The following is a 57671-nucleotide window of genomic DNA, read 5'->3' as shown; positions in this document are numbered from 1 at the left end:
CGGCGAAGGGCGGCAGCACCTCTGCCAGCACGGGCTCGGTTCGGGGTCGGGCCAGGTCGTCCGGCTTGGCCACGGTCCCGTCGATCAGGATCGAGCACATCGCCACCACACGGTCGAATCGCGGATCCGCCCGGGCCGCGCGGGCGAGGTCCAGCGCCTCGCCGACCGAGCCGGCGGCCCACTCCTCGCGGGCTACGCCGGCCGCGGCGCGAGCGCCGGCCCAAAACTGCAACGTGATTGTCGTCATTGGATAACTCTCAGGAAATCACCTAGTCTTCCGGACATCACATCGGGGCCCGTTGTGATGCGGACACCGTTGTCATCCCGGCAGACCGCCTCCGGTGAGAAGGCGGCTGGGGCGGTGGTCGGGGCCTGACTCGATCATGCGCGAAGGAGACCGCCATGGCCACCTTGCTGTTGCTGACCAACGATATGCACGCCTCCTCGGAGATCCTGCCCGCTCTCGAACTGCTCCCCCACCAGGTCAAGGTCGCGCAGGCGGAGGCGACCGCCCTGCTCGACGCGCCCTCGGCCGACGTGATCCTGCTCGACGCTCGCCGCGATCTGGTCGGCGCCCGGTCGCTGTGCCGGCTGATCGAGACCACCGGCAAAGAGTCGCCGCTGCTGGTCATCGTCAGCGAGGGCGGGCTGGCTGCGCTGTCGGCGGACTGGGGCTTCGACGACCTGCTGCTGACCTCGGCCGGCCCGGCCGAGGTGGACGTCCGGATCCGGCTGGCGATGAGTCCGGCCACCTCCTCCGGGGTCGAGCCGCTGATCCAGAGCGGGAACATCGTGATCGACGAGGCCGGCTACTCCGCCCGCCTCAACGGGCAGCAGCTGGACCTGACCTATACCGAGTTCGAGCTGCTGAAGTATCTCGCCCAGCATCCCGGCCGCGTCTTCAGCCGGCAGCAGCTGCTGAGCGACGTCTGGGGCTATGACTACTACGGCGGCACCCGCACGGTCGACGTCCACGTCCGCCGGCTGCGGGCCAAGCTCGGACCCGAGTACGAGTCGATGATCGGCACGGTGCGCAACGTCGGCTACCGCTTCGTCACCCCGACCGAAGAGGCCTCCGCCCGCGTCTGACTCCGTCCCGACCCGGTCCCCGTGGCCCTCCCCCCGACCGGAAACTGTGCGGCTGTTGCAGACGCGGTCGGCGTGTCGCTGCGAGATGCGCACAGTTTCCGGGAGGCCTGGTGCCGGGCGTCACCGGGCCGCGCGGTACGGCGCGGGCGGCCGGCATGGGCCACGCCGCGGATGGGCTAGCGTGAGCGGCATGCCCGCCGCGATCATGATCGAGATCGTCGAGGACGTCGGCGCCGGGCGCGAGTGGGTGGAGCAGCTCGCCGCGGCGGCGGCGTCGGCCGACGGGACCTTTCCGCTGAACGAGGCCGCGATGCTGGCGCTGCGCCGGCCGCGGCCGGACGTACGCCATCTGCTGGCCCGGACCGACGACCAGCTGGTCGGCTATGCCCAGCTGCAACAGGATCAAGACGGTCTCGCCACCGGCCAGCTGGTGGTCTCGCCCGCCGCTCGCCGCCGCGGCGTCGGGCGCGCACTGCTGGACCGGTCGCTGGTCCTGTCCGGCGGGCGGCTCCAGCTGTGGGCGATGGGCGACTCCGCGGCTGCGGCGGCGCTGGCCGCGCGGGCCGGTCTCGACCGGGTGCGCGGGCTGTCGATCATGACCCGGCCGCTGGACGACGACCTGCCGGTCGCCGAGCCGCCGGCCGGGGTCACCATCCGGTCGTTCCGGACCGGTCAGGACGAGGATGCCTGGCTCGCGGTCAACGCGCGTGCGTTCGCCCACCACCCCGAGCAGGGCCGGATCACCCGGGCCGACCTCGCCGAGCGGATGGCCGAGCCGTGGTTCGACCCCGCGGGGTTCCTGCTCGCCGAGCGCGGGGGCCGCCTGATCGGCTTCCACTGGACCAAGCAGCACCCCGACCGGCTCGGCGAGGTGTACGTGATCGGGGTCGACCCGGACGCCGGCGGAGGCGGGGTCGGCAAGGCACTGCTCGCCGCCGGCCTGCGATACCTGCGCTCGCAGGGCAACACCGAGGTGAAGCTGTACGTCGAGAGCGACCACCGCACCGCCATCGGCCTGTACGCCGGCGCCGGCTTCCGCGAGCGCAGCCGTGATGTGCTGTATCGGACCCGCGGATGAGCCCCTGCCCGCACCGGCTCGAGGTCGGTCCGCGACGCGCACCGCGCCCGTTCGCCTCGGTTCACTAGGATTTCGGACCGGACCCAGCCCAGGAGAGTTGATGGATTCACTCGATGTCACCGCAGGGGTGGCCGCAGAGCTCGACGAGGACACTGCACCCCGCTCGGAGTTGCCGGCCGACCGCTTCCTGGACCGCGAGCTGTCCTGGCTGGCGTTCAACAACCGGGTGCTCGACCTGGCCAAGGACCGGCTACGCGTGCCGCTGCTGGAGCGGGCCCGCTTCCTGGCGATCTTCTCCTCCAACCTGGACGAGTTCTTCATGGTCCGCGTCGCCGGCCTGAAGCGCCGGATCGCCGCCGGGGTCGCGGTGCCGACCGTGTCCGGCCTGATGCCGCGCGAGGTGCACAGCGCGATCCTCAACCGGACCCGTGAACTGGTGGCCGACGTGTCCCGCGTCTTCGCCGACGAGATCCGGCCCGAGATGGCCGAGCAGGGCATCGAGATCCTCCGCTGGGAGCAGCTGACCGCGGCGGAGAAGGCGCGGCTGGACGACCTGTTCGCGGAGCGGATCTTCCCGGTGCTCACGCCGCTCGCGGTGGACCCGTCGCACCCGTTCCCGTACATCTCCGGGCTGTCCATCAACCTGGCCGTGCTGGTCCGCAACCCCGACACCGGCATCCGGCAGTTCGCCCGGGTCAAGGTGCCGAGCGTGTTGCCGCGATTCATCCCGCTGACCGAGGGCCGGTTCGTGCCGCTGGAGGACGTCATCGCCCAGCACCTCGGGCAGCTGTTCACCGGCATGCAGGTGGTCCAGCACCACGTCTTCCGGGTCACCCGCAACGAGGACCTGGAGGTCGAGGAGGACGACGCCGAGAACCTGCTGGTCGCGCTGGAGCGCGAGCTGCTGCGGCGCAAGGTCGGCCGGCCGCCGGTCCGGCTGGAGGTCGAGGACGACATCGACCCGAAGATGCTGGAGCTGCTGGTCTCGGAGCTGGACATCAGCGAGAAGGAGGTCTTCCTGCTGCCCGGCCCGCTGGACCTGCGGGGGCTCTTCTCGCTGGCCGACCTGGACCGGGCCGAGCTGAAGTATCCGGCCTTCCTGCCCTCGACCCATCCACACCTGGCCGAGGTCGAGACCGCGAAGCCGGCGGACATGTTCGCCGCCCTCAAGCAGCGCGACGTGCTGCTGCACCATCCCTACGACAGCTTCGCCACCAGCGTCCAGCGCTTCATCGAGCAGGCCGCCGACGATCCGCAGGTGCTGGCGATCAAGCAGACCCTGTACCGGACGTCCGGCGACTCACCCATCATCGATGCCCTGATCGAGGCGGCCGAGGCCGGCAAGCAGGTGCTGGCCCTGGTCGAGATCAAGGCCCGCTTCGACGAGCAGGCCAACATCGCCTGGGCCCGCCGGCTGGAGCAGCACGGCTGTCACGTGGTCTACGGCCTGCTGGGCCTGAAGACCCACTGCAAGCTGTCGATGGTGGTCCGCGACGAGCCGGACGGGCTGCGCCGCTACGCCCACGTCGGCACCGGGAACTACAACCCCAAGACGGCCCGGATGTATGAGGACATGGGCCTGCTGACCGCCAACCCGATCATCACCGAGGACATCGGCCGGCTGTTCAACCACCTGTCCGGGATGTCGCAGGAGACCTCGTACAAGCGCCTGCTGGTGGCACCGCACGGGATCCGGACCGGGCTGATCGACCGGATCAACAACGAGATCGCCAACCACGAGGACGGGCTGCCGTCGGGGATCCGGATCAAGGTCAACTCCCTCGTCGACGAGGCGGTCACCGACGCCCTCTACCGCGCCTCGCAGGCGGGGGTGAAGGTCGACCTGTGGGTGCGCGGGATCTGCACCATCCGGCCGGGCGCGCCGGGGCTGAGCGAGAACATCCGGGTCCGCAGCATCCTCGGCCGGTTCCTGGAGCACAGCCGGCTGTTCTGGTTCGCCAACGGCGGCGCGGCGTCGGTGGGCATCGGTTCCGCGGACTTGATGCACCGCAACCTCGACCGGCGGGTCGAGGTGCTGGCGTCGATCACCAACCCGGCGCATGTCGCCGAGATCTCCGACCTGTTCGAGGTCGCCTTCGACCCGAAGACCGCTTCGTGGAAGCTGCAGCCCGACGGGACCTGGATCCCGTTCACCACCGACGAGGAGGGGAAGCCCCTGATGGACATGCAGGAGCACCTGATCAACGTCAAGAGTCGACGCCGGGCCAAGTAGACCGCGAACGAGAAATCACCGCGATGACCACCGTGCAGCGCTCCAGCACCCGCCGCTCGGTCGGGACGACCGGGAGACCGACCCTCGCCGGCGGGGCGGTGGTCACCCGTCAACACCCGGTCCGTGGCCGTGAGGTCGTGATCATCCATCGCAAGCGGTACGACGACTGGACCCTGCCGAAGGGCAAGGTCCACGCCGGCGAGAGCATCCCCGCCGCGGCCGTCCGCGAAGTCGAGGAGGAGACCGGGGTCCGGATCCGGCTCGGGGTCCCGCTGGACACCATCCGGTACGAGGTCCCGAAGGCCGGCATCAAGCAGGTCGACTACTGGGCGGGGACGATGCTCAGCGCGGTCCGCCGGGCGCCGGACGCGGAGGTCGACGTCGTCTCCTGGCTGCCGATCCGGGCGGCGCTGGGCCGGCTGACGTACGCCCACGACCACTTCCTGCTGGAGCAGTTCCTGGAGCAGCCGCCGACCACGCCGTTGATCCTGGTCCGGCACGGCAAGGCGATGGATCGCAAGGACTGGAGCAAGAAGGACAGCGCTCGCCCGCTGGCCAGCCGCGGCCGCAGCCAGTCCAAGAAGCTGGTGCCGATGCTGGACGCGTACGGAATCACCCGGCTGGTCACCTCGACCTCGGCCCGCTGCGTCAGCACCATGCTGCCGTACGCGGAGAGCCACAAGCTCGTCTGCGAGCAGCATCCCCAGCTGACCGAGGAGGAGGGCGCGGACGACCCCAAGGGCGTCCGCAAGACCATTCAGGCCATCCGCCAGGTGGCACTCTCCAGCGGCGAGCCGACCGCGATCTGCATCCACCGGCCGGTGCTGCCGCACATCCTCGCCGCCCTCGACATGGCGCCGCTCCAGCTCGCCACCGGCGAGTTCGTGGTGGCCCACCTGAGCGTCCGCGGCGAGGTGCACGCCATCGAGCGGCACCGGCCGATTGGTTGACCCGGGCTGGGTTGGCTCCGGACGCACCCATCCCCGGAAACTGTGCAGCTGTTGCAACTCGGACCGGCGTGTCGCTGCAACAGCCGCACAGTTTCCGAGAGGGGGAGGCGCCGAGGGTTCCGTGAGCGGCGGCCCGGGCGCGGCTACTGCGGGCCGTAGAGCCGGGCGACGTCGGGAGAGTCGAGCCAGCCCTCGTACGCCGCCGACTTCGGCCAGCCGTCCGGTGAGTCCTGCCACTCCTCCTGCCGGCCCCAGGGGAGCAGGTCGATCAGTGGGAAGGTGTGGCTGAGCTGCTCGGTGCCGCGGCCGTTGGTGTGCCAGGTGCGATAGACCGTGTCACCGTCGCGGAGGAAGACGTTCACCCCGAAGCCGCCGCCGGGCGGGGCGTCGACGTCGGCGCCGAACGGGCTGTCAGCGGTGGAATACCAGGTCATCGTGTTGCCGACCTTCGCCTTGTAGGCCAGCGCCTCATCGATCGGACCCTGGGTGACGATCACGAACCGGGCGTCGTAGCCGTCCAGGAAGTCGAGCCGGGTGAACTGCGAGGTGTATCCGGTGCAGCCGCCGCACTGCCACTCCGCGTCGTCGAACCACATGTGGTGGTACGTGATCAGCTGGTGCTTGCCCTCGAACACGTCCACCAGCCGGACCGGACCGTCATCGCCCACCAGGGTGTAGTCGGGCAGCTCGACCATCGGCAGCCGCCGTCGCTGGGCCGCGATGGCGTCCAGCTCGCGGGTGGCGGCCTTCTCCCGCTTGCGCAGCTCGGCCAGCTCGCGCCGCCAGGCATCGGCATCGACGACCGGTGGCAGCGCCCCGGCCGGAGACTCGGTTGTCGTCGTCATACCAGCTCTGACTGCTCGAACCGGGCGAACTCATCGCGACAGCCGCTCGTCCTGCCCACTCCTCCCCCCTGCCTCCCCCTCCCCCTCCCTCCCGGTGTCCGGAAACTGTGCGGCTCTCGCAGCGACACGCCGGCGAGCGTTGCCAGACGCGCACAGTTTCCGTGACGGATCGCCCGGTCAGACTGATCCAAACGAACTGCAACAGGAGCCAGACGCGATGAACGAGTTGATCCACGATCTGATCGGTGACTGGCACACCGCGGTACACGCCGCGATCAAGGCGGCCGCCTTGTTCGTGATGGCAGTGATCGCGTTCCGGCTGACCACGAGGCGGGCGATCGCGCAGTTCGCGCCGTTCGACTGGGTCGCCGCGGTGGCCGTGGGTGCGATCGTCGGACGGACGGCGACCGCCTCCGACGCGTCCTGGCTGACCGGCACGGCCGCCCTGGTCTCGCTGCTGCTCGTGCACGCCGGCGTGACCCGGCTGCGGCTGGTCCCGGGGTTCCAGCGGTTCATCGACCCACCGCTGCGGGTGCTGATCCACGACGGCACGGTCGACGAGGTGAACCTGGCCCGCTGCGGGATGAGCCACGAGGACCTGGCCGCCGTCCTGCGCCAGGCCGGCTACCGCTCGCCCGCCGACGTACACCTCGAGCTCCTGGAGTCGCGCGGCATGGTCTCCTTCGTCGGCCCCGACGACCGGCACCCGGCCCCGGGCGGCTGAGACACGGACAGAAAGGGCGCCTCAGCGGGCCGCGATCCCGCCGGACAGGGTGCGGGTCAGCGGATCCTCGTCCTCGCCGTACCAGCTGTCCGGATCCACCAGCGCGTTGTCGGCGAAGATGCCGACTCTGCTCCGCCGAAGCGGACCACCACGGAGTTGTCAGGTTCTCGGCGAGCCATGGCGAGCTGAGAACCTGACAAGTCCGGGCAGGGCCGGGCGCGAAGTCGGGTAGGGGTGGTCAGTCGACGCCGAACTCCATCGCGGCCCGGTCGAGGCTGAGCGGGTCGCCCTGGGCGTCGCCCTCGAGCGGCTCGACGCTCGCCTTCTCCAGCTCCAGCTGGCCGACCAGCCCGCCGCCGGAGGCGAGCTGGCCCCGGGCGGCATATCCCTCCAGCTTGGTCCGGGTGTCGGCGATGTCCAGGTTGCGCATGGTGAGCTGGCCGATCCGGTCGGTCGGGCCGAACGCCGCATGCTCGCTGCGCTCCATCGACAGCCGGTCCGGGTGATAGCTGAGCGACGGTCCGGTGGTGTCCAGGATCGAGTAGTCCTGGCCGCGCCGCAGCCGCAGCGTCACCTCACCGGTGACCGCGCCACCGATCCAGCGCTGCAGCCCGTCCCGGATCATCAGCGCCTGCGGGTCGAACCAGCGGCCCTCGTACAGCAGCCGGCCCAGCCGACGCCCCTCGTTGTGGTAGTTCGCGATGCTGTCCTCGTTGTGGATCGCGTTCACCAGCCGCTCGTAGGCGATGCTGAGCAGCGCCATCCCCGGCGCCTCGTAGATGCCGCGGCTCTTCGCCTCGATGATCCGGTTCTCGATCTGGTCGCTCATCCCGAGCCCGTGCCGGCCGCCGATCGCGTTGGCCTCGGTGACCAGGTCGACCTGGTTGTCGAACGTCCGCCCGTTGATGGTGCACGGCCAACCCTGCTCGAACCCGATCGTCACGTCCTCGGCCGCGATCGCGACCGAATCGTCCCAGAACGCGACGCCCATGATGGGCACCACGATCTCGATCGAGGTGTCCAGGTGCTCCAGCTGCTTGGCCTCGTGAGTGGCGCCCCAGATGTTCGCATCGGTCGAGTACGCCTTCTCCACCGAGTCCCGGTAGGGCAGGTCATGCTCGGTCAGCCATACCGACATCTCGGTCCGGCCGCCGAGCTCGGTGACGAACTGCTCGTCCAGCCACGGCTTGTAGATCCGCAGCGCCGGGTTGGCCAGCAGCCCGTAGCGGTAGAACCGCTCGATGTCGTTGCCCTTGAAGGTGGACCCGTCGCCCCAGATCGAGACGCCGTCCTCCATCATCGCCCGGACCAGCAGGGTGCCGGTCACCGCGCGGCCGAGCGGGGTGGTGTTGAAGTACGTCTGGCCGGCCGAGCGGATGTGAAAAGCGCCACAGGCCAGCGCGGCCAGGCCCTCGTTCACCAACGCGGCCCGGCAGTCCACCACCCGCGCCTTCTCCGCGCCGTACAGGTACGCACGCTCGGGCACCTTGTCCAGGTCCGGCTCGTCGTACTGGCCGAGGTCGGCGGTGTACGCGTACGGGATCGCCCCGTGGTGTCGCATCCAGGCCACCGCGACCGAGGTGTCGAGGCCGCCGGAGAACGCGATACCGACCCGGTCACCGACCGGGAGCGAGGTCACCACCTTGGACATGGCCCCCACGCTATCGAGCGTCGCCGATCTGGCCGAACCTGGCGTGATCCGGTGGACAGCCGCGCGAGCCGAACCGCACCGTTCACCTTGCGTTAACCGTCGGCGGACCGACGGGTCACCTGCCCTCCGTACGTTGCACCTCGTCAGGGCGGGGGCCCGGTCATCCGCAGCGCCCCGTCACGCTCACCCCGAGGGCACGCGGTGCCCTCCGCGTCTCGATAAGGACACACATGATCACGAACCGTCTGGTCGCCGGCCGGCTCGTCGCCGCGTCCGCCGCGGTCTCGCTCGCCGCCTTCGGTCTGGCCGCCTGCGGCTCCGACCCGGCCGGCACGACGACCACCACCGGCGACGGGAGCGCCAGCGCGTCCGGCCTGGCCTGCCCGTCCGGCAAGCTGACCGGCGAGGGCTCCACCGCCCAGGCCAACGCCATGCAGGAGGTGATCGCCGACTACGGCGACGCCTGCGGCAACAAGTCGACCATCGAATACAACCCGACCGGCTCCGGTGCGGGCATCAAGTCCTTCTACGGCGGCCTGGTGGACTTCGCCGGCTCCGATTCGGCCCTGAAGACGGTCGCCGTCGACGGTGTGGTCGAGGCCGACAAGGCCAAGGAGCGTTGCGGCGGCAACCAGGCCTGGAACCTGCCGATGGTGGTCGGCCCGATCGCCTTCGCCTACAACCTGGAGGGTGTGGACAAGCTGATCCTCACCCCGGAGGTCCTGTCGGACATCTTCACCGGCAAGATCACCACCTGGAACGACCCGGCGATCGCCAAGCTGAACCCCGGCACCACCCTGCCGAGCAGCAAGATCTCGGTCTTCTTCCGCTCCGACGAGTCCGGCACCACCGAGAACGTCGAGAAGTTCCTCAAGGCTGCCGGCAACGGCGCCTGGACCGCCGAGCCGAGCAAGAAGTGGGCGGGCACCGGCGAGGGCAAGAACAAGTCCTCCGGTGTCGCGGACGGCGTGAAGGGCACACCCGGGTCCATCTCCTACATGGAGTGGAGCTACGCCAAGGACAACAACCTGCCGACCGTCCAGCTGGACAACGGTCAGGGCGCCACCGAGCTGACCGCCGACTCGGTCAGCAAGGCGCTCTCCGGCGCCGAGGTGAAGGGCAGCGGCAACGACCTGGCGCTGAGCCTGAAGTACACCGACACCGAGGCGGGGGCGTATCCGGCGCTGCTGGTCACCTACGAGATCGTCTGCAGCAAGGGTCTGGACGCCGAGAAGACCGCGGTCCTGAAGGACTTCCTGACCTACTTCTCCTCCAGCGACACTCAGGGCAAGCTCGTCGAGCTCGGCTACGCCCCGCTGCCGTCGTCGCTGCAGAGCAAGGTCGCCGCGTCGGTCCAGGCCATCCAGTGACGGCCGGCCGCTAGGTCGCCCCAGGGCAGAGGAGGGAGGCGGCGATGTCGTTGACCGACGAGAACAAGGCGGGCCGGAGTCAAGCCGGATCCGACACGCTGACCGCAGCGGACTCGCCGGTGGTGGACCATGGGCCGGTGAACACGCCACCGGTGCCTCGGGTGAGCGCGCCGCCTCCGCGCACGCAGACCAGGCCGGAGACCGCAGACGGCGGGGGCCGGCGCGGGGTCAAGCTGGCTCGGATCAGCCAGCGAGGGGACAAGACGTTCAAGGGAATGTCCGCCGCGGCGGGCTTCCTGATCGTCGCACTGGTCGCCTTCGTCGGCGTGTTCCTGATCGCCATCGCCGCACCCAGCCTGGCCAGGAACACCGCGAACTTCTTCACCTCGCGCGAGTGGCAGGTCTCCGGCGACACTCTCGCGTTCGGCATCGCCGGGTTGCTGTGGACGACGGTGCTCAGCTCGGTGGTGGCGATGGTGATCGCCGTTCCGATCGCCATCGGCGTCGCGCTGTGCATCACCAACTACATCCCGAAGCGGCTGTCCCGGCCGCTGGCCTTCGTGGTGGACCTGCTGGCCGCGGTGCCGTCGATCATCTTCGGCTTGTGGGGTATCACCGTGCTCGCCCCGTTGCTGCTGCCGGCGCAGAACTGGCTCAGTACGAACCTGGGCTGGTTCCCGCTGTTCGCGCCCGGCCTCAGCTCCGGCGGCACGGTCTTCGTCGCCTCGATCGTGCTGGCCATCATGATCCTGCCGATCATCACCGCGATCTCGCGAGACGTGTTCGAGCAGACCCCGCACGACCACGTCGAGGCCGCCTGGGCACTGGGCGCCACTCGGTGGGAGATGATCCGGACCGCGGTCCTGCCGTACGGGCGTTCCGGCGTGGTCAGCGCCTCGATGCTCGGCCTCGGCCGGGCCCTCGGCGAGACCATCGCGGTGATGATCATCTTGTCGACGCCGGCCGACGGCGAGCCGTTCAACCCGTCCGTCTTCGCCGGCGGCGAGACGTTCGCCAGCAAGATCGCCAACGCCGCGTCCGAGTTCGACACACCGTCCAAGACCGGCGCCTACATCGCGGCCGGCCTGGTGTTGTTCGTGATCACCTTCGTGGTGAATGCGATCGCCCGGACCATCGCCGACCGGGGGGTGAAGTCATGACGGCGTTGATCACCCGTGGTGACTCCAAGAACGAGTTCGCCCGGCCGAGCGGAATCCGCACGTTCAAGAACATCCTGGCGGCGGTGCTGGTCACCGTGGCCGCGCTGATCGCCATCGTGCCGCTGGTCTGGGTGCTGATCACGGTGATCAGCAAGGGCCTGCACCTGGTGCTGGAGCCGTCCTGGTGGCTGGAGAGCCAGCGCGGCATCACGGCGCGCCGCGAAGGCGGCGGCGCCTACCACGCGATCGTCGGCACCTTGATCATCTCCGGGATCACCGCCTTGATCGCGGTTCCGCTGGGCGTACTGGGCGCGATCTTCCTGATCGAGTACGCCAAGGGCAGCAAGATCGCCCGCGGGGTCAGCTTCATGGTGGACATCCTGAGCGGTGTCCCCTCGATCGTGGCCGCGCTGTTCATCTATGCCCTGCTGATCACCGTGCTCGGCTTCGGCCGCTCGGCGATCGCGGTCTCCTTCGCCCTGGTGCTGCTGATGCTGCCGGTGGTGCTGCGCTCCACCGAAGAGATGCTGAAGCTGGTCCCGGACAGTCTGCGGGAGGCCTCGTACGCCCTCGGGGTGCCGAAGTGGAAGACGATTCTCCGGATCGTGCTGCCGACCGCCTTCGGCGGCATCGCGACCGGCGTCGTGCTCGGCGTCGCCCGGGTGATGGGCGAGACCGCCCCGCTGTTGATCCTGGTGGTGTACGCCCAGGGGATCAACTTCAACCCGTTCTCCGACACCATGGCGGCGCTGCCGACCATGATCAACTCCGGTCGTGATCAGGCGGTCACCATGCCCGGCTACGAACGCGTCTGGGGCGCTGCGCTGACGCTGATCGTATTCGTGATGTTGCTCAACCTCGCCGCCCGCGGCATCGCCCGGGCCAGCAAGCTGAAGGACAAGTGATGGCCAAACGTATCGAGATCCGCGACGTGAACATCTTCTACGGCGGCTTCCACGCCGTCGAAGACGTCTCGATGATCGTCGAGCCGAGGACCGTGACCGCGTTCATCGGGCCGTCCGGCTGCGGCAAGTCCACCCTGCTCCGCAGCATCAACCGGATGCACGAGGTGATTCCCGGCGCCTACGTCAGGGGCTCGATCGACCTGGACGGCACCGACCTGTACGGCCCCGGCGTCGACCCGGTCGCCGTCCGCCGGGTGGTCGGCATGGTCTTCCAGCGACCCAACCCGTTCCCGTCGATGTCGATCTTCGACAACGTGGCGGCCGGGCTGCGGCTGAACGGGGTGAAGAACAAGAAGGTGTTGGCCGAGGCGGTGGAGCGGTCGCTGCGCGGCGCGAACCTGTGGAACGAGGTCAAGGACCGGCTGGGCAAGGCCGGCATCGGGCTGTCCGGCGGCCAGCAGCAGCGGCTCTGCATCGCCCGGGCGATCGCCGTCGAACCGCAGGTGCTGCTGATGGACGAGCCGTGCTCCGCCCTCGATCCGATCTCCACCCTGGCGATCGAGGACCTGATCGGTGAGCTCAAGGAGCAGTACACCGTCGTGATCGTGACCCACAACATGCAGCAGGCCGCCCGGGTGAGCGATCAGACGGCCTTCTTCAACCTGGCCGCGCAGGGCAAGCCCGGCCGGCTGATCGAGATCGGGTCGACGGAGAAGATCTTCTCCAACCCCGAGCAGCGGGCCACCGAGGACTACATCACCGGCCGGTTCGGGTAGTTCACTCCGCTGCGCTCCAGGCCCGCTCGTTCGCGCGTCAGTCGACCGCGTCAGGAACCGACCCACGCAGATTCGGCGAACTAAACTCGCGGCGTGAGTGCGAAGGCTGGGTGGTATCCCGATCCCGGAGGCGGGGTCGGCCTGTTCCGCTACTGGGACGGCAAGGCCTGGTCCGCCGCGACCAGCCCCAACCCCGCCGCGCCCGCGCCGTCCGGCGTGCCGAGCGGCGGCTCGGCCGGCTCGGCCGGCAGCCAGTCCTACCAGGCCGGAGGCTACGGCTCCGGCTACGGCAGCGGCTCCTCCGGCTCCGGCTCCTCCGGGTCGGGCTCGTACAGGTCGGGATCGTACGGTTCGGGCTCGTACGGGGCCGGCTCGTACGGCTCGGGCTCGTACGGGGCCGGCTCGTACGGGTCGAGCTCGTACGGGTCGGGCGGAAGCTCCCCGGGCGGCTACCCGTCGGCGGGATCCGGGCAGCAGACCGGCGGCTATCCCGGCCAGTCGAGCAGTGCGTACGCGAACTACCAGCAGCAGACCAAGAAACGCACCCCGGTCGGCTGGTGGATCGGCGCGGCCGCGCTGCTGGTGGTGATCGTGGTGGTCGCGGTGATCGCGATCCGCGCGATCGGCGGCGGCACCCTGGGCGGCAGCTCGAGCGGTGAGGCGACCGGCGAGGTGTGCCCGCCGAAGACGTCGGTCACCAGCCCGATCCAGCATCCGAACGACGGCCGGGTGTACGGCGGTCCGCTGTCCTATCCCGAGCTCGGCGACCCGTGGGACGCTCCGCGGCCCGAGGACCGGGTGCCGTTCGGCAGTGACGTCGCGGTGCAGGAGGTGATGGTCGAGCCGAACTACCAGCCCAACGCCAACTGGGTCGCCTCGATCCTGGTCGGCGAGCTGCAGGCCGGCGACGGGTTCTTCACCCCCGAGCAGGGGTCCCAGATCGTGGTGAAGTGCATCCTGGGCACGTTCTACGGCGACAACCCGGTGAACAGCGACGTCCGGGTGAACCAGGCCACCACCATCGACGGACACGAGGGCTGGTTGGTCGAGTCGCACCTGACCTTCGACATCGAGAACCTGCGCACCAAGGGTGAGCTGCTGATCGTGGCCATCGTCTCGGCCGGCGCCCGCTCCGGCCTCTACTACGCGTCGATCCCGGACACCACGCCGCAGCTGGTGCCGACCGCCCGCCAGGTGCTGAAGGAGTTGCGGGTCGAGGGCTGATCGGCCTCTCACCGGGCGCTCAGCAGTCGGCGAGGCCGCGGCCCGCCTTCATCGCCAGCACCCGCCGGGCGGACTCGGCCACCCGCGTGCGGAAGGCCGCGTCGGCGGCTGCCTTGTCCCGAACCGCGTCGGACATGGCCGCGAGCCGGCCCGGGTCGCCGACGATCACCAGGTCCCCGCCCGCGGCGAGGAAACGGATCGCCCGGCTGCCGGGCCGGAGGTCGCGGACACCCGGGGCGGCGAGGTCGTCGGAGACCACCACCCCGGTGAAGTCGAGGTCGCCGCGGATCATGCCCGTGATCACGACCGGCGAGTAGGCGGCCCGGCTGCCCGGGTCGATCCGGCTGTAGTACGCCGACGAGACCATCACCATGTCGACGCCGGCCCGTACCGCCGACCGGAAACCGGCCAGGTCGGCGTCGTGGCGGCCGGTGCTGGTATCCACCACTCGCGTCACCAGATCCGTGTTGCCGCGGACGGCGCCGAGACCGGGAAAGTGCTTCACCGCCGTCGCCACGCCGGCCCGGTCCATCCCCTCGACGAAGGCCGCGCTGTGGCTCGCCACCACGGCGGGATCGGAGCTGAAGCCGCGCCGGAGCACGCCGATGGGCTGGTTCACCGCGAGCAGCCGGCGAGGCACGACATCGGCGACCGGCGCGAGGTCGGCGTCGATCCCGGCCCGGCGCAGCTCGCGGCCCCAGTCCTCGGCCGAGGAGCGGAGCCGCTGTGCCGACCAGGTGCCCTGGGTCCGCGCCGACGGCATGTCGGCGAAACCGTCCCCCTTCAGCCGCTGGACCAGGCCACCCTCCTGATCGGCGGCCAGCAGGGTACGGACGCCCTCCGGCCGGCGGCCGGCGTCGCGGACGTCGTTGACCAGCCGGGCCACTGCCGCCGACCCGGCGCCGGTGTTGCCGAGCAGGATGACGCTGCCGGCCCGGGTCTGGGACAGCGTCCGTGCGGTGCCCGAGGTGAGACCGCTGGTGGGCACGCCCACCATGAACAGCTGCCCGACCTGCTCGCGCAGGCTGAGCCGGGCGACCACCGCGGAGCAGGCGGGCGACGTGGTCGCGGTGGCCGAGGGCGATCCGACCGCCGACGAGGGTGGGGGTGGCGGGGTGGTGGGAACTCGGCCGACCTGGGTCGGCGCGCCGGCCGAGCTCGGCGCGCTCGTCGGCGGCCCGGTGAGCGCACTCGGCGGTGCGCCGGGCCCCGCGCCGGGGGTGCCGCAGGACGTCAGCAGCAGACCGGCCAGCACGGCCGCCGCAATCCGGGGCGCACCCTCCGCCGGGCGGCGGAACCGCGGACGTACCGGTCGCGGAGACGTCGGACGGAAGAGCGTCACGGACGTACCTGTTCGATCGGGGGCGGGGGTCCCCCATCGTACGCACCGGCGCGCACCCGCCCGGATCTTCGGATCCCTCCGGCGCGGTCGGATCCCGAGCTCCGGATCCGAGGGCGCACAGGGGATCCGGGTTCGCAGAAGGGATCCGGGTTCGCAGAAGGGGGAAAGGTTCGGGTGGCTGAGGTCACGGAGCTCCAGCGACGGTCCGCGGCCTCAGCCACCCGGAAGTCGGACAAGTCCGACGTGGCGCCCATCCTGCCGAGCGCACCACCCGCGCGCGAGCACTTATGTGCGGGCGCCGTCCCGGGGTCGGGTCCGTGACTGCGCCGGACGGCCGAGAGAATGACGTTGACAATGGACAAATCGCCGGTCGACACTGCCGAGACCGTCGATGGGGGTGGGGATGACGACGGACGAACAGCCCTCCGTCTTGCTCGTGGACGACACGCCGGGCGAGGCCGCGAACTTCGCGGCCGCGTTCGACCGGCTGACCCATGTCCGCACGATGGAGCAGCTGGATGCCGCCGTCGCCGGCAACCGGCCCTTCGATATCGCCTTCGTCGACTTCAACCTGGGTTCGGCCGACTACACCGGGCTGACTGCGCTGGCCCGGCTGCGCCGGCGCCGGCCGGGCTGCCGGGTCGTCTCCTATAGCCAGCTGGCCGAGAGCGGCCGGACGCTGTACGCCTGCGCCGCGCGCCACTGGTTCGCCGCCGACGCGCTGCTGGACAAGGTCCACAACCACGCCGAGACGCTGCGCCGGTACGCCGACCAGCTGGCCGGCGGCGCGAATCCCACCCCGATCGGCTGGCAGCGCCGGCTCGAGCACGCCGGCCTGATCGACGACATCGTGGCCGAGCCCTACTGGGTCCAGATCTGGCGAGCCCTGCACGAGTCGGCCGGGGAGATGCAGGCCGCCGCCCGGCTGCTGGGCCGTGATGCGGCGCAGCTGCGCGGCTTCAAGGACCGGGCGATGGCGGCCGTGGTCGAGTTCAACCGGGTGATCCACGACATCGAGCCGCCACTGGTGCAGCGCAACAAGAAGGGCGTGCTGTCCACCTTCGCCGCGCGGCACTGGCAGTTCCTCGGCGCGCCGGACCTCACCACCGCGATGGCGGCCGACGTGCGGGTGAGGTCGCCGCGGTGAGATCCCGGCCCGGCCGCGCGGGATCGGCGGCACGGTGACCGACGGGGTGGAGACCGGCGCACTCCCCGATCCGGCGCTGATCAACTCGCGCGAGGATCTGGCGACAGCGCTGACCGCGCTCCGCCAGGCCGCGAACCTGTCCGTCCGCGAGGTGGTCGCGGCAAGCGCCGTGCCGCACGGCACCGTTTCCGGCTGGATGAGCGGCCAGCACGCGCCGGTCGGCGCCTACCGGGATCGGTTCGACGCCGTCATCGTGGCCTGCGGTGTGACCTCGCCGGCCGATCGGGAGGCTTGGTGGGAGGCCGCCGGGCGGGCTCGGCAGGCCCGCAGCAGCCGCGGCGTCGACGGCCGCCCGCCCTATCAGGGTCTGCAGGCGTTCGAGACCGGCGACTCGGCGTGGTTCTTCGGCCGCGACCAGCTGATCGACCGCGCCCTTCGCCAGCTCGTCGGACTGAGCGAACGGGTGGCCGGCGGCCCGCCGGCGCTGATGACCGTGATCGGCGCGTCCGGCTCGGGCAAGTCGTCGCTGATCCGGGCCGGGATCATCCCCGCCCTCGGCCGACGCGCCCTCGACGGCAGCAGCGACCCGGTGCTGGACACCTGGCGGGCGCTGGTGATGACGCCCGGTGCACACCCGAGCGAGACGCTGGCCGCACTGACGGTGACCCGGCAGACCGTGTTGTGCATCGACCAGTTCGAGGAGCTGTGGACCCAGGTCGAGGACGACGCCGAGCGGACCGCGTTCCTGGAGTCCCTGCTCCGGCTGGCCGAACCCGGCCAGGAGTGGATCGTGCTGATCGGGCTGCGGGCCGACTTCTACGCCGCGGCCAGCCGGCGACCCGAGCTCCAGCAGGCGCTGCAGGAGTGCCAGCTGCTGGTCGGGCCGATGACCTCGGTGGAGCTGCGATCGGCGATCGTCGAGCCCGCCAGCCGGGCCGGCGCCCGCGTCGACGAGGACCTGGTCAAGGTGCTGCTCGGCGACCTGGCGTCGCGCAGCGTCACCGCCGCGCACGACCCCGGCGCCTTGCCGCTGCTGTCCCACGCGCTGCTGTCCACCTGGGAGCGGTCGAACCACCGCCGGATGACTGTTTCGGACTACTACGCGACCGGCGGCATCGCGGGCGCGATCGAGCAGGCCGCGGAGTCGACGTACGAGCGGCTGAGTCCCGAGCAGCAAGACTGCGTGCCACGACTGTTCCTGCGGCTGATCAACCTCGACGGGAACACGATCAGCCGGCGCCGACTCCAGCTCGGCGAGGTGCTGGACGACAGCAACACCGACGCCGCGATGGCCGCGGCGATCGACGCCTACTGCGCGGCCCGGCTGCTGACCCGAGACGTGGACTCGGTGGAGATCACCCACGAGGCGCTGACCACCGCCTGGCCGCGCTTCACGGGCTGGATCGCCAGCAACCGGGCCGGGCTGGTCATCCATCGCCGGATCACCCTCGCGGCTCGCCAGTGGGCCGCGGCCGGCCGCGACGACGGCCATCTGCTGCCGGCCGCCCGGCTGAGCAGCTGGTACGAGTGGGCCCGACTCGAGGGACACAGCGCGGACCTCAACCGGCTCGAGCGCGAGTTCTTGAAGGCCAGCGAGGACCACCACCGGCGCGAGGCCGCGGCGGCGGAGCGGCAGCACCGGTCCCGGCGCCGGCTCGGCACGATGGCCTTCGTGCTCGCGGTGCTCTGCGCTCTGCTGGCCGTCGCGACGACCGGCGCCTACCTGAACGCCCGGCACTATCGGGCCGTCGCCGAAGCCGCACGAGACGAGGCTCGGTCCCGCCAGGTCGCGCTGCAGGCGGCCAAGCTGCGGACCGAGGACCCGGCGCTGTCCAGCCAGCTCGCGCTGGCCGCGTACCGCATCTCCCCCACCCTCGAGGCACGCTCGGCGTTGATGGATGCCACCGCTCAGTGGACGCCGACCCGGCTCACCGGTCACCCCGGCCCGCTGCAGGCGCGAACCAGCCCGGACGGCGACACCCTCGCCACGGCCGACGCGGCCGGCCGGCTGCGGCTGTTCTCGCTGGCCGAGCAGACCCCGCGTCGGGTGGCCGACGTCGCAGCAGCGATCAAGCCCCCGGATCTGTACGCACTGGCCTGGAGCGACGACGGCCGGCTGCTCGCCGTCGGCGGCCAGTCGGCACCAACCCTGTGGGACGTGTCCGACCGCTCGGCGCCGCGCCGGCTGCGGACGCTGGGGGTGGAGGTCACGACGTACGCCCTCGCCTTCGTTCCCGGCACCCACCGGCTGCTGGCCGGTACGTCGGACGGTCGCGTCGTCGGCTGGACCGACCCGGCCCGGTCCGACCCGGTCGATCTGGTCCGCGGTGTGGCCGATGGAGTCTCGGCGATCGCTGTCTCCGCCGACGGCCGGCGGCTCGCGGTGGCCGGCGCGGCGGACCGGATCGATGTCTGGCGACTGGACGCCGGCCGCGCCGTCCACCGGCGAAGCGCCGCCCTGGGGGTTGCCCGCGCCCTGGCGATCGCCTTTTCCCCGGACGGCCGGGAGGTGGCCGCGGGCACGACCGGCAACGAGGTCCGGCGGTGGGCCATCGGAAGGAACGGCCTGACGTCGCGGCCCGCCCTGGGCGGCTTCGGCAGCTGGGTGAACGCGGTCGCCTACCAACCGGATGCCCGCCGGCTCGTCGCCGGCAGCTCGGATCAGACGACCGTCGTGTTCGACCTGGTCACCGGGCGCCGGCTGTCGGTGATGCCGGGACCGGCGATCGTGGTCTCGGTACAGGTGGCCGGCGGCAAGATCGTCACCGGCTCGTCCGACGGGACCAGCCGGCTGTGGCCGCTGCCCGATCCGACCACGCACGACGCGGTCGGACCCGGCTGGCAGCTGGGCGAGTCGACCGATCAGCGACTCCTCGCGGAAGCGACCGGGCGGGGGGACGGGACGCTCCGGCTGTACGACCTGGGCGACGACCGGCGTGCCGACCTGCGTGCGACCGTGGCTCCGCCGGCCGGTCAGGGCACCATCTCCGGGACCGGCACCCTGTCGCCCGACGGCAGCCTGCTAGCCGGCGGCACCACGACCGGGCGGATCGTGCTGTGGGGGACGTCGAGCGGTCAGCCCACGCTGCTCGGCTCGGTCAGCCACGTCGGGTCGGACCACGGTGCCGCGGACGGCCCGCCCAGCCAGCTCCAGGCTCTGGCGATCAGCAGGGACAACCGGCTGCTCGCATCGGTCGACGCGACCCGCGCCTACGTCGCCCTCTGGGACATCTCCAACCCGATGTCGCCGCGGCGCGAGCCGGCCACGCTGCCCGCGGGCGCCATCGCTCTGACGGTCGCCTTCGACCCGGACGGCACGATGCTGGCGGTCGGTGACGCGGCGGACGAGGTCGTGGTCTGGAATGTCGGCGGACCGAAGAAGCCGCAGCGACTCGCCACCCTGACCAACTTCCAAGACGACGTCAACGCGGTCGCGTTCAGCCCGAACGGCCGGCTGCTGGCGGCCGGCGGGGCCGACCGGTCGCTCCGGGTGTGGGACGTCTCCGACCACGATCGGCCGCGTCTGGTGTCCAGCATCGAGGGGCCGGAGGCGGCCGTCGTCTCGGTCGCGTTCTCGGCGGCCGGTGACCGGCTGGCCGTCGGCTCGGCCGACGGAACCCTCTGGCTGTACGACCTCGCCGACCCGGCGACGCCGATCCCCGCGGCCAGCCTCGGCGCGGCCGGCGAGCGGGTCAACGACGCCCGCTTCGTCGACCACGACGGCGGCCTGGTCGGCACCGGCCCGTCGGGCGCGCTCCGGTTTTGGCAGACCGACACCGCCGCAGCCATCGACCAGATCTGCGCCCGGCGGGGAGACCCGCTGGATGCCCAGGAGTGGCGTCGCTATCTCGCCGGGATCCCGGTGCGCCAGATATGCTGACCCTCGGATGCCGCTCCGGCCCGACCTCGATTTCGACGGCGTCCGCCCTGGCCAGACCCCGGATCGGTCGTATTGACCCCGTACGGACTTGACGTAGTTCCTGCGCGCGCGTCGCCGACGCGGTTCGATGGACTAGACCCCGTGCATCCCCCGCGAAGGATCCCCCGGTGCCAGCGACCCGCCACCTGCGCAGTGTGCCTGCAGGACCCCTGACCGACGCCGCAGACCAGCCGCGCGTGCTGCTGGTGGACGACATCCCCGGCGAGGCGGCCAACTTCCGCGTCGCCTTCGGCGCCGGCCTGACCTCCGTCCGTAGCGTCGCCGAGCTCGAGCGGCAGCTCGCGGCGGGGGTCGAGTGGGAGGTCGCGTTCGTCGACTTCAACCTCAGCTCGAGATCCACGACCGGGCTGTCGGCCCTGCTGGCGCTGGCTCGCCAGCGGCCGCGCACCCGCCTGGTGAGCTACAGCCAATTCGTCGAGAACGGCCGGGTCCTGTTCGCGACCGCCGCCCGGCACTGGCTGGGGGCGCGCGCCGTGCTGGACAAGACTCAGAACGACCCGTACACGCTGCGTCACTACGCCACCGCGCTCACCGCGGGGATCGACCCGAGCCCGCTGCAGTGGCGCTACCGGCTGCAGCGGGCGTACCTGATCGATGCCGTGCTGCCCGACCTGAGCTGGGTCGAACGCTGGCGCGCGCTGGATCGGGCGGCGGGCGACGTGACCGTCGCCGCGGCGCTGCTCCAGCTGAAAGCGACCCACCTGCGCAGCTTCAAGGACCGGGCGACGAACGCGGTGAACGAGTTCAACGCCGCCTTCTTCGACCTGCCCGACCGCGGGTCGAGCCGGAACAAGAAGGGCATCTTGGGCACCTTCGCGGCCCAGCACACCAGCTTCCTCACCGCTCCGGACCTGCCCGACGCGCTGGCTCACCGAGATCTCACGGCTGCGGCTCGCTGATCAGACCCATGTCCGGGATCATCCTGGCTCGGCCGCAGGAGCAGCGTCGGGACCGCTTCGCCAACCTCGTCCTGCTCCGCCGGCTGGCGTCGTACACCGGAGTGCTCAGTGCCAACAAGGTGGCGGCCGTCGTCGTTGCGGTGGCGATCACCCTCGCCAGCGACAACCGGCTGGTCGCCGGGCTCGCCCTGCTGCCCGCCCTGGTCGGGACCGTGCTGGACGTGGTTGCCCTCCGGGTCACCCAGGGCACCCCGCGCGGCCGGCTGCTGCGACGGTACGAGAAGCACCTGGCCACCAGGGAGGGGCATCCCCAGCTGAACCTGCCGGCCCTGGTGGAGTGCTTCGGTGCGGTCGTGATGGTGGCGGCCGCCGCCTGGGCCGTTACCGACCTACCGACCATCGTCCGGATCACCTACGTCGGGGTCGCCACCGGCTATGTGGCCGCCGTCTGCTGCTCGATCTTCGACGACAACGCCTGGTACAACCCGGCGGTGCGAGCGCCGCAGTGGCAGGAGGTCGACCGGGTCCTGTGCGGCGTGCAGGCGTGTGCGGTCGTGCTTCTCCTCACCTGGTGGGCCCCCTGGGGCGAGGCCGAGCGAATCGGGCTGATCGCGATCGCCGCCTGCGGATTCCTGGTGCCGCTGCGGGCCGGCGCCACTCAGCTGCTGGTCTCCGACCTCGAACCGCTGGTCGAAGCCGAGCGGCAGCGAGGCACCAGGCTCGTGATCGAGGAGACCTCACGCGAACTGCTGCCGATTCTTGCCGAGATCAGTCAGCTGTCGGCCGACCTCGTGCCGGATCTCGGGCCGGCCGCCGAGCGGGTGCACCGGCTGGCCGAGTCTGCCCTGAGCGGCATCGCGGACATCCCCAACCAGGTGGCGCACTCCGCGCGCCAGGACGGCGGCCAGTCACTTCGGGTCGTAGCCGACCGGCTGGTCACACTCGGCCGGGCGGCGGGGCGCGAGCTCAGCGTCACCCTGCCGGCCGGCCCGGAACTCGCCCCGGACGACCGGCAGCTGGCCAGCCAGGCGATGCGGGACCTGGCCGGCAACGCGATCAGCGCCCGCGCCAACCGGATCTATGTCGAGCTCCGCCGAGTCGGGCCGCGGCTGGTCATCATCGTCGCCGACGACGGCCGCCCGATCCCGTCCGGGGCCTGGAAGTCGCCCGGCTCGAGCTCAGCTGCGCTGGAGGCGAAGCTGGCGGCCCGGGGCGGCGCGCTGTCGGCGGAGAACGGGGCACTGAACAAGGTCGTGATGGCCACCTGGGTAGGGACGTCGTGACCCGGCACACGGTCCCGCTCAGCGCCCCGGCTCCCGAGCGTCGAGACGTCCGGATCGTTCGGCACGATTGCGGACGACTCCTGAGGCCCGAGGGCCCGCGCTGATGGCGGGGACCGATCCGCCCTGGCGCGTCCAGACCGGCCGGCTGGCGTTCCTGGTGGCCAGCCGCCGGGCGGCCGAGACGATCCGGCCCGCGCTCACGGTCCGGATCATCGCGCTGACCGTGGTGCTGACGATGCTGGTCCAGCTGGAGGACGTGGTGTCGATCGTGTCCAGCCTGCCGGCGGTCGCCGTCTGCATGCTGCGCGCCCGGAGTGCGCCGCCCGCGGGCACGATCAGCCGGCGCCGCCGCTGGATCCTGGTCAGCTGGCTGGACCTGCTGAGTGCGCTGCTCGTGGTCGCGGTCGCGGCCTGGTGCACCGTCGCACTGACGGCGCCGTCGCGATTCCTGGCGCTCTGCGCCGCCACGGTGCTGCTGACCGTGGTCTCGGCACGGCTGGCCCTGGACCCGCGCTGGTATCGACCCGATCCGCGTCCGGGTCGGGTGGCCCGGATGCTGCGGGCACTGGCCTCCCCGCTGGGACTGATCGCGTGTCTCGCGCTGGCGCTGCCCGCCCCGTGGGAGCCGGGCGAGCGGACCATCGTGGTGATCGTCTGTCTGCTTCCGATGGCAACCGTGGCGCTGACCCGCGATCAGCAGCTGACCGTACAGAACGTGGTGGAGATGATCCAGACCGAGGCCCAGGACGGGCGGCAGTCCGTGCTGGACGAGCTGCACGGCGGCCTGTCGGCGAACCTGCGCCTGCTGGAGCAGGCCAGCCACGAGCTGCGGGACTCCTGCCCCCGCCTGTACGAGCTTGCGGTCGGGGCGAACAGCCGCCTGCGCGAGACGCTCACCCTGGCCGACCCGCTGCTGGAAAGCGCGGCCCGGCCGCAGACCCTGAGCGCGCTGGTCCGCACGCTGGCGATGGCCGTCGGCGCCCGCGGCGAGCTGACGGTCGATGTCGATCGGCTCTCCGATGCCGACCGGGACCTGCTCCGGCTGGTGCTGAACGACACGGTCGGTGTGGTGCTGTCCGACGGCGCATCCCGGGTCGGCGCCACCGTCCGGCTGGTCGCCGGCTCGCTCGTGGTGTCGGTGGTCGGCGGCAGCTCGCGGGGCCCGGATCGGATCGCGCGGTTGGGCCAGCTGCGCCGCCGGATCGACGAAGCCGGCGGCTCGGTCGCGGAGGAACCGGCCGGCCCGACCGACGTCCGGCGGGCCGTGGTCGTCCGGTGGCCGGCGTCCGCCGGCACCGCCTGAACCGCCCGCGGCGAGCGTCCGGGGGATCGGCTCGGGCGTCACTGGCGGTCACCGGCTGTCACCGGCCGAACGGCAGGTCGAGCAGGGCGTTCTCGACCACCTCCGACATCGCTGGATGCGGCCAGTACTGCCCGCGAGCGAGGTCGAGCGCCGCGATCCCGAACGACATCCCCTGCACCAGCGGCTGGACCAGGTTGCTGGCCTGCGGGCCGATCAGGTGCGCGCCGAGCAGCAGTCCGGAGTCCGGGTCGGCGAGCACCTTGACGAAGTGCCGCTCGTCCTCCATCGCCCAGCCGTACGCCGTGTCGCCGTAGTCGGCGCGACCGACGACGCACGCCGTCCCGCGGTCGCGCGCCTGCTGCTCTGTCAGGCCGACCGAGGCCACCTGAGGATCGGAGAAGACCGCCTGCGGCACGTAGCGGTGATCGCTCTCGATCATCGCGGTCGGGTGCAACAGGTTGTGCTGGACGACCCGGGCCTCGTGGTTGGCCACGTGCTTGAGCATCCGAGCGGAGCAGACGTCGCCGAGCGCGAACACACCGTCGGCGGTGGTCCGCTGCTGCCGGTCGACGACGACGAAGCCGTCGTCGTCGACGTCCACCCCGGCCGCGGCGAGGTCGAACCGGTCACCGTTCGGGACCCGGCCGGTCGCCACCAGCACGACCTCGGCCTCGACCCGACCGGGTGATTCGCCGCCGATGCTCGCCAGGACCCCGCAGGTAGCTGTGTCTCGGTCCCGATCGACCGGCTCGATCCGCTGGATCCGCTCGATCCGGGAGCTCAGCCGGACGTCCAGCCGCTCGCCGAGCAGCGCGGTGAACCGCTGCGAGACCTCGAGGTCGGTGTGACCGAGCAGCCGGGCGGAGCGGTTGACCACCGTGACCTCGGCGCCCAGGGCGGAGAAGACGTGCGCGAACTCGGCTGCGACGTACCCGCCGCCCAAGATGAGCATCGACGCGGGCAACCGGTCCAGCCGCATCACCGTGTCGGAGGTGTGGAACGCGACGTCGCTCAGACCCGGCAGGTCCGGTACGACCGGCCGGCTACCCGCGGCGATCACGATCCGCTCGGCCGTGATCGTCTCCTCGCCCACCCGGAGCCGGCGCGGACCGGTGAAGCGGGCCTCGCCGGTGAACACGGTGACGTCCGGGTCGGCCCGCCGGCCGCGCTCGCCGTCGCTGGAGATCGCGTCGACCCGGCCGAAGATCCGGTCCCGGAGCCCGGGCCAGTCGACCCGGGGCGGATCGAAGCTCAGACCGAGCCGATCGGCCCGCTGCGCCGCGCGGGCCACGTCCGCGGGATAGACGTACATCTTGGTGGGGATGCAGCCGACGTTGAGGCAGGTGCCGCCGAACCGCCCGCTGTCCACGATCGCCGTCCGCATGCCGCGGAACCGCTCGTCGACGATGGTGTTCCCAGAGCCGCTGCCGATGATGCACAGATCGAAGGCGCGCGGCATGGCGACATCCTGCCAGCCGGCACCGACACGCCTCTGGGCCGCGGGCGTCCGGACCCAGCAGGCGCGCGAACTCAGCGAGCGCCCCGACTCAGCGAGCGCCCCGACTCAGCGAGCCAGGTACGCCCGCCGGACCTCCCGGGGCAGGTGCTCGATGGCATAGCGCAGGGTGGTCCGAGGCAGGTCGGCCGCGTACGCGTCGAGGAAGCCGAGCAGCTCGGCCGGATCCACGTGCTTGCCGGCCTCGCGGAGCATCCAGCCGACGGCCTTGTGGATCAGGTCCTCCCGATCGCCGATCAGCCGGACCGCCAGCCGGTAGGTGTCCTCGGTCTGCCCGTGCCGGATCAGCTGGTGGGTGGCGACCACGGCGATCCGCCGCTCCCACAGCGAGCCGGAGCCGGTCAGGTCGTAGAGCGGGGTCCGGTCGCGGTCCAGCAGCCAGCGGCCGAGCACCTTCGCCGCGCTCACGTCGACCAGGTCCCAGTTGTCGACGTACGCGGTGTGGTCGAGATAGCACCGGCAGATCCGGTCGAGTTCCGCGTCGCCGCTCCGGCCGGCCCGCTCGGCCATCACCACCAGTGCCGCCAGCCGGTGCTCGTGCACCGGGCTGGTCAGCAGTGGCAGCCAGTCCTCGGCGGCGAACGGGACCCGCCGCCACGGCGCCACCAGCTCCCGCAGCCGGCTCAGCTGGACCCCGGCGAAGACGTCGCCCTCGCCGTACCCGCCCGGCCGCACCTGGAAATAGCGCCCCAGCGCGGCCGCGACCTCGGGATCCGCCGCCGCGTCGATCGCTGCCCGCACCTCGGCCGCCACACCAGTCACATGGCCAACCCTGCTCGTCCCGTGCGGCCCGACACAACCTCCGCGGTGCCGCTGTGGCCGCCCCAGCCGGTTCGACCTTGTCCCGCCCACTCACTCGCCCTCGACCCTCGCATGCCCACTCCGCACCCCCCTCGACCCTTCCGGGCTCACTCCGCACCCCCCTTCACCCTTCCCCGCTCACTCCGCACCCCCTCGACCCTTCCCGCCCACTCCGCACCCCCTCCACCCTTCCCCGCTCACTCCGCACCCCCCTCGACCCTTCCCGCCCACTCCGCACCGCGGAATGCGACATCGCACCCGGCGTGCAGGGCGCGAAGTGGACCGCAAGGGTGCGGAGTGGCTCGCGCGGCGGCTTCAGCGGAAGAGCAACGTTGAATCCCTTTATTTCCTATAGTGAGACAGGGAATTGCCCAAATGCTTGCGGCTGGGTACCGTTCAGGGCATGCGCAGACTGGCCGGTGCCTACCTCCGGGGCTTCAGCCTGCATTCGCGGATCCATCTCGATCTGCGGCGAATGACCAGTGCGGCCTGTCGGGCCTGACCGGCCGCACTCGCTCTCGACCGTTCGCCGTACGTCCATCGCAAAGGATCGATTCCGCCATGCCCAGCAGTACTCGTACGCATCACAAGACCCGCACGCCCGCCGACACCACCGCCATCGCCCTGCGTCTCGGCGCCAACCGCTCACTCTGGGAGGGTCTGGTGCGCTACGACGCCACCTCCCGCTACTACGCCCGGCTCGCCGCCGAGCCCACCTATGAAGCCTGGCTGCTCACCTGGCTCCCCGGCCAGGGCACCGACTGGCACGACCACGGCGGCAGCGCGGGCGCGTTCGTCGTCCTCGAGGGCGTGCTGACCGAGCAGCGGGCCCAGGTCCAGCCCGACGGGCCGCCGCGGATCGTGCCGAGCGCCCAGCAGTACGCCGTCGAGGCCGTCCGTCCGTTCGGCACCAAGCACATCCACAAGGTGACCAACAACGGCCTCGCGCCGGCGATCAGCCTGCACGTCTACGCTCCGTCGCTGAGCGAGATGAACTACTACCGGGAGCAGGACGGCCTGTTGCGGCCGACCGACCCGAAGCTGGCGGGGGTGGATTGGTGAGCGCACTCACCCCGCCGGCCACCACGACGAGCGCCGGCGCTGTGTCCGTCGAGCGCCCCGGCGCGGTGTCCATCGCGACACTGCTGGACCGGGCCCGCGCGGGACTGGACAGGCTCACCCCGGCACAGGCTCGCGAGGCCTGGGCAGCCGGCGCCGTCGTGGTGGACATCAGGCCCTCCGCGCAGCGGGCAACCCATGGCGATCTGCCCGGCGCGTTGGTGATCGAGCGGAACGTGCTCGAGTGGCGGTTCGATCCCACCTCGGAGGCGGCGCTGCCGATCGCCGACCACGACCTGCAGGTGATCCTGCTCTGTCAGGAGGGCTACGCCTCGAGCCTGGCGGCGGCCACCCTGCAGGAACTCGGCCTGCATCGCGCGACCGACGTGGTCGGCGGCTACGCCGCCTGGCAGACCGACCTGTCCTGACAGGCGCGCCCCCGCCGCCCCTCCCCGCCCATCCGTCCTCCCCCGGGGCCGCCCCTGCTCCCCGGGCCCCCGGGCCCCCAGGCGCCCGGAAACTGTGCAGATCTCGCAACGACACGCCGGCGGCGCCCGCAACAGCCGCACAGTTTCCGGAGAAGGAGGGGCCGCCACCCGAAAGCAGAGGCGCCCCAGGCACCACGGCACCACCCAGGCGCCCGGAAACTGTGCTGATCTCGCAACGACACGCCGACGGCACCTGCAACTGCCGCACAGTTTCCGGAGACGGAGGGGCCGCCCGCCGAAAGCAGAGGCCCCAGGCACCACCGCACCACCGCACCACCCAGGCGCCCGGAAACTGTGCAGATCTCGCAGCGACACGCCGACGGCACCTGCAACAGCTGCACAGTTTCCCGGGCAGGTGGTGCGAGCGCGGCCCGCGAGAGGGCGCGGGCAGATCCGACTCCGGCTAGATCCCGGCGTAGGAGTGCAGGCCGGAGACCAGCAGGTTGATGCCGATGAAGTTGAACCAGAACGAGGCCAGCCCGATGATCGCGATCACGGCGGCGCGGGTGCCGCGCCAGCCGGCGGTCGAACGGGCATGCAGGTAGCAGGCGTAGATCACCCAGGTCACCAGGGCCCAGGTCTCCTTGGGGTCCCAGCCCCAGTAGCGGCCCCAGGCGTACTCCGCCCAGATCGCGCCGGCGGCGACGGTGAAGGTCCACAGCGGGAACGCGAAGGCGTTGAAGCGGTACGCGATCGCATCGATCCGGCGCGACTCCGGCAGCTTGGCCAGATACCCGCGGACGGTGCCGCGGCTTTCGGCCCGCTTCCGGATCAGGTACAGGATCGAGGCGACGCCACCGATGTTGAACGCCGCGCCCGAGATTGCGGCGCACACGATGTGGATCAGGAACCAGACCGAGTGCAGCGCGGGGACCAGCGGTGCGACCGCGACGTAGAAAACGGTCACCGCCAGCCCGTTACCGATCGCGGCGAGCAGGGTGACCGGCAGCCCGAGCCAGCGCATGCCCCACTTGGCCAGCACGAACAGGTACGCGGCCACGATGAACACCATCGCGCTGATGGTGAACTCGTACATGTTGCCCCACGGCGCCCGGCCGGCCGCCAGCCCGCGGAGCACGACCCCGGCCACGCTCAGCACGAAGCCGAGCACGGTCAGCATCACCCCGATCCGGCCGAACATGTCGACCCGGACCGCCGCCGATTCGCTGGCCGACTCCTCGCCCCCCGGCGGTTGCCCCCCGGCAGTCCCGGGCCTTCCGGCCCCGTTCGGCCCCGCCACACCGGCTGGACTTGTGACACCGGCCGGACTTGCGACGCCCGCCATCGCCGGCTCGCGTACGTCCGCATCGACGACCACCTTGCGCGCCGCCGCCCATTCGGCGGCGTGCGCCAACATCGCGGCGGCGTAGATCACCACCGAGCTGACCAGCGCCAGGCTGGAGTAGTAGGCGTAGTTCACCCGCGCTCCCTCGGTTCGCCGACCAGCCGATCGGCCAGCTCGGTCACGTCCTCGGTCAGCCCGGCCCGGGCATCCGCCCGGTCCAGCCCGCCGACCTCCACCACCCTAGATCCGGACTCCGCCGTCCGCACCCGGACCCACACGCGCCGCGGCCGGACGAACAGCGACAGGCACAGCCCGAAGACCGCGAACCCGATCGCGCCGATCGCGATCGGCATCCCCGGCGTGTCCCCGACCTGGAGCTTCACCCAGCGCTCCCAGCCGTCCATGGTGACCGTGCCGAGCCCGTCCGGGAGGTCGTACGTGTCACCCGGCTGCAGCGCGAAGCGGATCGGCTGCCCGTCGGCCTTCTTCGACTGCGTCAGCCCGGTCGTGTCCAGGGAGTAGACGTTCTCCGGGCGCCCGGTCTCGGTCTTGGGCGGACCTGACCAAATGTCCAGCAGCAGAGCGGGGTTCAGCGCGTCCGGGAACGCCGATACCGGCGCGGCGTCCGCATTGGTCACCACGGCAGTGGGCAGGAACAGACCCTGGAAGGCCAGCCGCTTCGGTTGCGCGTCGGGCACCTTGATCACACCCGCGGACATGAAGTTGCCGTCCTGCGGCAAGAACACGACCGGCCCGCTGAACGCGACGTTGCCGTTCCCGTCGCGCACCGTCACCTTCGGCGCATAGCCGTGCGCAATCAGGTGCACCGTCGTGCCGTGGATGTTCAGCGGGTGGTTCACCTCGAGCGTCTCGGCGTGCGGCGTGCCGCCGGCGCCCTCGGCGACCTCGACGTCGGCTCGGAACAGCCGAGCCGCCCCGCGCTGCACCGGCCCGGTCTCGAACTTGACCTCGAAGTTCTTCACCAGCACGGTGAACGGCTCCAGCGCGCTCTCCTTGAACGCCGCGCCGGCGGTCAGGTCGTCGTACTGGGTCAAGGTGTTGGTGAAGCCTTGACCGACGACGACGACACTGGTGCCGCGATAGCCGAACAGCCCGTTGATCGCCACCCCGAGCAGCAGAACCAGCAGGCTGAGGTGGAACAGCAGGTTTCCCGCCTCGCGCAGATAGCCCCGCTCCGCCGCTATCGAGTCGTCATGCCGGACCACCCGGTAGCGCGCCGATTTCAGGTCTGCGGCCGCCCGGTCGAGTACGCCGGTGCCGGCGGAGTCGAGGCCGCCGGCCGGCGCCTCGCGGGACGCGTACGCGGGCAGTCGAGCCAGGTTCCGCGGCGTCCGCGGCGGATCGGCCCGGAGCGCGCGGGCGTACACCCCGACCCGGGGAATGATGCAGCCGACCAGGGACACGAACAGCAGCAGGTAGATCGCGGAGAACCACGGCGACGAATAGACCGCGAACATGCCGATCTTGTCGTAGATCGGACCCAGCGTCGGGTGCGCCACGATGAAGTCGTCCACCCGGATCGGCGAGATCTTGCGCTGCGGCACCAACGAACCGGGGATCGCGGCCAGAGCGAGCAGGAACAGCAGCACCAGGGCGGTCCGCATCGAGCTGAGTTGAGTCCAGACGAACCTGAGCCCGCCGCGCCAGCCGATCGCCGGGGCATCGCCGTTCCGGCCGGGCCGTCGCGGAGCATTCTCCGGATCAACCGGAAGCTGGGTCTCGCTCGTCTCGAGGTCGCTGGTCATCTGCTCACCTCAGATCGCCGGGGTGAAGCCGGAGGCGACCTGGCGGAGCGAGGTCATCAGCTGGTCCCACAGTCCGGTCACGAGCAGCAGGCCGACCACCACCATGAAGAAGCCGCCGAACCGCAGCACCCAGACCTGGTGCCGGCGGACGAAGCCGACGGTGCGAGCCATCTTCGTGTACGCCAGCCCGGCGATCACGAACGGCAAGCCGAGTCCGAGGGTGAACACGAACATCAGCAGCATCCCGCGCGCGGCGGTGGCCTCGTTCAGCGCGAGGTTCAGCACCACGCCGAGCGTCGGACCGATGCACGGGGTCCAGCCGAGCGCGAAGACCGCTCCGAGCAGCGGGGCTGCAGCCACCCCGACCACGGGAACCCGGGTGATCCGCAGGTCGCGCTGACCGATCCGGAGCACACCGGCGAAGATCAGCCCGAGGATGATGATGACCACGCCGAGCACCCGGCCGATCACCGCCGCATAGCGCAGCAGCGCCTCGCCGGCGGCACCGACCACGGCCCCGGTGATCACGTACACCACGGCCATGCCGAGCACGAACAGGCTCGCGCCGGCCAACATCCGGCGGCGGTGCTGGTTGCCCTCGATCACCTCGGCCGCGCCGAGCCCGCTCGCGTACGCCAGGTAGCCCGGCAGCAGCGGCACCACGCACGGGGAGAAGAACGACACCAGGCCGGCCAGCACCGCGACCGGGATGGCCAGCGCCATCGAACCGCCGACGGCGTTCTGCATCCAGCCGCCGATGTCGAGTGCGACGATCACGGATCCCCCCACGATCTCGGATCCCGTGTGGCGGCTCTGATCCCGTACAACGGATCCGGATCGCTACAGGGGATCCGGATTGCGATCGGGGTGGGAGGGAAGGCAGTCATTTCCCGGCCGCCACATCGTCGATCATGTCGACCAGCGTGTCGGTGGTGACGGTGCCCAGCACCCGGGCCGCGACCCGGCCCTCGGCGTCGATCAGCAGCGTCGACGGGATCGCACTGGGCGGCAGATCGCCGGCGAAGGAGAGCAGCACGTTGCCGCTCGGGTCGTAGATGCTGGGGTACGTGATCGCGAATCTCCGGACGAAGGCCTCCGCCGGTGCCGGGTTGTAGTCCTTGGTGGTGATCCCGACGAACGCGGCCTTGCCCTTGGTCTGCTTGCTGGCCGCCTCCAACTCGGGCGCCTCCTGCCGGCACGGCGGGCACCACGAGCCCCAGACGTTGATCACGACCACCTTGCCGGCGTAGTCGGCGGTCGAGATCGTGCCCGTGCCCCCGAGCGCGGTGCCCGAGACCCGCGCCGCAGGCTTGCGCTGGTCCGGCGGGACCAGGGTGACCCGGCTGGCGGACGTACCGACGTAGCCGCCCTCGGTGCTCCGATCGGACCCGCTGCAGCCCGCCGCCGCCAGCACGACCATCGCCAACGCGCCGGCCGCCGCAGACCTTCTCCCGACGACCCGGCCCTTTCCGGAGCCGCGGTTCCTCCCGGCAGCCCCGTCCCCCGGAATACCGTCCCCCGGAATCCCGTCCCCCGGAATCCCGTCTCCCGACACTCTGTCCCCCGAAACCCCGTCCGGAAACTGTGCAGCTGTCACAGTCTGAAGCGATTCAGACTCGCGAGAGCCGCACACTTTCCGGAGGGGCGGGGCGGTCCGGGTGGGTGCGATGGTCCGGGGATCAGGCACCGGCGACGAACTTCTTGCTCTTGACGCCCGGGATGAGCGCCTTCGCCGGCGAGGTGTAGGCGACGGAGGTGATCCGGCCGTCGAGGAAAGTGAACGAGGTGACGCTGGACAGCGCGCACTCGCGCTTGCGCGGATCGTGCACCAGCCGGCGGCCCTCCGCGTCGCAGCGGGCCATCCAGATCGGCAGCTGGTGGGAGACGACGATCGCCTCGTGCCCGTCGGCGGCGAGTGCCGCGTCGCGCAGCGCGAGCCGCATCCGGGCGACGATCTCGGTGTAGGGCTCGCCCCAGCTCGGCTTCAGCGGGTTGCGGAACAGCCACCAGTTCTTCGGGTCCCGCATGGCCGGACCGCCGAGCGAGACGTGCTGCCCCTCGAGATGGTTCTGGGCCTCGATCACCCGGCCGTCGATGGTGACCGGGATCGGATAGACCGCCGCGATCGGAGCCATCGACTCCTGGGCCCGTTCCAGCGGGGAACAGCGCAGGTGGGTGACGTCGCGGTCGGACAGGAACTGCGCCGTCGTCGCGGCCATCTCCCGGCCGAGCTCGGACAGGTGATAGTCGGGCAGCCGGCCGTAGAGCACGCCATCCGGGTTCTCCACCAGGCCGTGCCGGACGAGGTGGACGACGGTCCTGCCGTCACCGCCCGACGGGGTAGGCGAGCTCACCGAGCATCTCCTTCGGCGTTCGCGGCCGCCACAGCGGCCGCCGGCAGGGCAGAAACGATCCGGTCCATCACACCATCATCATGCGCCGCAGACAGGAACCACGCCTCGTACGCACTGGGCGGCAGATACACCCCGGCGTCGAGCATGCTGTGGAAGAACGCCGCGTACGCCGCCGTCGACTGGCTCGAGGCGTCGTCGAAGTTCCGGACCGCGTCCACACCAGCAGGCACGAAGAAGACGCTGAACATGTTCCCGGCGGCCGACAGCACATGCGGTACGCCCGCCGCGCGGAGTGCCGACGTCACCTCCGCCCGCAGCGCGGCCGACGCCCGGTCCAGCTGCGCATAGACCTCGTCTGTCGCCAGCCGCAGCGTGGTCAGCCCCGCCGCACTGGCCACCGGGTTCCCCGACAGGGTGCCTGCCTGGTAGACACCGCCCACCGGGGCCAGGTGTGCCATCAGGTCGGCCCGGCCACCGAACGCGGCCGCCGGGAACCCACCGCCCATCACCTTGCCGAAGGTCATCAGGTCGCCGGGCACCCCGTCCAGCCCGAACTGCCCGGACCGGGTGACCCGGAATCCGGTCATCACCTCGTCGGAGACGAAGAGGGCACCGTGCGCGTGCGCGATGTCGGCCAGGAACGCGTTGAACCCGACGCCGTCCTCGACCGCCGGGGCGATCACGCCCATGTTCCCCGGCGCGGCCTCGGTGATCACCGCGGCGATCTCGTGACCGTACGTCCCGAATGCCTCGGCGAGCGCCGCCCGGTCGTTGTAGGGCACCACGATGGTGTCCGCGGTTGTCGCGGCGGTCACGCCGGGGGTGCCGGGGAGCGCGAGCGTGGCGACGCCGGAGCCGGCAGCCGCCAGCAGCGCGTCGACATGGCCGTGATAGCAGCCGGCGAACTTGACGATCTTGTTACGGCCGGTGATGCCGCGGGCCAGCCGCAGCACGGACATGGTCGCCTCGGTGCCGCTGTTGACTAGCCGCACCTGCTCGACCGGCGTCCGCTCGACGATCGCCTCGGCCAGCTCCACCTCGGCCACCGTCGGCGCGCCGTAGGAGGTGCCGTCCGCTGCGGCCGCGGCGACCGCCGCGAGCACCTCCGGATGGGCGTGACCGAGCAGCATCGGACCCCAGGAGCAGACCAGGTCGACCAGCTCGTTGCCGTCCAGGTCGTAGAGAAACGGACCCTTGGCCGACGCGATGAAGCGCGGCGTGCCGCCGACCGCACGGAACGCCCGCACCGGCGAGTTCACCCCGCCGGGGATGACGGCCTGGGCCCTGGCGAAGGCGCGCGCTGATTGCTGATCAGTCATGCGCCCTGAGCCCGTCGTCCGATACCGGCCCTGAGCTTGTCGAAGGGCATCGGATCGCGCTTCGACAGACTCAGCGCACCTATGCAGCTCATCGCTGACCCACCGCCCACTCGTGGGCCCAGTAGGTCAAGATCATGTCGGCTCCCGCCCGTCGGATGCTGATCAGGGTCTCGGCGATGGCGGCCTCCCGGTTGATCCAGCCGCGCTCCGCGGCCGCCTCGACCATCGCGTACTCACCCGACACGTTGTAGGCCGCCACCGGGATCGACACCGCCTCGCGCACCGCGCGCAGCACGTCGAGATAGCCCAGCGCCGGCTTGACCATCACGATGTCGGCACCCTCGGCGACATCCAGAGCCACCTCGCGCAGCGCCTCGCGGACGTTCGCCGGATCCTGCTGGTAGGTCTTCCGATCGCCCTGCAGCGACGAGGCGACCGCCTCGCGGAAGGGCCCGTAGAACGCCGACGCGTACTTCGCGCCGTAGGCCATGATCGCCACGTCCTGCGCCCCGGCCGCGTCGAGCGCCGCGCGGATCGCGGCCACCTGACCGTCCATCATCCCGCTGGGGGCAACGACGTGGGCTCCGGCGGCGGCGTGCAGCGCCGCCATCTCGGCGTAGATCTCCACCGTGGCGTCGTTGTCGACCACTCCGTCGGAGCGCAGCACGCCGCAGTGACCATGATCGGTGAACTCGTCCAGACAGACGTCACTCATCACCAGGCAGGCGTCGCCGACCTCCGCTCGCGCCGCTCGCAGCGCGACATTGAGGACGCCCCGGTCGTCCAGCGCGCCCGAACCGAGGGCGTCCTTGTGCTCGGGAATGCCGAACAGCATCACGCCGGCGAGTCCGGCGTCGGCCGCCGCGACGCACGCCTTGCGCAGAGTGTCCAGCGTGTGCTGGACGACTCCGGGCATGGACGTGATCGGGCGCGGCTCCGCGATCCCATCGGCGACGAACAGCGGCAAGATCAACTGCTGTGGTCGGACGTCGGTCTCGGCGATCATGGAACGCATCGCCGCAGTCGTGCGTAGCCGTCGTGGGCGGTGTCTAGCTGCTCGCTCCGCTGGCGTGCTCAAAGCTCGCTCCGATCGAACCCACTCACACCCGCTTGCGCGAGGTCGGCTTGCGCTGCGACGGACGGAGCACCGACTCGCCCTCGGCGATCAGCGCGTCCCGCCGCTCCGCAGCGAAGCTGGCCAAGGCGTCGGCGAGCTCGACCACGGACGGCTTGCCGGCGATCACGTCGACCCGGAGCCCGTGCTCCTCGCAGGTCCGTGCGGTCGCCGGACCGATCACCGCGATCACCGTCGACGGGTGCGGCTTCCCGGCGATGCCGACCAGGTTGCGCACCGTCGAGGACGAGGTGAACACGACGGCGTCGAACTTCCCGGTCTTGATCGCCTCGCGCACCGACGCGTCCGGCGGAGCCGCCCGCACGGTCCGGTAGGCCGTCACGTCCTCGACTTCCCAGCCCAGGTTGATCAAGCCGGCGGCGAGGGTCTCGGTGGCGATGTCGGCGCGCGGCAGGAAGACCCGGTTGATCGGGTCCAGCACGTCGTCGTACGGCGGGAACTCGGCTGCCAGGCCGGCCGCGGACTGCTCGCCGGTCGGCACCAGGTCGGGCTCGATTCCCCAAGCCTGCAAGGCCTTCGCGGTCACCTCGCCGACGACCGCGACCTTCAGCCCGGAGAACGCGCGGGCGTCGAGGCCGTACTCCTCGAACTTCTCCCGGACTGCCTTGACCGCGTTCACCGAGGTAAAGGCGACCCACTCGTAGCGCCCCTCGACCAGGCCGCGGATGGCCTTGTCCATCTGCAGCGGACTGCGCGGCGGCTCGACCGAGATGGTCGGCACCTCCTCGCTGTGCGCGCCGTAGGTGCGCAGCCGGGCGACCATCGGCGCCGCCTGGTCCTTCGTCCGCGGCACCAGCACGCGCCAGCCGAACAGCGGCTTGGTCTCGTACCAGGACAGCTCACTGCGCTGCTCGGCGGCCTGACCGATGATCACATGGGCCGGGTCGGTGCCCGGGGCCTTGGTCGACTTCACCACACTCACCAGCTCGTCCAACGTGGTGCCCACGGTGAGCTGCTCCGTGCTGCCACCGTGCAGGGTGACCAGCACATGATCATCACCGGGTCGGCCCGCCGCCTTCGCGGCCTCGACCAGGCTGTTGATCATGGAAACCACCGTGCTCACCACCACGGTGGAGGCGGCTCCCCACGGCGCCGCGGCGGCCTTGCTGAACCGGCCCTCGGTGGCCGAGGCGAAGTGCACCCCGCCGCCGTGGGTCAGGTCGACCCCGGCGTACTCCGGGACCGCGGTCAGGCTGGACACGCCGGGCACGACCTCGAAGTCGATGCCGCCCCGGACGCAGGCCGCAGCCTCGTCGGCCACCGCGTTGTCCAGGAACGGGTCGCCGTGCACGAGCCGGACCACCCGCGCGCCGGAGCACGCGTGCTTCAAGACGATCTTGGCCCGGGCCGACGGCGACAGCGGCCGGCCGGCCTCGGACAGTCCGAGCGTGGTCACCTCCGCCTCCTCCGCGAGCGTGATCGCGGGATGCTCCAAGATCGGCGACTGCCGGTCCGAGTCGAGGATGACGGCGCTGGCGTCGGCCAGCGCCGCGATGGCACCGAGGGTGAGCAGGTCGGGGTCGCCGGGCCCGGTCCCGACGAAGATCACCCGGCCGCGGGTGACAGGTGACATGGGGGTGGACGCGGAGGTGGAGGTGGTGCGGGGCTTGCGGACCGACGTTGTGCTCACAGGGGGTTCTCGCGTTCTGTGTTCGGCGCCGATGCTGGACCGGCGCGTTGTACGTGCCCATCGGGCACAGGCTCGTCGAGCAACTCCGTCAGCGCTTCCCTGGCGGCAGCCGCACCGAACTGCACCGGGTCCTCCGTCGCGCCGCGCCGCTGGAGACGGAAGAGACCGGGGGTCGCTGTCGGTCCGCTTTTGGTCGGTTCTGACAAGTTGCTCAGATACGTTCTCCCAATTACGGCCGCCAGAGTCAAATCGAGACTCATACCACGGACGGATTTGACAAATGCGCGTGCACCGACGGGGGCGGTACAGCCGGCCTCCAGCGCAGCCAGGAATCCTCGCTCTGCAAGGGATTCCGCCCGACTGACCGGGTCGTTCAGGGCGCGCACGGCGTTCGCTCGCGGCGGACTGAGAGATTCATGAGTTTCCAGTGCCAACGCGCCCTGACCCGGCGCGGGGAGCATCAGCTCCTCGCTCAAAACAGAGGCCGGCAAGCCGTTGACAACGGTTTCCGAGTTGGAGGATCCCTCCAAAGTGTCCGGAAGATGACCGAGACGTCGCAATCCGGCGGCGGCCAGGAGAACGGCGTCACACTCGCCGGCCCTGACCTTCGCGATCCGGCTGTCGACATTTCCCCGGATCGGCACGGGCTCGATAACGATTTGGAGACGATGGCCCAGCTCGATCAGCTGGACCGCCCGCCGCGGCGCCCCGGTCCCGATCCGCACCCCGTCACGCAGGTCCTGCAGCCGCAGCCCGACCAGGACGTCTCGGGTGTCCTCCCGGGGCGGTACGGCCGCCAGCACCAGCCCGTCGACCGGCGCCGTCGGCAGGTCCTTGAGCGAGTGCACGGCGAGATCGATCCGGCCGTCAGCGAGGGCCTCGCGTACCGCACTGGTGAACACCCCGGTGCCACCGATCTCGGTCAACGCCCGGCCGTCCACGTCGCCGACCGTGGTGATCCCGACGAACACCGACGGCACGCCCGCCGCACCCAGCAGCGCGGCGACGTCGTCGGCCTGGGCGCGGGCCAGCGGCGACCGGCGGGCGCCGATCCGGATCGGGTCGAGTGTCATCGGGTGCGGCACTCTTCGACAGAGCCGGTCGTGAGCAGGTCGAAGGTCTCAGGGCACGCACGGAGTGATTCGGGGCACGAACGGGCAGGCTCGGGGCACATACCTACCGCGGCACCTCTGGGGACATCACCGCGGCGACGGTCTGGGGATCCAGCGCGAACAGTTCGCGCAGCGCGGCCGCATAGTCGACGCTGGCCGAGTCCGCCGCCAGCTCCTGGACCCGCACGGTCGGCGCGTGCAGCAGCTTGTCCACCACCCGCCGTACGGTCCGGTGCACCTCGTCGCGCTCCCGCTGGGTGAGCTCGGGCACGCGCAGGTCGAGCCGCTGCATCTCCGCCGCGACGACCTCCGAGGCCATCGACCGCAGCGCCACCACGGTCGGCGCCACCGTCGCCGCGCGGCGCAACCCGAGGAAGTCCGCCACCTCCGAGCGGACCAGCAGCCGGGCGGCGTCGATCTGCTGGGCGGTGGCCGAGTCGACCTGGTCCTCGACCAGCCGCGCCAGGTTCACCAGCTCGACGCCGAGGTCGGTGACGTCGCTCGCCACATCGGCCGGCAACGCCAAGTCCACGATGCCGCGGACCGGGGTGCCGGTCAGCTCGGCCCTGCTGATCAACAACTGGCGGGCGCCGGTGCAGGTGACCACCACGTCGGCGGTGCCGAGCGCAGCCGGCAGCTCGGCCCACTCCCGTGCTCGGCCACCGATCGCCTCGGCCAACTTGTGCGCGCGGGCGTACGTCCGGTTCACACAAATCACCGACGCTCCGGCCGCGGCGGCGGTCCGCGCCGCCAGGGTGGCCATCGAGCCGGCGCCGACGACCAGCACCCGGCGACCGGCCAGATCGCCGATCCGCGACGCCAGCAGGTCGTACGCCGCGGTCACGAGGGACCGCCCGGCGCTGCCGACGGAGGTCTCGGTGTGCACCCGCTTGCCGACCCGGATCGCCTGCTGGAACAGGGAGTTCAGCACGGTTCCGACGGTGCCGTGGCCCTGCGACTGGGTCAGCGCCGCCCGCACCTGGCCGAGAATCTGGCTCTCCCCGACGACCAGCGAGTCCAACCCGGAGGCCACCCCGAAGGTGTGCGCGACCGCGCCCTCGTCGAAATAGACCGCGCACCGGTTCTGGAGCTCGCCGACGGTCAGGCCGGCGAACCGGGCCAAGGCGCCGGCGGTGTCCTCGAGCCCGCCGTGGAACCGCGACACCGAGGCATACAGCTCGGTCCGGTTGCAGGTGGACAGCACGACGGCCTCGTCGACGTGCTCGCTTGTCATCAGCTCGTCGGCGAACTTGGCCGCGCCGGGCGCATCCATCGCCAGCTGGGACAAGAACTCGACCGACGCGGTCTTGTGCGACACGCTCAGCACGAGGATGCTCACGAGACGATTCTCCTGTTCGACGCCGGTTCCCGGTCGATCCGGCGGGGACCGGCGGGTCCGATCCCGATCCGGCCGGCCGCGGGCTCGTCGGCCTTGCGCTGTTCGTGGTAGGCCAGGATCTGCAGCTCCTGGCCGAGATCGACCTTGCGCACCGTCACGGCTCCGTCGACCGTGAGCACGACGGGCGCGAAGTTGAGGATGCTGGTGATGCCGCACTCGACCAGCCGGTCGGCGACCGCCTGGGCCGCCTCGGCCGGTGTTGCGATGACGGCGATCGCGGCCCCGGAGTCGGCGACGAGTCGCTCCAGGTCGGCGATGTCGCCGATGGTGAGCCCGTGGATCTGCCGGCCCACCAGCTCCGGCGCGGAATCGACCAGGGCGACGACCCGGAACCCACGGGAGGAGAAGCCGGAGTAGTTCGCGAGTGCGGTGCCCAGGTTGCCGAGGCCGACGATGATCACCGGCCAGTCGTGCGCGGAGCCGACCTCGCGACCGATCTGGAACCGCAGGTACTCGACGTCGTAGCCGACGCCGCGGGTGCCGTACGAGCCGAGATAGGACAGGTCTTTGCGCAGCTGCGCCGAGCTCACCCCGGCCGCCTCCGCCAGCGCGCCGCTGCTGATGGTGTCCACCCCGCGGGCGGCCACCCCGGCGAGCGCGCGCAGATAGACCGGCAGCCGGGCCACCGTCGCGGCCGGGATCCCCTTGGCCGCGGCCGGCGACGCCGCGGGCGGGGACCCCAACGGTGCCGCCGGAAGGACCGCGGCAGCGACGCCCGAACCCGGCAAGGTGCCGGCGCGGGTCTGACTGGCCACATCACTCCCGGAATCGGATCGAGCAGGTCGGCGAGCCGGCGCGGACCTCCGCCCAGCCGAGCATGCTCACTCTAGGAGCTTGTGAACGCGTGAACAAATGAGGTCGCCCTGACCGGTCTCGGATCCCCTGGCACGGTTCGGATCCCCTGCAGAGGATCCGAACCGGTCCCAGGGATCCGAGTTCTATCGGGCGGCGTCGGCGTCCAGGTGAGCCAGATAGGCGGCGCCGCGCGGCGACAGCCGATAGCCGATCTCGAGGCTTTCGGTCAGCCCCAGCGCCTTCAGCCGCCTGATCCTGATCTTGAACTGCTGCCGCTCCTGGCCGGCCTCGGCGGCGAGCTCGGTCGAGACGACCGCCGGGTTGCGCTCGATCAGCCGCAGTGCCTGGCGGGTCCACGGCGCGTCGGCCGCGGCATCCATCCGGTCGAGCCTGCGGTCGAGGTCGGCCAGCTCGTCGGCCGTCGGCGAGTCGGCGGCCCGCAGCGCGACCCGGGGGTCCGGGCCGACCAGCCGCAGGCCGATCCGGTAGAGGTCGCCGGCGCCCTTGGCCCTGGTCCACTTGTGCAGCGCGGCGAGGGAGTCGTAGCCGCCGCGCTCGGCGTCGTGCTCGTCGAGCGCGTCCTCCTCGACCAGCTCGATCGAGGTGACCTCGACCACCCCCGCGCGGGTCGTGAATCGAGAACCCACCCTCGGCCGGACGACCGTCCAGCGCCGGTACGTCCGATCGACCGTCCCCTGCTGGAGCCCGGCCAGCGTCGGCGCGTTGAACAGCACCGCGTCAGCGACCGCCGCGCAGCGCGGCGCGCAGCCGGTCGGGGTCGACCCGCCAGAAGTCGTGCTGCTTGCCGTCGACGAAGGTCACCGGTATCTCGTTGGTGTAGCGGGCGGTCAGCTCGGGGTCGTCGGTGATGTCCCGCTCGGCCCAGCCCACTCCCTGTTCGGCGCAGACGGCGTCGACGATCGCCGTGGCGTCCTCGCACAGATGGCAGCCCGGACGGACCAGGACCAATACGCGTGGCTCAGCCATCGGCCCGCTCGGCGGCCAGCAGCCGGCGCAGCGCGCCCCGGCGGATCAGGCCCGTGACGGTGCGCGGCAGCTGGTCGACGCTGCGGACCTCGCTCGGCCGCTTGAAGGCCGCCAGCCGTCCCCGGCAGTAGTCGAGCACCTCGTCCGGACTCGCCGTCCCGGAGACGAACGCCACCATCCGCTGGCCGGCCCGCCCAGCCGGCGCACCGATCACCGCCACCGCGGTCACGCCCTCCAGCTCGCCGATGACCTGCTCGACCTCTGCGGGATAGATCGTGAAGCCACTGATGGAGATCAGATCGCGGGCCCGGTCCAGGACGAACAGATCCTCACCGCGCAGATAGCCGAGATCACCGGTGCGCCACCAGCCGTCGGGATCCGGGCCGCCGGCGCCGTCGGGCCAGTAGCCGGAGAAAAGCATCTCCCCGCGAACCGCGATCTCCCCCGGCTCGTCGTCGGTCCCGTCGCCGATCCGGATCTCGACGCCCGGCAGGGCCCGGCCGACGTGGCCGGGCCCGAGCAGCTCGGCGCCCAGGGTGCTGGACACGCCCCGCGCGGTCTCGGTGAGGCCGTACGCCTGCTCGAGCCGCAGGCCGGTCTGCTCGCTGAACTCGCGGGTGAGCGGCCACGGCAGCCGCGCTCCGGCCGACACCACGGCCACCACACTGGCGAGCATCGCCCGCAGATCCGTCCCGGCGTGCGTGGCGCGCTGCAGCAGCCGGAAGATCAGCGGCGGTGTCAGCGGCAGGTGGGTGATCGACTCGTCCGCGGCCAGCCGCGCGAGGTCAGCCCGCTCGTCGCTGACGACCAGCCGGCAACCCGCGCCGATCCAGCTGCCGAGGATGGCGGCCAGGCCGTACGCCCCGGACAGCGGCAGCGCCAGCCCGATCACCGAGTCGGCGTCCGGCCGACCCGGACCGGTCTCGTCGATGCCCGCCAGCAGGGCGCGATGGCTCAGCATCACCGGGCGTGGTTCCTCCGCGGTGCCCGCGGTATAGAGCAGCACCGCCAGCGATTCCCGATCCGGTGGGCTCACCACCGGCGCGGCGCCGGGATCGGCCAGCTCGGCGATTCCGGCGGCGGTCAGTGGCAGCGTCTCGATCTCGCTGCCGGTAGGCATGTCGGCAACGCCCAGCAGCAGCCGGGCCCCGCTCTCGGCCAGCCAGCGGGCGGAGAGCTCGGTGCCGGCCCGAACGGCCAGCGGGACCACGACGACGCCGGCCCGGAGGGCGGAGAGATAGCCGACGACGTACGGAATGGAGGTCGGTCCGCGGAACGCCAACCGGTGCCCCGCGCGGACCCCGTGCCGGACCAGGCCGGCCGCGAGCGCGGAGACCTGGCCGTCGAGCTCGGACCAGGTCAGCACCCGGCGGTCCTCGCCGGGCTGGATCAGGGCGGGCTCCTCGGGTCGCTCCACAGCGTTGCGGGCGACCAGGTCGGCGAGGTTGCTCGGCCCGGACTCGGCGTCTACCAGCGCCCGGACGTCGATGTCGTCGTCGAGATCGTCCACCGCGGTGGTCGGCAGGGGTGTCGGCGGCGGCTTGGGCGTGCTCGAAGGGCTGGACGCGGCCACCACACGAGTCTTCCATGTCCCCGACCGCGCCGGGATCGGGCCCGCCCCGGTCGTCCGGCACCTGCCCATGGAACGGGGGCGGCCGGTCGACCTCGTTAGGGTTGTGGTCGTGACCCAGCCGCCGGAAGCGACGCAGCCGGCGACGGCCGAGCCGTTGATCCGGCCGGACGCCCGGGCCGCGGCATTCTTCGACCTCGACAACACGGTGATCCAGGGCGCGTCGATCTTCCATCTGGCCAAGGGGATGTATCGCCGCGGCTTCTTCTCCACCCGGCTGCTGATGAAGGGGCTGTGGCTGCAGATCTATTTCCGGATGATCGGCGGCGAGAAGGACTCCCACATCGAGGACGCACGGACGACCGTGCTGGGCTTCATCGAGGGACACACGGTCGCCGAGCTGGTGGACATCGGCAACGAGATGTACGAGGACTCGATCGCCCCGCGGATCTGGCCGGGCACCCGGGCGATCGCCCAGATGCACCTCGACGTCGGTCAGCAGGTGTGGCTGGTGACGGCGGCGCCGATCGAGGTCGCCGGGCTGATCGCGAGCCGGCTCGGCCTGACCGGCGCACTCGGCACCGTGGCGGAGCACGTCGAGGGCGTCTACACCGGCCGGCTGGTCGGCACCATGCTGCACGGTCCGGCCAAGGCCGATGCGGTTCGCGCGCTCGCCGCCGAGCACGACCTGGACCTGGCCCGCTGCTTCGCCTACTCCGACTCCTACAACGACCTGCCGATGCTGTCGCTGGTCGGTCACCCGTGCGCGATCAACCCGGACCGGCGGCTGAAGGAGCACGCGGAGGAGCAGGACTGGCAGATCCGCGACTACCGCTCGGGCCGGCGGGCAGCCCGGATCGGCCTGATCGGTGCCGCCGGTGCCGGCGCCACGACCGGCGCGGTGGCGACCGCTCTCGCCCTGCGCCGCCGGCTCAAGCAGTGAGCCGCTCGGGGCGTGCGGCGGGCGTGCCTCAGGAACGCCGGGTCAGCACCGTCGCGACGACGTACGCGATCCCGAGATAGAGCACGAACGCGAAGAACCCGACCATCGCGACCAGCTCGGCCGTGCCGCCCGGGAGCCCGGACAGCCCGATGATCACGGTGGCGGCGGCCACCAGGGCGAGCGCACCGGCACCCAGATAGCCGAAGCTCTCCAGCTGCGAGCGCGCCGACGACGCATCGCCCCGAGAGCGGCGCAGCACCAGCACGGTGAATCCCGCCACCGCGAGCAGGATCACGGCCAGCACTGCGTACACGCCGCCCAGGCTACGTCGCCGTGCCGGCTCCCGCCGTCGGCCGCGACGGTCACCCGGCCGGAGTCGCCGGCACGCCGGTGCCGCCCGGCTCGATCTCCATGATCGAGGTCATCGCCGCCAGGTCCTCGGCGTGCCGGGTGGTCTGCACGATCATGACGTTGCAGACGGCGTGCTTCACCACCTCGGCCGGCACCGACCCGAGCAGCTCGCCCTCGGCCGCGCCCAGTCCGCGGTTGCCGACGACGATCAGATTCTTCGGGTTGTCGCCGGCCGCGTCGAGCAGGGCCTGCGCCGGCTCGGCCGGGACGATGCGCTCCACGAGCTCCTTGATGTTGTGCTCCGGCGACGTGCTCAGCGCGCGCAGAGAGACCTGCATCGCCAGGTCGGCCGCATCCTTGCCGTAGAGCATCTGGTGGGCATCCGGGGCGTAGGAGGCCGCAGGAGTCCTCTGGGCACCACCCGAGTTGTAGGCGGTCACCACGACCAGCCGTGCTTCGGCGGCATGCGCGATACCGGCGGCGTGCCCGATGGTGACCAATGAGGTCGGGGAGCCGTCGGAGCCCACGATCACCTCGTCGTACACGGACTTGATGTGGCGGGGTGCACCGAGCGGGATCAGCGGTGACTCTTCGTCCTCGGGCGGCGGATTGACCCAGAGCATGCAGATACCGCCGCAGGCGAGCATGATGCCGGCGAGCAGGATCGCGTTGCTGCCGCTGCCGCCGAGCAGGTTCTTGAAGATCCAGCCGAAGGTGACCGTCTCGATCAGCATCGGCACGACGATCATGGTGTTCAAGATGCCGAGGTAGACGCCGGTCTGCTTCTTCGGAACCAGCGTCGACACCATCATCGACGGCAGCCCGATCATGCTGGCCCAGGCGATCCCCAGTCCGATCATCGGCACCAGCGCCAGGTACTGGTTGCCGATCTGCGACAGCGACACCAACGAGATGGCGGCGAGGCCGAGGCAGAAGGCCTGCACCTTCTTCGCCCCGACCCGTTGGCACCAGCCGATCAGGAACAGCGCCGCCAGCATGGTGAAGAAGTTGTAGGTGGCGTTCTCCAGACCCGCCCACGACACGGTCTTCTCCCACGCCTCACCGCCCGCCTCCGGAGAGGAGTTGAACACGGTCTCGCCGAGGCTGATCGCGACGAACTGCCAGTAGATGAACATCGCATACCACTGGAAGAAGAACACCGCGCCGATCTTGTGCATCGCGACCGGCATCGTCCGAACAGCGCCGGCGATGTCCTTGAACGTGACCAGCAGACCTTTCGGTGCGGCTTTGATCTCGGCGAGCTCCTCGTCGTCGGGCCGGAGTTCCGCGGGACCCTTGCGCATGGCGATGAGGACGGTGACCAAGACACTGATGGTGCCCATCCAGAAGCAGACGTACATCCAGTAGGGCAGGCCGTTTCCGCCCTCGCCGGTGACGAACTTCTGCAACGCGAAGATGGCCAGGTTCGCCAGCACAGCACCCAGACCGGCATAGAAGCTCTGGGTCAAGAAGCCGCGGGCAAGCTGGTTCTTGGGCAGCCGGTCGGACAGAAAGGCGCGGTAGGGCTCGGCCGTGGTGTTGTTGCCGATGTCGAGCAGCCAGAGACACAACACGGCGGCCCACAACACACCGACGAACGGAAAGATGATCAACACGAGGGCCGCGAGCAGCGCCCCGGCGTAGATGAACGGCTTGCGGCGACCCCACCGATCGCTCCATGTCTTGTCACTCACCGCGCCGATCAGCGGCTGCACGAAGAGCCCGGTGATCGGACCGGCGATGTTCAAGATCGGCAGTTCCTCCGGCGAGGCTCCGATGAACGTGAACAGAGGATTGACCGCGGAGAAGACGATGCCGAACCCGAAGGAGTTCCCGAAGAACCCCAGCGTCATGACCATGATGTTCGTCCGGGTCAACGGCGGCTTGCGTTCACCGGCTTGGATCAAGTCGAGGGGGCCCTCGGTCTTGACGGTGGACTCGGTCGTTGCCATGAAGTCTCCGCTCCGATGCGTGCAAGATGACTCTTCATTAGCATCCAACTCGAATGATATTGTTTTCATCAAGGGTCGCGTCATAAGTCTGCGGTTTCCCCACGATGGCTCGCACTAGTCGCGCGTTTCCCGCCGACACGAACTCGCGCGGACGCAGACCTTGCCACCAGACGCGGACGCGGCTCCGCGGTGGCGAGACGTCAGTGCTGCGCTTCGCAGCGCTGTGCGGGACCGAGGTCGTACGTCCGATCACAGTCCGCGGCCAGGTCGAGATCATGGGTGATCATCACCACCGCGGCGTCGCGGGACAGGTCCCACAGATCGGTCAGCAGCGCCGCCGCGGTGGGACCGTCGAGATGCTCGGTCGGTTCGTCCAAGATCAGCACGTCGTCGCTGCGCACCAGCAGCCGGGCCAGCGCGATCCGGCGGGCCTCCCCGCCGGACACCTCGGCGCCGTGCAGCCCGACCAAGCGGTCCGGCGCCAGGTCGAGCCGCGCCGCGCGCAGCGCCGCGGCGATCTCGGCGTCGGTGGCATCCCGCTTCCCGATCCGTACGTTCTCGGCCACGGTGGTGTCGAACAGGTACGCGTCCTGGGCGAGGTAGCCGACCGACCCGGCGAGCTGGACCGACCCGTCCATCGGCGGCAGCAGGCCCAGGATCGTCGCGGCGACCGTGGTCTTGCCGACGCCGCTCGGCCCGACCAGGGCGACCCGCTCGCCGGGGGCGACGGAGAGGTCCAGGCCGGCCGTCACCGGCCTCGAGCCGGGCCAGCCCGCGGCCAGGCCGCTGAGCCGGAGACCGTCGCCCGCCCGCCCCATCCGGTCCGACCCCGTCCGGTCCGACCCCGTCCCCGCCGATTCCGTCCCCGCCGATTCCGTCCCAGCCGATTCCGTCCCAGCCGATTCCGTCCGGGCGGACTCGGCCCGCTCGGGCGTGCCGACCACCGGGGCGTCCAGAATCTCGCGCACCCGGCGGAGCGCCGTTTGCGATCGGCCGAGGGCCAACGCGGCCGCGGGGAGGGTGCCGAGCACCTCGTGCAGCGCGAGCGGCGTCAGCACGAGCACCGCGAGCTGGACCGGCGGCAGCGCTCCGGCCGCCACCTGAGCCGCTCCGACCAGCAGAGTGCCGGTCACCGCCAGCGCGGCGGCCAGGACCTGCGCCGCGGCGGCGACTCCGCTGGTCCAGGCCAGCCGCGCCTCCGCCGCCCGGAGCCGGCCGTCGACCTCGGCCACCCGGTTCAGCGCGGCCGGGGCGGCGCCGTAGGCCAGCAGGTCGGGTGCGGCCTCGGCGGCCTCGGCGACGGCCGCGGCGAGCTCACCGCGGAGCGGGGCGAGTGCGGCCGTTGCGGTCGCGCCCAGCCGCCGGGCCAGCCACGGAACCAGCGCTCCCGCCAGCAGTGCCGAACCGAGCACGATCGCGCCGGCGGCCGGCGAGAGCACACCCAGCACGGTGACGGTGCCGACCACGACCAGGGCGGCCGACGCCATCGGCACGATCGCCCGGACCACCAGGTCCTGCACCGCCTCGACGTCGTTGACCAGCCGCGACAGCAGGTCGCCGCTGCCCCGGCCGACCCAGGTCGACCGGGCCAGCGCGCGATAGGTCTCGATCCGCAGCGCCGCCTGCCGGCGCAGGGCAAGATCGTGCCCGACGAGCCGTTCGGCATAGCGCAGCACGCCCTTGCCGAGACCGAACGCTCGGACGCAGACGATCGCGACCATCAGATACATCACCGGGGGGTGCTCGGCCGCACGGGACAGCAGCCAGCCGGAGGTCCCCATCAGGGCGACACCGCAGGCGCTCGCCAGTGCGCCCAACCCGACCGCGCCGAGCAGCCGGCCGCGATCCCCGCGCGGGCCGATCCCGATCATCGTGGGCCGCCCAGCGGCACGGGCGCAGCGAGCGGGATCACCCTGTCCGCGGCAGCCAGCACCGGCTCGCGGTGGCTGACCACGAGCGCCCCGACACCGACCGAGCGGAGCCCGGCAATCGCGGCCAGCTCGGTCTCGACGTCCAGGCCGGCGGTCGGCTCGTCCAGCACCAGCAGCTGGCCGCCGCCGCAGTCGATCCGGAGCAGCGCCCGGGCAATCGCCACCCTCCGTCGCTCCCCCGTCGACAGCCCCTCGCCGCCCGCGTCCAGCAGCCGGTCGGGATCGAGCCCGCCGGCGCCGGCTCCGGCCAGAGCGGCGCGTACCCGGCTCTGCGGAGCGTCGGGCGCGCCGAGCAGGACGTTCTCCGCGATGGTCCCGGCGATCAGCGCCGGCTGCTGCGGCACCCAGGCCAGCGCGGCCCGCCAGGCGTCCGGATCGAGCTCCGGCAGCGGCACACCGCCGACCAGCACCCGACCGGATTCGGGCCGGACGAACCCGAGCAGCACGCCGAGCAGGCTGGACTTGCCCGCTCCGCTCGGGCCGCAGATCGCCACCACCTCACCGGCACCGAGCACCAGACTTATCCGCTCCAGCGCCGGCGCCGCGACACCGGGATGGCGGACGGTCACCGCGTCGAACTCCACCGTGGCGTCGCGCAGGTCAGGAATCTGCGTCCGGCCCGGCGCCGGCGCCGGGGCGGCGTCGATCAGGGCGAACGCGTGCTCCGCGGCCGCGACCCCGTCCGCGCTGTCGTGGTAGTGCACGCCCACCTGCCGCAGCGGCAGATACACCTCGGGCGCCAAGATCAACACGAACAGCCCGGTGAACAGGGTCAGCTCGCCCTCGACCACCCGAAGACCGATGCCGACGGCGATCATGGCGACGGACAAGGTGGCGAGCAGCTCCAGCACCAGCGCGGACAGGAACGAGATCCGGAGGGTGGCCATCGTCTCGCTCCGGTGCGCCTCACCGCTGCGACGCAGACCCTCGGCCTGCGCGCGGGCGCGTCCGAACACCTGCAGCGTCGGTAGCCCGGCCACGAGGTCGGCGAAGTGGTCGGCCAGCCGTGCCTGCAGCCGGGCGCGCCGGCGGACCCGGGTCTGCGTCATCCGTCCGACCAGCACCATGAAGACCGGGATCAGCGGCACCGTCGCCGCGACGATCACCACCGAGACCCAGTCGGCGGTCCAGATGGCCGCGCCGACGATCACCGGCACGGTCACGGCCAGCACGAGCTGGGGCAGATAGCGGGCGAAGTAGCCGTCCAGGGCGTCCAGGCCCTGGGTCAGCACCGACGTCAGCGCGCCGGGTTTGAGGTCTGCGCTCGGGCTCCGCAGCCGGGCGGCGATGATCTCTCGCCGCAGCTGGGACTTCACCGCGGCGGCCGACCGCGCGGCCACGATCGCGTCCAGCCAGCGCAGTGCGGCCCGGAGTGCGAAGACGGCCACCAAAGGTACGGCGACCTCGCGGACCGCCGTCAGGTCGCGACGGGCGAACGCGCCGGCGATGCCGGTGGCGAGCAGCCAGGCCTGGGCCACGATCAGCAGCGCGGTGACGCTGCCGAGCACCGCTCCGGCGATCAGGTAGCCGCGGGTCGCCCCGGCCCGGCGAAGCAGCCGCGGGTCGAGCGCGCCGCCCGCCCCCGGGCTCCGCCGCCGGCTCATCGAGCCGGGGTGCTCGGCGCCGGCTCCGGCAGCTTGACGTCGTCGCGGATCGAGGAGACGTCCAGCCGCTTCTTGAACACCCAGTAGGTCCAGACCTGGTAGGCCAGCACGACCGGCGTCATGATCACCGCCGCCCAGGTCATGATCGTCAAGGTGTACGTCGTCGACGACGCGTTGCGGATGTTCAGGCTCCATGCCGGGTCGAGTGAGCTCGGCATCACATCGGGGAAGAGCGCGACGAACGCCGCGGCGAAGGTCAGCGCGATGGCCGCCGCCGTGCCGACGAAGGCCCAGCCCTCACGCCGCACGCGGTTCGCGAGCAGACCGCCGACCAGGGCCAACGCCGCCAGCACGCTGAGCACCGAGGAGACCACGTCGCCGTGGGCCAGGTTGAGCCAGATCAGCAGCACGACGGCGAGGACCGCCGCGAGGAGCCCGACCCGGCCGGCGAAACTCTGGGCCCGGTCACGGATCACCCCGTCGGTCTTCAGCGCGACGAAGACCGCACCGTGGGTGAGGAACACGGTGAGGGTGACCAGTCCGGTCAACAGGGCAAAGGGATTGAGCAGGTTGACGAAGCCGCCGACGTACTCCATGTTCTGATCGATCGGCACCCCGCGCAGGATGTTGCCGAACGCGACTCCCCACAGCAGCGCCGGCACTGCGGAGCCGATCACGATGCACACGTCCCAGCGGCGGCGCCAGGCCAGCTCGGGTCGCTTGCTGCGGTAGTCGATCGCCACCAGCCGGAGGATCAGCGCGACCAAGATCAGCAGCAGCGGCAGGTAGAAGCCGCTGAACAGCGTCGCGTACCACTCCGGGAAAGCGGCGAAGGTCGCACCGCCTGCCACCAGCACCCAGACCTCATTGGCGTCGAAGTGCGGGCCGATGGTGTTGATCACGACTCGGCGCTCGCGGTCGTTGCGGCCCAAGATCGGCATCAGCATGCCGACGCCGAAGTCGAATCCTTCGAGCACGAAATAGCCGATCCACAAGAAGGCGATGATCACGAACCAGAGGGCTGGCAGATCCACGGTGATTCCTCCTTCCTCAGTAGGCGAAGCTCATCGGAGCATCGGTGTCGGCGGGCAGCTCGGGCTCGGAGACGTCCGGCAGGCCCTCGCGGATGTACTTCAGCATCAACCGGACCTCGATCACCGCCAGCGTGCCGTAGAGCGCGGTGAAGACGATCATGGAGGTGAGCACCTCGCCGACGGTGTTGTTCGGCGAGACCCCGGCGGCGGTGGTGAGCAGGCCGAACACCAGCCACGGTTGCCGCCCGGTCTCGGTGAAGATCCAGCCGAAGCTGTTGGCGAACAGCGGTAGCAGCGGCAACGCGATCAGCAGCGCCGGCCAGTAGCCGCGACTGGGCGAACGGCCCTTGCGGATCGCGAACAGCAGCCAGGCACCCGCCGCCATCCCGGCGAGGCCCAAGCCGATCATCCACCGGAACGACCAGTAGGTGAGCGGGATGTTCGGGCTGTACGTCCCCGGACCGTAGGTCTGCTCGTAGGCGGACTGGAGCTCGCGGATGCCCTTCACCTCGGCGTGGAAGTTCCCCTCGGCCAGGAAGGACAGCAGGTTGGGGATCTTGATCGCCCACAGCTCGTGCTGGCCGTCCGGGGTACCGATGGTGATCACCGAGAACGACGCTGGTTGCTCGGTGTCATAGAGCGCCTCGGCCGAGGCCATCTTCATCGGTTGCACCTGGGTCATCACCTTGCCCTGGATGTCGCCGGTGACAATGATGCCGAGACCCGCGATCAGCAGCGTGATCGCGCCCAGCTTGATCGCCTTGCGGAAGGCGACCACGTCGCTCGCCGCCTTGTCGGCGATCTCCGCACCCGCGCCGTCCGCCAGGCTCGCCGCCCTGGTGGTCCGCCACAGGTGCCAGCCGGCGACGGCGGCGATGAACGCTCCGCCGACCATGTAGCAACCGAAGATCTGGTGCGGGAAGGTGATCAGCACCACGGGATTGGTCAGCACGGCGGCGAAGTCGGTCAGCTCGGCGCGGCCGCGGGCTTCGTTGAAGGTGAAGCCGACCGGGTTCTGCATGAACGAGTTGGCAGCCAGGATGAAGTACGCGCTGAGCACGGTGCCGACCGCCGCCAGCCAGATCATCAGCAGGTGGAGATGCTTGTTCAGCCGGCCCCAGCCGAAGATCCAGATGCCGAGGAAGGTGGACTCCATGAAGAAGGCGAGCAGGCCCTCCAGGGCCAGCGGCGCGCCGAAGATGTCACCGACGAACCGCGAGTAGGCCGACCAGTTCATCCCGAACTGGAACTCCTGGACGATGCCGGTGACCACCCCGAGCGCGAAGTTGATCAAGAACAGCTTGCCGAAGAACTTGGTCAGCTTCAGGTACTCGTCCTTGCCCGTGCGGACCCAGGCCGTCTGCAGCACCGCGACCAGGCCGGACAAGCCGATCGTCATCGGGACGAAGAAGAAGTGATAGACGGTCGTAATGGCGAACTGCCAACGCGACAGCGTGACCAGGTCCATGGGCGGGCTCTCCTTGCGCGACGATGCCGGCGACACTACTACACAGCGTCGTACTCAACAATGTAGTACGTGCTCCGTAGTAGTTCGGGCGTATTCTCGATCCTGTGAACACCACCCTCGGCGAGCTCGAGCGCAGCGTGATGGACCAGCTCTGGCGCACGGACGGCGCGCAGTCGGTCCGGGAGGTGCACGCCGCCATCGGCCGTGACCGTGATCTTGCCTACACCACCGTGATGACCGTGCTGGACCGGCTCGCCAAGAAGGGCCTGGCGGTTCGCGAGCGCGACGGCCGCGCCTATCGCTACGCGGCGGCGCAGTCTCGCGAGGCACTGGTCGCCGAGGTGATGCATACCGCGCTCGCCGACGATCGGGCGGAGCGGACGGCCGCGCTGGTCGCGTTCGTCGGCCGGGTCAGCCGGGAGGACGCCGCCGCGATGCGGGCGGCCCTGGCACGGCTGGAGGAGGCGGAGAGCCAACCCGAACCCGGACGGAAACGGTCCAGGACCGCCGGCGCGCGGTGAGCGTCATCGGCCTGCCGGCGTATCCGCTGGTCCTGGCGTCGGCGCTGGGGATCTCGGCGCTGATGCTGGTCGGCCCGGGGCCGAGCTGGGTCGCCCGCTGGCGGTTCCTCTACCGGGTGCCGAGAGCGGCGGTCGTGCTCTGGCAGGCCGGCACCCTCGCCGCTTTGATCTCGGTGGTCGGCGCGGCGATCCCCGTGGCCGTCTGGGCGGCGGGACCCTCGGTGCGGGCGCCGACGTCGTGGGGCCGGATCGGCGGCGAGGCCCCGGCCTGGGCGATCGTCCTCGCCGGGCTGCTGGCGGTGCTGATCGTCAGCGTCGCGGTCCGGCTGGTCTGGTCGCTGGTGAGCGTCGCACGAACGACCTCCGCGCGGCGGAGCCGGCACCGCAGCGCGGTCGACCTGTTGGACGAGGTGCAGGCGCATCCGACCAGTAGGTCGCTGCGGGTGCTGGCCGAGCGGCTGCCGATGGCCTACTGCCTGCCCGGACTGGGACGGTCACGGGTGGTGCTCAGCTCGGGCACGCTGACCCTGCTGGACACCGACGAGGTCGCCGCGGTGATCGCGCACGAGACCGCCCACGTCCGAGCGCGGCACGACGTCGTGCTGGACACGTTCACCGCGCTGCACCGGGCCTTCCCGGTGGCCGTCCGCAGCGAGCTGCCCGAGCGCGAGTGCCGGCTGCTGGTCGAGATGCTGGCCGACGACGCGGCCCGAACGCGAGTCGGCCGCCGCCCGCTCGCCCGGGCCTTGGTCGCCCTGGCCGACTCCCCCGTACCGGCCGACGCGCTGGGTGCGGGGCAGACCGGCGTCCGGTTGCGAGTCGAGCGGCTCGCGCTGCCCGGAGCCGGCTACTCCCGGCCGCTGGCCGTCGCCGTGTACGCCCTGGCCGCGGCCCTGGTCGCCGGCCCGCTCGTCCTGCTCTCGCTCTGACCGCGCCCACCTCTTGTCCCGTGACCCACCTGCCCGTGACCCACTTGCCCCGTGACCCACTTGCCCGTGACCCTCATGCCCGGGGTCAGGTCGCAGATCGACCTCGCCTACGCCGGACAGCGCTGCCCGATGCCCGTGCGGCTCGCGCGAGGTCGATCGACGACACGATCGTCGCGACAACCCAGTCCGGTTCGTCGGACAGCTGGTGCCAGGTGAAGTGCAGCAGCCGCCAGCCCGCGGAGGTGAGCAGCGACCACTTGCGGCGATCCCGTTGGTACTGCGCCCACTGCCCCGGTCCGTGCACGCTGTAGCCATCGACCTCGATGCCCAGCATCAGTCCGTCGAACTCCACGTCGATCGAGAACCGTAGGCCCCCGACCCACACCTCGACGTTGGCCCGCCACCCTCCGATCCCGGCCACGCGGAGCAGCGCATGCAGCCGGCGCTCGGCCTCCGACCACGGTTCGCTCCACGAGTCGTGCAGCAGCATGCGCCGCACGCCGTTGCCTCGCCGGCGGGGTGTGAGCTCCAAGGCACGGTGCATGTCGGCAAGCGTCACCCGGCCGCTCAGCAGGGCTCGGTCGATGCCTTCGCCGCCGACGTCGGGCACCAGGTCGAGCGCTGTCAACGCCGGGGCGGTGAGGCAGAGCGGCCCACGCCAGAAGATCAGTTCGGCCGGAATCCGCTCGCGTGCCAGCGCGATCCCCGGTGCCGCCTGTCGTTTGGCCGGGACCGACAGCGTGATCTGCGAGACGGGGATGTCCGGCCAGAACGAGAGCCGGGCGGCGGCGCGTCCGGTGAGCACTCCATTGCGCGCCCACCTGGCGGCGGCCACGATCCGGGTGTCCGGGTCGCTCGCCAGCGCGGCGGCACCCTAGACCCCGGGCGCGAATCGGGTCAGCTCGCCGGCGACGCACCTTCGCTGCAGCAGCCGGGCGAGCTCCGGGTGCTCCCGAACCGAGATCACCCCGCGGCCGGTGCTCAGTAGTCGATCGATCTCGTCCATATCCATACATTGGGCAGGAGGCTGCCGAATCGTTCGCCCGCCGCGGATTCTGTGGATCGCGCTCCGAGGGAGCCCGAACCTGTGGACAACCCGTGTCAAAGGCACGTGTCGCCGATCGACCTCGGAACGCGCAGAAAACGCTTACTCCGGCCCGATCGGCTCGCGCGAGGTCGATGTGCGACACGCTGCGCAAGAGCCGGACCCCTCGCGCGCGTACGCTGCGGGGAGTCGTTGCAGCGTCGTATAGGTGGTGAGTCAGTGGGTCTGCGAGAGAGCCTGCTGGAGTTGTTGACCCCCTCGTACGAGGTGGTGCCGGTGGACGCCGACGGGACGTTCCTGATCACGCGGCACGGTGACCGGGTACTCGATCCGCCGGCGCGCCTTCAGCTGTCGAGCGAGGCCACCTTCGAGCAGTACGTCACTCGCCTCGCGACCACGTCCGGCGAGGTCGACGCGGACGCTGCGGTCGGGCTGGTCTACGTCCATATCGACGAAAGCATGACCGCCGATACGTCTGACGGCCCGGTCAGCGCTCTCGGACTGCGTTCGCGGCGGTTCGGCGGACCCCGGTGGTTCGTCGACCGGCTACCCGCCGGGACGAGCACCGCGAATGCGTCGGCCGTGTGGGTCAGCGATCCGCCGGAGTCGTGACACGGGGCCGGCGCGGGTGCCCCGGCCTCGCGGGTTCCAGACCCGTCAGAAGAAGGCGCTGCGGCGCTGCATCAAGAGCTCGTACAGCGAGTGCTGGATGGTTTCGCGCACCTGATCGGTGACGTTGAAGACGATCATCGGGTCGTCGGCTGCGCCGAGGGACAACTCGTCGGTGGCGATCGCCTCACCGAAGGAGATGATCCACTTGCTCGGCAGCGGGATCATGCCGAGCACGCCGAACCACGGGAACAACGGCGTCACCGGGAAGTAGGGCACACCCATCGCGCGAGCGATCGTCGGCGCCCCGGACAGCAGTGGATAGATCTCCTCCGAGCCGACCACCGAGACCGGCACGATCGGGACCTGGGCCCGGACCGCGGCCGAGACGAAGCCGCCGCGACCGAAGCGCTGCAGCTTGTAGCGGTCGGAGAACGGCTTCCCGAGGCCCTTGAAGCCCTCGGGATAGACGGCCACCAGCTGATCGGAGCGCAGCAGCCGCTCGGCGTCCTCCGCGCAGGCCAGCGTGGTGCCGATCCGCCGGGCGAAGTCGTGCGAGTACGGCGTCTTGAAGACCAGGTCGGCACCGAGCATCCGGACGTGCCGGACGATCTCGTCGTAGACCACGGTATGCAGCACCAGGCCGTCCAAGGGCAGCGTGCCCGCATGGTTGGAGACCAGCAGGGCCGAGCCGGTCAAGGGCAGGTTCTCGATCCCGCGGACCTCGACCCGGAACCACTTGTGCACCAGCGGCCGCATGATCGGAAGGAAGATCTGCTCGGTGAACTCCGGGTCGAAGCCGAACTCGTCCACCGCGTACGTCCCGGTCATCCGCGAGCGGGCGAAGCCGACCGCGTCGTCGAGCGAGGTCTGCCAGTCCACCCCGAGGGTCTGGGCCAGCGTGAACAGGCCCTTCACCGGGTCGGCCGCGAACTGACGCACCCGGTCGATCGGGACGTCCCCGAGACTGCCGACCAGCTTGCGGAGCACCTCGCCGATCTCGGTCAGCACCGCGCCGAGATCGAGCGTGGGCGGCACCTGCCCGGTGTGCCAGCCCGATCCCGAGCCGCCGGACGACCCGGGTGCGGTCTCGGCCACGCGGACGTCGGCGCCGAGGTCATCCGCAGCGCGATCATCGGCGGCGCGATCAGCCGCACCGAGATCGCCCCCGCCGGCGTCTCGTGCCGGCTCGGCCGTCGCCGGCGACGGCTCGGCCGTGGTCCGCGGAGCGGTCTTGCGGGGAGTGCGCTTCCGGCTGGGCTCCCGCTGCGCTTCGACCGGCTCAGCGCCGGCGGCCCGGGACGTACGCCCTGAGCGGTTCGGACGGCGGGCCCCGGCTTCGACCGCCTCGGACCGCGTTGGCGGCTCGGCGCTCACGGGTGGGCCAGTGGGCGTTGGCTCGGTGGGCGCTGGCTCGGTGGGCGCCGGATCGGTGGGCGTCGGCTCGGCGCGCGAGGTCCGGGAGGCGCGCCCCGATCTGGGCGAACGGCGAGTGGGCTGCGCTTCGGCCCGCTCGGCGCGCGTAGGCGGCTCGGCGCGCGTAGGCGGCTCGGCGCGCGTGGGCGGCTCGGCGCGCGTGGGAGGCTCGGCCCGAGCCGGTTGGGCCAGGCCGCGGGNNNNGGACGGGGCGCTGCGGCTGCCCCGCCCGGCCTCACCGCGGCTGCCGAGCTGGATGATCTCCGCGTCAGCCATGCTCGGCCTCCGCTCGCGGACGTACGCTCAGCGCGCCCTCGATCTTCTCCAGCGCCGCCGACACCTGCACCGGGTCGAGCAGGCCGGGGCGCGAGACCCCGACGAACTCCTGGACGCACTCGCGGCTGGAGTAGGAGGGGGTGAAGCCCACGCCGTCGATCTCGGCGGTCGCCCGGGCGAACCGGTCGGTGGCCATCGCCCGGCCGTAGGTCAGCGCGTCCACCATGTCGGAGGAGAAGTCACCGAGCCGGGCCTGGCGGATCAGCCCGGCGACGCTCGGCGCCGCGACCTGCGGGACCGGCAACGACGGCCGTCCCATCATCCGGATGGCCTGGGTCAGCGTGACGATGTCGGCGGCGGCCACGTTGTACGTCCCCGGGATCTCGTCCCGGGTCGCCCACAGCAGGGCGCGGACCGCGTCGGTCGGGTGCAGGAACTGCAGCCGGGCGTCGAAGCC

General features: G+C 71.1%; 51 protein-coding genes (2 of these 51 running past the window's edge). 21 read left to right on the top strand and 30 right to left on the bottom strand.

Translation table 11 applies throughout. The annotated features are described in order from the left end of the window. Positions 1-247: the 5' portion of a MoaD/ThiS family protein gene (locus tag ABD747_RS04620; RefSeq protein ID WP_344801918.1), read on the bottom strand. The gene continues 8 nt to the left of window position 1, outside the view; 247 of the gene's 255 nt are visible here — the first part of the coding sequence; its start codon is at positions 245-247; its stop codon lies off the left edge, out of view. Between the two features lie 155 nt (positions 248-402). Between ABD747_RS04620 and ABD747_RS04615 the strand changes: the two genes are divergently transcribed. The 4 genes from ABD747_RS04615 (at position 403) to ABD747_RS04600 (ending at position 5350) form a co-directional block, all read left to right on the top strand. Beyond that, positions 403-1089: a winged helix-turn-helix transcriptional regulator gene (locus tag ABD747_RS04615; RefSeq protein WP_344801917.1), complete on the top strand. Its 687-nt coding sequence runs from the start codon at positions 403-405 to the stop codon at positions 1087-1089. A 190-nt stretch (positions 1090-1279) separates the two neighbouring features. Continuing rightward, the gene (gene mshD, locus ABD747_RS04610; RefSeq protein ID WP_344801916.1) at positions 1280-2167 is read left to right on the top strand and encodes a mycothiol synthase; all 888 of its coding nucleotides are present in this window, start codon (positions 1280-1282) and stop codon (positions 2165-2167) included. Between the two features lie 100 nt (positions 2168-2267). Next, entirely contained in the window at positions 2268-4400 is a 2133-nt protein-coding gene (locus ABD747_RS04605; RefSeq protein WP_344801915.1) for an RNA degradosome polyphosphate kinase, read from the top strand. A 23-nt stretch (positions 4401-4423) separates the two neighbouring features. Next, on the top strand, positions 4424-5350 hold the full coding sequence (locus ABD747_RS04600; RefSeq protein ID WP_344801914.1) for an NUDIX hydrolase: 927 nt from the start codon (positions 4424-4426) through the stop codon (positions 5348-5350). Positions 5351-5493: 143 nt separating this feature from the next. Here ABD747_RS04600 and ABD747_RS04595 read toward each other — a convergent pair whose 3' ends face one another. Further along, positions 5494-6195 carry a DUF899 domain-containing protein gene (locus ABD747_RS04595; protein WP_344801913.1) on the bottom strand — a complete coding sequence of 234 codons (702 nt, stop codon included), beginning with the start codon at positions 6193-6195 and terminating at the stop codon, positions 5494-5496. Between the two features lie 217 nt (positions 6196-6412). On the opposite strand from ABD747_RS04595, the gene ABD747_RS04590 reads away from it, so the two are divergent. Then, a complete protein-coding gene (locus ABD747_RS04590) occupies positions 6413-6919 on the top strand; it encodes a DUF421 domain-containing protein (protein ID WP_344801912.1) in 507 nt (168 codons plus the stop codon). A gap of 238 nt (positions 6920-7157) precedes the next feature. Here ABD747_RS04590 and argG read toward each other — a convergent pair whose 3' ends face one another. Continuing rightward, positions 7158-8579: an argininosuccinate synthase gene (argG, locus tag ABD747_RS04585; RefSeq protein ID WP_425562480.1), complete on the bottom strand. Its 1422-nt coding sequence runs from the start codon at positions 8577-8579 to the stop codon at positions 7158-7160. Positions 8580-8800: 221 nt separating this feature from the next. Between argG and pstS the strand changes: the two genes are divergently transcribed. The 5 genes from pstS (at position 8801) to ABD747_RS04560 (ending at position 14005) form a co-directional block, all read left to right on the top strand. Next, complete coding sequence (pstS, locus tag ABD747_RS04580) at positions 8801-9940, top strand: phosphate ABC transporter substrate-binding protein PstS (protein ID WP_344801910.1); 1140 nt, start codon at positions 8801-8803, stop codon at positions 9938-9940. A gap of 233 nt (positions 9941-10173) precedes the next feature. After that, the gene (gene pstC, locus ABD747_RS04575) at positions 10174-11100 is read left to right on the top strand and encodes a phosphate ABC transporter permease subunit PstC (RefSeq protein WP_344802042.1); all 927 of its coding nucleotides are present in this window, start codon (positions 10174-10176) and stop codon (positions 11098-11100) included. Beyond that, a complete protein-coding gene (gene pstA, locus ABD747_RS04570) occupies positions 11097-12005 on the top strand; it encodes a phosphate ABC transporter permease PstA (RefSeq protein WP_344801909.1) in 909 nt (302 codons plus the stop codon). Before pstC ends, pstA begins: the two co-directional genes overlap by 4 nt. Continuing rightward, on the top strand, positions 12005-12781 hold the full coding sequence (gene pstB, locus ABD747_RS04565) for a phosphate ABC transporter ATP-binding protein PstB (RefSeq protein ID WP_344801908.1): 777 nt from the start codon (positions 12005-12007) through the stop codon (positions 12779-12781). The genes pstA and pstB overlap by 1 nt, the downstream gene beginning before the upstream one ends. Before the next feature lie 93 nt (positions 12782-12874). Then, positions 12875-14005 carry a DUF2510 domain-containing protein gene (locus ABD747_RS04560; RefSeq protein WP_344801907.1) on the top strand — a complete coding sequence of 377 codons (1131 nt, stop codon included), beginning with the start codon at positions 12875-12877 and terminating at the stop codon, positions 14003-14005. Positions 14006-14024: 19 nt separating this feature from the next. Here the strand turns inward: ABD747_RS04560 and ABD747_RS04555 are convergent, their stop codons facing one another. After that, entirely contained in the window at positions 14025-15347 is a 1323-nt protein-coding gene (locus ABD747_RS04555) for a glycoside hydrolase family 3 N-terminal domain-containing protein (protein ID WP_344801906.1), read from the bottom strand. Positions 15348-15750: 403 nt separating this feature from the next. Here ABD747_RS04555 and ABD747_RS04550 point away from each other — a divergent pair, with 403 nt between their 5' ends. From ABD747_RS04550 to ABD747_RS04530, 5 genes are all read left to right on the top strand, one after another. Beyond that, positions 15751-16494: a hypothetical protein gene (locus tag ABD747_RS04550; RefSeq protein ID WP_344801905.1), complete on the top strand. Its 744-nt coding sequence runs from the start codon at positions 15751-15753 to the stop codon at positions 16492-16494. A 34-nt stretch (positions 16495-16528) separates the two neighbouring features. Continuing rightward, positions 16529-20374, top strand: coding sequence for an nSTAND1 domain-containing NTPase (locus ABD747_RS04545; RefSeq protein WP_344801904.1), 3846 nt, complete (start codon positions 16529-16531; stop codon positions 20372-20374). A 167-nt stretch (positions 20375-20541) separates the two neighbouring features. Then, positions 20542-21333 carry a hypothetical protein gene (locus tag ABD747_RS04540; RefSeq protein WP_344801903.1) on the top strand — a complete coding sequence of 264 codons (792 nt, stop codon included), beginning with the start codon at positions 20542-20544 and terminating at the stop codon, positions 21331-21333. 8 nt (positions 21334-21341) lie between these two features. After that, the gene (locus tag ABD747_RS04535; protein ID WP_344801902.1) at positions 21342-22616 is read left to right on the top strand and encodes an ATP-binding protein; all 1275 of its coding nucleotides are present in this window, start codon (positions 21342-21344) and stop codon (positions 22614-22616) included. A gap of 103 nt (positions 22617-22719) precedes the next feature. Continuing rightward, positions 22720-23919, top strand: coding sequence for a hypothetical protein (locus tag ABD747_RS04530; protein WP_344801901.1), 1200 nt, complete (start codon positions 22720-22722; stop codon positions 23917-23919). A 58-nt stretch (positions 23920-23977) separates the two neighbouring features. On the opposite strand, the gene ABD747_RS04525 is transcribed toward ABD747_RS04530, so the two are convergent. Then, the gene (locus ABD747_RS04525; RefSeq protein WP_344801900.1) at positions 23978-25378 is read right to left on the bottom strand and encodes a mycothione reductase; all 1401 of its coding nucleotides are present in this window, start codon (positions 25376-25378) and stop codon (positions 23978-23980) included. A gap of 105 nt (positions 25379-25483) precedes the next feature. Beyond that, complete coding sequence (locus ABD747_RS04520) at positions 25484-26197, bottom strand: DNA alkylation repair protein (protein WP_344801899.1); 714 nt, start codon at positions 26195-26197, stop codon at positions 25484-25486. Positions 26198-26797: 600 nt separating this feature from the next. On the opposite strand from ABD747_RS04520, the gene ABD747_RS04515 reads away from it, so the two are divergent. Beyond that, positions 26798-27298 carry a cysteine dioxygenase gene (locus ABD747_RS04515; protein ID WP_344801898.1) on the top strand — a complete coding sequence of 167 codons (501 nt, stop codon included), beginning with the start codon at positions 26798-26800 and terminating at the stop codon, positions 27296-27298. Further along, complete coding sequence (locus ABD747_RS04510; RefSeq protein ID WP_344801897.1) at positions 27295-27723, top strand: rhodanese-like domain-containing protein; 429 nt, start codon at positions 27295-27297, stop codon at positions 27721-27723. Before ABD747_RS04515 ends, ABD747_RS04510 begins: the two co-directional genes overlap by 4 nt. A 463-nt stretch (positions 27724-28186) precedes the next feature. On the opposite strand, the gene ccsB is transcribed toward ABD747_RS04510, so the two are convergent. The 14 genes from ccsB to ABD747_RS04440 all read right to left on the bottom strand — a co-directional run bounded on the left by ccsB (position 28187) and on the right by ABD747_RS04440 (position 43138). Further along, positions 28187-29203 (bottom strand): c-type cytochrome biogenesis protein CcsB, encoded by a 1017-nt coding sequence (gene ccsB, locus ABD747_RS04505; RefSeq protein ID WP_344801896.1) that lies wholly within the window; start codon positions 29201-29203, stop codon positions 28187-28189. Then, positions 29200-30693, bottom strand: coding sequence for a cytochrome c biogenesis protein ResB (resB, locus tag ABD747_RS04500; RefSeq protein ID WP_425562484.1), 1494 nt, complete (start codon positions 30691-30693; stop codon positions 29200-29202). The genes ccsB and resB overlap by 4 nt, the downstream gene beginning before the upstream one ends. A 150-nt stretch (positions 30694-30843) precedes the next feature. Continuing rightward, positions 30844-31557 carry a cytochrome c biogenesis CcdA family protein gene (locus ABD747_RS04495; protein WP_344802040.1) on the bottom strand — a complete coding sequence of 238 codons (714 nt, stop codon included), beginning with the start codon at positions 31555-31557 and terminating at the stop codon, positions 30844-30846. A 160-nt stretch (positions 31558-31717) separates the two neighbouring features. Then, entirely contained in the window at positions 31718-32254 is a 537-nt protein-coding gene (locus tag ABD747_RS04490; protein WP_344801894.1) for a TlpA family protein disulfide reductase, read from the bottom strand. A gap of 259 nt (positions 32255-32513) precedes the next feature. Then, a complete protein-coding gene (locus ABD747_RS04485; protein WP_344801893.1) occupies positions 32514-33188 on the bottom strand; it encodes a histidine phosphatase family protein in 675 nt (224 codons plus the stop codon). After that, positions 33185-34507, bottom strand: coding sequence for a glutamate-1-semialdehyde 2,1-aminomutase (hemL, locus tag ABD747_RS04480; protein WP_344801892.1), 1323 nt, complete (start codon positions 34505-34507; stop codon positions 33185-33187). The genes ABD747_RS04485 and hemL overlap by 4 nt, the downstream gene beginning before the upstream one ends. Positions 34508-34595: 88 nt before the next feature. Then, positions 34596-35585 (bottom strand): porphobilinogen synthase, encoded by a 990-nt coding sequence (hemB, locus tag ABD747_RS04475; protein WP_344801891.1) that lies wholly within the window; start codon positions 35583-35585, stop codon positions 34596-34598. Positions 35586-35607: 22 nt separating this feature from the next. Next, positions 35608-37215, bottom strand: a complete 1608-nt coding sequence (locus ABD747_RS04470) for a bifunctional uroporphyrinogen-III C-methyltransferase/uroporphyrinogen-III synthase (protein ID WP_344802037.1) — start codon at positions 37213-37215, stop codon at positions 35608-35610. A 53-nt stretch (positions 37216-37268) separates the two neighbouring features. Further along, positions 37269-38345 (bottom strand): hydroxymethylbilane synthase, encoded by a 1077-nt coding sequence (gene hemC, locus ABD747_RS04465; RefSeq protein WP_344801890.1) that lies wholly within the window; start codon positions 38343-38345, stop codon positions 37269-37271. Between the two features lie 103 nt (positions 38346-38448). Next, positions 38449-39723 carry a glutamyl-tRNA reductase gene (locus tag ABD747_RS04460; protein ID WP_344801889.1) on the bottom strand — a complete coding sequence of 425 codons (1275 nt, stop codon included), beginning with the start codon at positions 39721-39723 and terminating at the stop codon, positions 38449-38451. Beyond that, a complete protein-coding gene (locus ABD747_RS04455; protein WP_344802035.1) occupies positions 39720-40466 on the bottom strand; it encodes a redox-sensing transcriptional repressor Rex in 747 nt (248 codons plus the stop codon). Before ABD747_RS04455 ends, ABD747_RS04460 begins: the two co-directional genes overlap by 4 nt. 255 nt (positions 40467-40721) lie before the next feature. After that, positions 40722-41312 carry a hypothetical protein gene (locus ABD747_RS04450; RefSeq protein WP_344801888.1) on the bottom strand — a complete coding sequence of 197 codons (591 nt, stop codon included), beginning with the start codon at positions 41310-41312 and terminating at the stop codon, positions 40722-40724. A 4-nt stretch (positions 41313-41316) separates the two neighbouring features. Beyond that, positions 41317-41565, bottom strand: coding sequence for a glutaredoxin family protein (locus tag ABD747_RS04445; RefSeq protein ID WP_344801887.1), 249 nt, complete (start codon positions 41563-41565; stop codon positions 41317-41319). Further along, positions 41558-43138, bottom strand: a complete 1581-nt coding sequence (locus ABD747_RS04440) for a class I adenylate-forming enzyme family protein (protein WP_344801886.1) — start codon at positions 43136-43138, stop codon at positions 41558-41560. Before ABD747_RS04440 ends, ABD747_RS04445 begins: the two co-directional genes overlap by 8 nt. 109 nt (positions 43139-43247) lie before the next feature. Here ABD747_RS04440 and ABD747_RS04435 point away from each other — a divergent pair, with 109 nt between their 5' ends. Continuing rightward, positions 43248-44078, top strand: a complete 831-nt coding sequence (locus ABD747_RS04435) for an HAD family hydrolase (protein ID WP_344801885.1) — start codon at positions 43248-43250, stop codon at positions 44076-44078. A 28-nt stretch (positions 44079-44106) separates the two neighbouring features. On the opposite strand, the gene ABD747_RS04430 is transcribed toward ABD747_RS04435, so the two are convergent. From ABD747_RS04430 to ABD747_RS04405, 6 genes are all read right to left on the bottom strand, one after another. Continuing rightward, positions 44107-44391 carry a hypothetical protein gene (locus tag ABD747_RS04430; protein WP_344801884.1) on the bottom strand — a complete coding sequence of 95 codons (285 nt, stop codon included), beginning with the start codon at positions 44389-44391 and terminating at the stop codon, positions 44107-44109. 49 nt (positions 44392-44440) lie between these two features. Beyond that, entirely contained in the window at positions 44441-46381 is a 1941-nt protein-coding gene (locus tag ABD747_RS04425; RefSeq protein WP_344801883.1) for an MFS transporter, read from the bottom strand. A 200-nt stretch (positions 46382-46581) separates the two neighbouring features. After that, positions 46582-48252 carry a thiol reductant ABC exporter subunit CydC gene (cydC, locus tag ABD747_RS04420; protein WP_344801882.1) on the bottom strand — a complete coding sequence of 557 codons (1671 nt, stop codon included), beginning with the start codon at positions 48250-48252 and terminating at the stop codon, positions 46582-46584. Further along, the gene (gene cydD, locus ABD747_RS04415) at positions 48249-49916 is read right to left on the bottom strand and encodes a thiol reductant ABC exporter subunit CydD (protein ID WP_344801881.1); all 1668 of its coding nucleotides are present in this window, start codon (positions 49914-49916) and stop codon (positions 48249-48251) included. Before cydD ends, cydC begins: the two co-directional genes overlap by 4 nt. Continuing rightward, positions 49913-50950, bottom strand: a complete 1038-nt coding sequence (gene cydB / locus ABD747_RS04410; RefSeq protein ID WP_344801880.1) for a cytochrome d ubiquinol oxidase subunit II — start codon at positions 50948-50950, stop codon at positions 49913-49915. Before cydB ends, cydD begins: the two co-directional genes overlap by 4 nt. 16 nt (positions 50951-50966) lie before the next feature. After that, positions 50967-52418, bottom strand: coding sequence for a cytochrome ubiquinol oxidase subunit I (locus ABD747_RS04405; RefSeq protein ID WP_344801879.1), 1452 nt, complete (start codon positions 52416-52418; stop codon positions 50967-50969). Between the two features lie 104 nt (positions 52419-52522). Between ABD747_RS04405 and ABD747_RS04400 the strand changes: the two genes are divergently transcribed. Together ABD747_RS04400 and ABD747_RS04395 are read left to right on the top strand one after the other, a co-directional pair. Continuing rightward, complete coding sequence (locus tag ABD747_RS04400; RefSeq protein WP_344801878.1) at positions 52523-52939, top strand: BlaI/MecI/CopY family transcriptional regulator; 417 nt, start codon at positions 52523-52525, stop codon at positions 52937-52939. After that, positions 52936-53868 carry a M56 family metallopeptidase gene (locus ABD747_RS04395; protein ID WP_344801877.1) on the top strand — a complete coding sequence of 311 codons (933 nt, stop codon included), beginning with the start codon at positions 52936-52938 and terminating at the stop codon, positions 53866-53868. The genes ABD747_RS04400 and ABD747_RS04395 overlap by 4 nt, the downstream gene beginning before the upstream one ends. Before the next feature lie 85 nt (positions 53869-53953). Here ABD747_RS04395 and ABD747_RS04390 read toward each other — a convergent pair whose 3' ends face one another. Beyond that, positions 53954-54703, bottom strand: a complete 750-nt coding sequence (locus ABD747_RS04390) for an endonuclease domain-containing protein (protein WP_344801876.1) — start codon at positions 54701-54703, stop codon at positions 53954-53956. A gap of 39 nt (positions 54704-54742) precedes the next feature. Further along, a complete protein-coding gene (locus tag ABD747_RS04385) occupies positions 54743-54874 on the bottom strand; it encodes a hypothetical protein (protein ID WP_344801875.1) in 132 nt (43 codons plus the stop codon). Between the two features lie 258 nt (positions 54875-55132). On the opposite strand from ABD747_RS04385, the gene ABD747_RS04380 reads away from it, so the two are divergent. Further along, entirely contained in the window at positions 55133-55525 is a 393-nt protein-coding gene (locus ABD747_RS04380; RefSeq protein WP_344801874.1) for a hypothetical protein, read from the top strand. A 45-nt stretch (positions 55526-55570) separates the two neighbouring features. Here the strand turns inward: ABD747_RS04380 and ABD747_RS04375 are convergent, their stop codons facing one another. Together ABD747_RS04375 and ABD747_RS04370 are read right to left on the bottom strand one after the other, a co-directional pair. Then, a complete protein-coding gene (locus ABD747_RS04375) occupies positions 55571-56899 on the bottom strand; it encodes a lysophospholipid acyltransferase family protein (protein WP_344801873.1) in 1329 nt (442 codons plus the stop codon). A gap of 307 nt (positions 56900-57206) precedes the next feature. Further along, positions 57207-57671: the end of an NAD-dependent epimerase/dehydratase family protein gene (locus tag ABD747_RS04370; RefSeq protein ID WP_344801872.1), read on the bottom strand. It continues 591 nt past the right edge of the window; the window shows 465 of its 1056 coding nt (coding positions 592-1056); its start codon lies beyond the right edge, outside the window; the stop codon is at positions 57207-57209.

It is taken from the genome of Microlunatus ginsengisoli, from assembly GCF_039537205.1.
GTDB classification, from domain to species: domain Bacteria; phylum Actinomycetota; class Actinomycetes; order Propionibacteriales; family Propionibacteriaceae; genus Microlunatus; species Microlunatus ginsengisoli.
The sequence above is the reverse complement of the archived record's forward strand: the minus strand, read 5'-3'. Positions and strand labels throughout refer to the sequence as shown.

What these genes read in the sequence shown, in the direction of transcription:
- ABD747_RS04615 (WP_344801917.1), top strand. Translation starts at nt 403, where the DNA reads ATGGCCACCTTGCTGTTGCTGACCAACGATATGCACGCCTCCTCGGAG.
- mshD (WP_344801916.1), top strand. Translation starts at nt 1,280, where the DNA reads ATGCCCGCCGCGATCATGATCGAGATCGTCGAGGACGTCGGCGCCGGG.
- ABD747_RS04605 (WP_344801915.1), top strand. Translation starts at nt 2,268, where the DNA reads ATGGATTCACTCGATGTCACCGCAGGGGTGGCCGCAGAGCTCGACGAG.
- ABD747_RS04600 (WP_344801914.1), top strand. Translation starts at nt 4,424, where the DNA reads ATGACCACCGTGCAGCGCTCCAGCACCCGCCGCTCGGTCGGGACGACC.
- ABD747_RS04595 (WP_344801913.1), bottom strand. Translation starts at nt 6,195, where the DNA reads ATGACGACGACAACCGAGTCTCCGGCCGGGGCGCTGCCACCGGTCGTC.
- ABD747_RS04590 (WP_344801912.1), top strand. Translation starts at nt 6,413, where the DNA reads ATGAACGAGTTGATCCACGATCTGATCGGTGACTGGCACACCGCGGTA.
- pstS (WP_344801910.1), top strand. Translation starts at nt 8,801, where the DNA reads ATGATCACGAACCGTCTGGTCGCCGGCCGGCTCGTCGCCGCGTCCGCC.
- pstA (WP_344801909.1), top strand. Translation starts at nt 11,097, where the DNA reads ATGACGGCGTTGATCACCCGTGGTGACTCCAAGAACGAGTTCGCCCGG.
- pstB (WP_344801908.1), top strand. Translation starts at nt 12,005, where the DNA reads ATGGCCAAACGTATCGAGATCCGCGACGTGAACATCTTCTACGGCGGC.
- ABD747_RS04550 (WP_344801905.1), top strand. Translation starts at nt 15,751, where the DNA reads ATGACGACGGACGAACAGCCCTCCGTCTTGCTCGTGGACGACACGCCG.
- ABD747_RS04535 (WP_344801902.1), top strand. Translation starts at nt 21,342, where the DNA reads ATGTCCGGGATCATCCTGGCTCGGCCGCAGGAGCAGCGTCGGGACCGC.
- ABD747_RS04530 (WP_344801901.1), top strand. Translation starts at nt 22,720, where the DNA reads ATGGCGGGGACCGATCCGCCCTGGCGCGTCCAGACCGGCCGGCTGGCG.
- ABD747_RS04525 (WP_344801900.1), bottom strand. Translation starts at nt 25,378, where the DNA reads ATGCCGCGCGCCTTCGATCTGTGCATCATCGGCAGCGGCTCTGGGAAC.
- ABD747_RS04515 (WP_344801898.1), top strand. Translation starts at nt 26,798, where the DNA reads ATGCCCAGCAGTACTCGTACGCATCACAAGACCCGCACGCCCGCCGAC.
- resB (WP_425562484.1), bottom strand. Translation starts at nt 30,693, where the DNA reads ATGCGGACCGCCCTGGTGCTGCTGTTCCTGCTCGCTCTGGCCGCGATC.
- ABD747_RS04495 (WP_344802040.1), bottom strand. Translation starts at nt 31,557, where the DNA reads ATGGCGCTGGCCATCCCGGTCGCGGTGCTGGCCGGCCTGGTGTCGTTC.
- ABD747_RS04490 (WP_344801894.1), bottom strand. Translation starts at nt 32,254, where the DNA reads ATGGTCGTGCTGGCGGCGGCGGGCTGCAGCGGGTCCGATCGGAGCACC.
- hemL (WP_344801892.1), bottom strand. Translation starts at nt 34,507, where the DNA reads ATGACTGATCAGCAATCAGCGCGCGCCTTCGCCAGGGCCCAGGCCGTC.
- ABD747_RS04470 (WP_344802037.1), bottom strand. Translation starts at nt 37,215, where the DNA reads ATGTCACCTGTCACCCGCGGCCGGGTGATCTTCGTCGGGACCGGGCCC.
- hemC (WP_344801890.1), bottom strand. Translation starts at nt 38,345, where the DNA reads ATGACACTCGACCCGATCCGGATCGGCGCCCGCCGGTCGCCGCTGGCC.
- ABD747_RS04445 (WP_344801887.1), bottom strand. Translation starts at nt 41,565, where the DNA reads ATGGCTGAGCCACGCGTATTGGTCCTGGTCCGTCCGGGCTGCCATCTG.
- ABD747_RS04425 (WP_344801883.1), bottom strand. Translation starts at nt 46,381, where the DNA reads ATGGCAACGACCGAGTCCACCGTCAAGACCGAGGGCCCCCTCGACTTG.
- cydC (WP_344801882.1), bottom strand. Translation starts at nt 48,252, where the DNA reads ATGATCGGGATCGGCCCGCGCGGGGATCGCGGCCGGCTGCTCGGCGCG.
- cydD (WP_344801881.1), bottom strand. Translation starts at nt 49,916, where the DNA reads ATGAGCCGGCGGCGGAGCCCGGGGGCGGGCGGCGCGCTCGACCCGCGG.
- ABD747_RS04405 (WP_344801879.1), bottom strand. Translation starts at nt 52,418, where the DNA reads ATGGACCTGGTCACGCTGTCGCGTTGGCAGTTCGCCATTACGACCGTC.
- ABD747_RS04385 (WP_344801875.1), bottom strand. Translation starts at nt 54,874, where the DNA reads ATGGACGAGATCGATCGACTACTGAGCACCGGCCGCGGGGTGATCTCG.